Annotated in this window: 50 protein-coding genes, 1 tRNA gene and 2 pseudogenes (1 of these 53 running past the window's edge); 32 read left to right on the top strand and 21 right to left on the bottom strand. The window is 69.0% G+C overall.

The genetic code is table 11. The features are described from left to right. Both N1F89_RS00005 and N1F89_RS00010 read left to right on the top strand, forming a co-directional pair. Positions 1-667 (top strand): annotated as a pseudogene (locus N1F89_RS00005) (MFS transporter); the annotation flags it as partial. Positions 668-748: 81 nt separating this feature from the next. Continuing rightward, complete coding sequence (locus N1F89_RS00010; RefSeq protein ID WP_290080312.1) at positions 749-943, top strand: hypothetical protein; 195 nt, start codon at positions 749-751, stop codon at positions 941-943. A gap of 18 nt (positions 944-961) precedes the next feature. Here N1F89_RS00010 and N1F89_RS00015 read toward each other — a convergent pair whose 3' ends face one another. The 8 genes from N1F89_RS00015 to N1F89_RS00050 form a co-directional block, all read right to left on the bottom strand. Then, entirely contained in the window at positions 962-1,348 is a 387-nt protein-coding gene (locus tag N1F89_RS00015) for a RidA family protein (RefSeq protein ID WP_290080313.1), read from the bottom strand. Beyond that, complete coding sequence (locus N1F89_RS00020) at positions 1,345-2,019, bottom strand: TetR/AcrR family transcriptional regulator (protein WP_290080314.1); 675 nt, start codon at positions 2,017-2,019, stop codon at positions 1,345-1,347. Before N1F89_RS00020 ends, N1F89_RS00015 begins: the two co-directional genes overlap by 4 nt. A gap of 188 nt (positions 2,020-2,207) precedes the next feature. Continuing rightward, on the bottom strand, positions 2,208-3,221 hold the full coding sequence (locus N1F89_RS00025; RefSeq protein WP_290080315.1) for an ABC transporter substrate-binding protein: 1,014 nt from the start codon (positions 3,219-3,221) through the stop codon (positions 2,208-2,210). A 29-nt stretch (positions 3,222-3,250) separates the two neighbouring features. After that, positions 3,251-4,633, bottom strand: coding sequence for an FAD-binding oxidoreductase (locus N1F89_RS00030; protein WP_290080316.1), 1,383 nt, complete (start codon positions 4,631-4,633; stop codon positions 3,251-3,253). Further along, positions 4,630-5,817, bottom strand: coding sequence for an amidohydrolase family protein (locus tag N1F89_RS00035; RefSeq protein WP_290080317.1), 1,188 nt, complete (start codon positions 5,815-5,817; stop codon positions 4,630-4,632). The genes N1F89_RS00030 and N1F89_RS00035 overlap by 4 nt, the downstream gene beginning before the upstream one ends. Positions 5,818-5,822: 5 nt before the next feature. Continuing rightward, complete coding sequence (locus tag N1F89_RS00040; protein WP_290080693.1) at positions 5,823-6,635, bottom strand: ABC transporter permease; 813 nt, start codon at positions 6,633-6,635, stop codon at positions 5,823-5,825. 55 nt (positions 6,636-6,690) lie between these two features. Further along, entirely contained in the window at positions 6,691-7,509 is an 819-nt protein-coding gene (locus tag N1F89_RS00045) for an ABC transporter ATP-binding protein (protein ID WP_290080318.1), read from the bottom strand. 8 nt (positions 7,510-7,517) lie between these two features. Beyond that, complete coding sequence (locus tag N1F89_RS00050; RefSeq protein ID WP_290080319.1) at positions 7,518-8,318, bottom strand: creatininase family protein; 801 nt, start codon at positions 8,316-8,318, stop codon at positions 7,518-7,520. A gap of 418 nt (positions 8,319-8,736) precedes the next feature. On the opposite strand from N1F89_RS00050, the gene N1F89_RS00055 reads away from it, so the two are divergent. Continuing rightward, complete coding sequence (locus N1F89_RS00055) at positions 8,737-9,945, top strand: FAD-dependent oxidoreductase (RefSeq protein WP_290080320.1); 1,209 nt, start codon at positions 8,737-8,739, stop codon at positions 9,943-9,945. Positions 9,946-10,028: 83 nt separating this feature from the next. On the opposite strand, the gene N1F89_RS00060 is transcribed toward N1F89_RS00055, so the two are convergent. Then, positions 10,029-10,355, bottom strand: a complete 327-nt coding sequence (locus N1F89_RS00060) for a hypothetical protein (RefSeq protein WP_290080716.1) — start codon at positions 10,353-10,355, stop codon at positions 10,029-10,031. Here N1F89_RS00060 and N1F89_RS00065 point away from each other — a divergent pair. Next, complete coding sequence (locus N1F89_RS00065) at positions 10,236-11,180, top strand: LysR substrate-binding domain-containing protein (RefSeq protein ID WP_290080321.1); 945 nt, start codon at positions 10,236-10,238, stop codon at positions 11,178-11,180. The genes N1F89_RS00060 and N1F89_RS00065 overlap by 120 nt on opposite strands. An 89-nt stretch (positions 11,181-11,269) precedes the next feature. Beyond that, positions 11,270-12,133 carry an SDR family oxidoreductase gene (locus N1F89_RS00070; protein ID WP_290080322.1) on the top strand — a complete coding sequence of 288 codons (864 nt, stop codon included), beginning with the start codon at positions 11,270-11,272 and terminating at the stop codon, positions 12,131-12,133. A 24-nt stretch (positions 12,134-12,157) separates the two neighbouring features. Here N1F89_RS00070 and N1F89_RS00075 read toward each other — a convergent pair whose 3' ends face one another. From N1F89_RS00075 to N1F89_RS00085, 3 genes are all read right to left on the bottom strand, one after another. Further along, on the bottom strand, positions 12,158-13,711 hold the full coding sequence (locus N1F89_RS00075) for a trimethylamine methyltransferase family protein (RefSeq protein WP_290080323.1): 1,554 nt from the start codon (positions 13,709-13,711) through the stop codon (positions 12,158-12,160). Positions 13,712-13,778: 67 nt separating this feature from the next. Next, complete coding sequence (locus tag N1F89_RS00080) at positions 13,779-16,223, bottom strand: FAD-dependent oxidoreductase (RefSeq protein WP_290080325.1); 2,445 nt, start codon at positions 16,221-16,223, stop codon at positions 13,779-13,781. A 57-nt stretch (positions 16,224-16,280) separates the two neighbouring features. Continuing rightward, the gene (locus N1F89_RS00085) at positions 16,281-18,725 is read right to left on the bottom strand and encodes an FAD-dependent oxidoreductase (RefSeq protein ID WP_290080326.1); all 2,445 of its coding nucleotides are present in this window, start codon (positions 18,723-18,725) and stop codon (positions 16,281-16,283) included. Between the two features lie 196 nt (positions 18,726-18,921). On the opposite strand from N1F89_RS00085, the gene N1F89_RS00090 reads away from it, so the two are divergent. Further along, positions 18,922-19,803, top strand: a complete 882-nt coding sequence (locus tag N1F89_RS00090) for a LysR family transcriptional regulator (protein ID WP_290080327.1) — start codon at positions 18,922-18,924, stop codon at positions 19,801-19,803. Positions 19,804-19,840: 37 nt separating this feature from the next. Here the strand turns inward: N1F89_RS00090 and phnF are convergent, their stop codons facing one another. Further along, positions 19,841-20,545: a phosphonate metabolism transcriptional regulator PhnF gene (gene phnF, locus N1F89_RS00095; protein WP_290080329.1), complete on the bottom strand. Its 705-nt coding sequence runs from the start codon at positions 20,543-20,545 to the stop codon at positions 19,841-19,843. Positions 20,546-20,776: 231 nt separating this feature from the next. Here phnF and N1F89_RS00100 point away from each other — a divergent pair, with 231 nt between their 5' ends. The 16 genes from N1F89_RS00100 to N1F89_RS00175 all read left to right on the top strand — a co-directional run bounded on the left by N1F89_RS00100 (position 20,777) and on the right by N1F89_RS00175 (position 38,056). Further along, on the top strand, positions 20,777-21,913 hold the full coding sequence (locus N1F89_RS00100; RefSeq protein WP_290080331.1) for an extracellular solute-binding protein: 1,137 nt from the start codon (positions 20,777-20,779) through the stop codon (positions 21,911-21,913). Then, positions 21,900-22,796, top strand: a complete 897-nt coding sequence (locus N1F89_RS00105; RefSeq protein WP_290080334.1) for an ABC transporter permease subunit — start codon at positions 21,900-21,902, stop codon at positions 22,794-22,796. The genes N1F89_RS00100 and N1F89_RS00105 overlap by 14 nt, the downstream gene beginning before the upstream one ends. After that, positions 22,793-23,617 carry an ABC transporter permease subunit gene (locus N1F89_RS00110; protein WP_290080336.1) on the top strand — a complete coding sequence of 275 codons (825 nt, stop codon included), beginning with the start codon at positions 22,793-22,795 and terminating at the stop codon, positions 23,615-23,617. Before N1F89_RS00105 ends, N1F89_RS00110 begins: the two co-directional genes overlap by 4 nt. 20 nt (positions 23,618-23,637) lie before the next feature. Further along, positions 23,638-24,771, top strand: coding sequence for an ABC transporter ATP-binding protein (locus tag N1F89_RS00115; RefSeq protein WP_290080339.1), 1,134 nt, complete (start codon positions 23,638-23,640; stop codon positions 24,769-24,771). A gap of 81 nt (positions 24,772-24,852) precedes the next feature. Next, positions 24,853-25,743, top strand: a complete 891-nt coding sequence (locus N1F89_RS00120) for a CehA/McbA family metallohydrolase (RefSeq protein WP_290080340.1) — start codon at positions 24,853-24,855, stop codon at positions 25,741-25,743. A gap of 454 nt (positions 25,744-26,197) precedes the next feature. Further along, a complete protein-coding gene (locus N1F89_RS00125) occupies positions 26,198-27,277 on the top strand; it encodes a hypothetical protein (RefSeq protein ID WP_290080341.1) in 1,080 nt (359 codons plus the stop codon). A 93-nt stretch (positions 27,278-27,370) separates the two neighbouring features. Further along, the gene (locus N1F89_RS00130) at positions 27,371-28,258 is read left to right on the top strand and encodes an ABC transporter substrate-binding protein (protein WP_290080343.1); all 888 of its coding nucleotides are present in this window, start codon (positions 27,371-27,373) and stop codon (positions 28,256-28,258) included. Beyond that, on the top strand, positions 28,255-29,112 hold the full coding sequence (locus N1F89_RS00135) for a xanthine dehydrogenase family protein subunit M (RefSeq protein WP_290080345.1): 858 nt from the start codon (positions 28,255-28,257) through the stop codon (positions 29,110-29,112). The genes N1F89_RS00130 and N1F89_RS00135 overlap by 4 nt, the downstream gene beginning before the upstream one ends. Then, complete coding sequence (locus tag N1F89_RS00140; protein WP_290080347.1) at positions 29,105-29,578, top strand: (2Fe-2S)-binding protein; 474 nt, start codon at positions 29,105-29,107, stop codon at positions 29,576-29,578. The genes N1F89_RS00135 and N1F89_RS00140 overlap by 8 nt, the downstream gene beginning before the upstream one ends. Next, positions 29,575-31,884, top strand: coding sequence for a xanthine dehydrogenase family protein molybdopterin-binding subunit (locus tag N1F89_RS00145; protein ID WP_290080348.1), 2,310 nt, complete (start codon positions 29,575-29,577; stop codon positions 31,882-31,884). The genes N1F89_RS00140 and N1F89_RS00145 overlap by 4 nt, the downstream gene beginning before the upstream one ends. Next, complete coding sequence (locus tag N1F89_RS00150; protein WP_290080351.1) at positions 31,881-33,191, top strand: ATP-binding cassette domain-containing protein; 1,311 nt, start codon at positions 31,881-31,883, stop codon at positions 33,189-33,191. The genes N1F89_RS00145 and N1F89_RS00150 overlap by 4 nt, the downstream gene beginning before the upstream one ends. Positions 33,192-33,222: 31 nt before the next feature. Next, positions 33,223-34,038, top strand: coding sequence for an ABC transporter permease (locus tag N1F89_RS00155; protein WP_290080353.1), 816 nt, complete (start codon positions 33,223-33,225; stop codon positions 34,036-34,038). Positions 34,039-34,092: 54 nt separating this feature from the next. Continuing rightward, complete coding sequence (locus tag N1F89_RS00160; RefSeq protein WP_290080355.1) at positions 34,093-35,106, top strand: ABC transporter substrate-binding protein; 1,014 nt, start codon at positions 34,093-34,095, stop codon at positions 35,104-35,106. A 9-nt stretch (positions 35,107-35,115) separates the two neighbouring features. Then, entirely contained in the window at positions 35,116-36,567 is a 1,452-nt protein-coding gene (locus N1F89_RS00165; RefSeq protein ID WP_290080356.1) for an amidase, read from the top strand. A 26-nt stretch (positions 36,568-36,593) separates the two neighbouring features. Next, positions 36,594-37,418 (top strand): alpha/beta hydrolase, encoded by an 825-nt coding sequence (locus N1F89_RS00170; RefSeq protein ID WP_290080358.1) that lies wholly within the window; start codon positions 36,594-36,596, stop codon positions 37,416-37,418. Positions 37,419-37,474: 56 nt separating this feature from the next. Further along, positions 37,475-38,056 carry a TetR/AcrR family transcriptional regulator gene (locus N1F89_RS00175; RefSeq protein WP_290080359.1) on the top strand — a complete coding sequence of 194 codons (582 nt, stop codon included), beginning with the start codon at positions 37,475-37,477 and terminating at the stop codon, positions 38,054-38,056. 229 nt (positions 38,057-38,285) lie between these two features. Here the strand turns inward: N1F89_RS00175 and N1F89_RS00180 are convergent, their stop codons facing one another. The 5 genes and pseudogenes from N1F89_RS00180 to N1F89_RS00200 form a co-directional block, all read right to left on the bottom strand. Further along, positions 38,286-38,816, bottom strand: coding sequence for a YetF domain-containing protein (locus N1F89_RS00180; RefSeq protein WP_290080361.1), 531 nt, complete (start codon positions 38,814-38,816; stop codon positions 38,286-38,288). A 377-nt stretch (positions 38,817-39,193) separates the two neighbouring features. Continuing rightward, positions 39,194-39,547: a response regulator gene (locus tag N1F89_RS00185; protein ID WP_290080363.1), complete on the bottom strand. Its 354-nt coding sequence runs from the start codon at positions 39,545-39,547 to the stop codon at positions 39,194-39,196. After that, on the bottom strand, positions 39,544-41,802 hold the full coding sequence (locus N1F89_RS00190; protein WP_290080365.1) for a PAS domain-containing protein: 2,259 nt from the start codon (positions 41,800-41,802) through the stop codon (positions 39,544-39,546). The genes N1F89_RS00185 and N1F89_RS00190 overlap by 4 nt, the downstream gene beginning before the upstream one ends. A gap of 94 nt (positions 41,803-41,896) precedes the next feature. Then, a pseudogene (locus N1F89_RS00195) lies at positions 41,897-42,514 on the bottom strand (chemotaxis protein CheB); the annotation flags it as partial. A 285-nt stretch (positions 42,515-42,799) separates the two neighbouring features. After that, positions 42,800-44,143, bottom strand: coding sequence for a PLP-dependent aminotransferase family protein (locus N1F89_RS00200; RefSeq protein ID WP_290080367.1), 1,344 nt, complete (start codon positions 44,141-44,143; stop codon positions 42,800-42,802). A gap of 90 nt (positions 44,144-44,233) precedes the next feature. Between N1F89_RS00200 and N1F89_RS00205 the strand changes: the two genes are divergently transcribed. The 3 genes from N1F89_RS00205 (at position 44,234) to N1F89_RS00215 (ending at position 46,229) form a co-directional block, all read left to right on the top strand. Further along, positions 44,234-45,394 carry an MFS transporter gene (locus N1F89_RS00205; protein WP_290080369.1) on the top strand — a complete coding sequence of 387 codons (1,161 nt, stop codon included), beginning with the start codon at positions 44,234-44,236 and terminating at the stop codon, positions 45,392-45,394. Between the two features lie 428 nt (positions 45,395-45,822). Further along, positions 45,823-46,023 carry a hypothetical protein gene (locus N1F89_RS00210; protein WP_290080370.1) on the top strand — a complete coding sequence of 67 codons (201 nt, stop codon included), beginning with the start codon at positions 45,823-45,825 and terminating at the stop codon, positions 46,021-46,023. Continuing rightward, on the top strand, positions 46,023-46,229 hold the full coding sequence (locus tag N1F89_RS00215; protein WP_290080371.1) for a hypothetical protein: 207 nt from the start codon (positions 46,023-46,025) through the stop codon (positions 46,227-46,229). The genes N1F89_RS00210 and N1F89_RS00215 overlap by 1 nt, the downstream gene beginning before the upstream one ends. 589 nt (positions 46,230-46,818) lie before the next feature. Here N1F89_RS00215 and N1F89_RS00220 read toward each other — a convergent pair. Continuing rightward, positions 46,819-46,908, bottom strand: a tRNA-Ser gene (locus tag N1F89_RS00220). Positions 46,909-47,530: 622 nt separating this feature from the next. On the opposite strand from N1F89_RS00220, the gene N1F89_RS00225 reads away from it, so the two are divergent. Further along, the gene (locus N1F89_RS00225; RefSeq protein ID WP_290080372.1) at positions 47,531-48,469 is read left to right on the top strand and encodes a cation diffusion facilitator family transporter; all 939 of its coding nucleotides are present in this window, start codon (positions 47,531-47,533) and stop codon (positions 48,467-48,469) included. A 145-nt stretch (positions 48,470-48,614) separates the two neighbouring features. On the opposite strand, the gene N1F89_RS00230 is transcribed toward N1F89_RS00225, so the two are convergent. Both N1F89_RS00230 and N1F89_RS00235 read right to left on the bottom strand, forming a co-directional pair. Beyond that, complete coding sequence (locus N1F89_RS00230) at positions 48,615-48,821, bottom strand: hypothetical protein (RefSeq protein ID WP_290080373.1); 207 nt, start codon at positions 48,819-48,821, stop codon at positions 48,615-48,617. A gap of 167 nt (positions 48,822-48,988) precedes the next feature. Further along, positions 48,989-50,008, bottom strand: a complete 1,020-nt coding sequence (locus N1F89_RS00235) for a LysR family transcriptional regulator (RefSeq protein WP_290080374.1) — start codon at positions 50,006-50,008, stop codon at positions 48,989-48,991. 385 nt (positions 50,009-50,393) lie between these two features. Between N1F89_RS00235 and N1F89_RS00240 the strand changes: the two genes are divergently transcribed. From N1F89_RS00240 to N1F89_RS00265, 6 genes are all read left to right on the top strand, one after another. After that, the gene (locus tag N1F89_RS00240) at positions 50,394-51,443 is read left to right on the top strand and encodes an amidohydrolase family protein (protein WP_290080376.1); all 1,050 of its coding nucleotides are present in this window, start codon (positions 50,394-50,396) and stop codon (positions 51,441-51,443) included. Positions 51,444-51,497: 54 nt separating this feature from the next. Then, entirely contained in the window at positions 51,498-52,409 is a 912-nt protein-coding gene (locus tag N1F89_RS00245) for a branched-chain amino acid transaminase (protein ID WP_290080378.1), read from the top strand. A gap of 16 nt (positions 52,410-52,425) precedes the next feature. Then, on the top strand, positions 52,426-53,583 hold the full coding sequence (locus N1F89_RS00250; protein WP_290080379.1) for a Xaa-Pro peptidase family protein: 1,158 nt from the start codon (positions 52,426-52,428) through the stop codon (positions 53,581-53,583). A gap of 9 nt (positions 53,584-53,592) precedes the next feature. Continuing rightward, positions 53,593-54,573 (top strand): hypothetical protein, encoded by a 981-nt coding sequence (locus tag N1F89_RS00255; protein WP_290080694.1) that lies wholly within the window; start codon positions 53,593-53,595, stop codon positions 54,571-54,573. 57 nt (positions 54,574-54,630) lie between these two features. Further along, entirely contained in the window at positions 54,631-55,617 is a 987-nt protein-coding gene (dctP, locus tag N1F89_RS00260; RefSeq protein ID WP_290080380.1) for a TRAP transporter substrate-binding protein DctP, read from the top strand. A 137-nt stretch (positions 55,618-55,754) separates the two neighbouring features. Continuing rightward, a protein-coding gene (locus tag N1F89_RS00265) for a TRAP transporter small permease (protein ID WP_290080382.1) crosses the window boundary here: on the top strand, positions 55,755-56,228 show its 5' portion. The gene runs 54 nt beyond the window's last position; only the first 474 of its 528 coding nucleotides appear in the window; it begins with the start codon at positions 55,755-55,757; its stop codon lies beyond the right edge, outside the window.

Genomic DNA, 56,228 nt, shown 5'->3' on the forward strand with positions numbered 1-56,228 from the left:
GGCGGCGCTCGGCGCCGCGGCCGGCGCGCGCGAGCCGCCCGCCGCGCCGCGCTGGCGGGCGCTGTTTCGGGGGCCCGCTGTGGCGCTGCACGCCATCGCCCTGTCGTTCGGCGCCACCTCGGCGATCTATATCTCGTTTGCCGCCGACCGCGTCGCGCAGGCCAGCGGCCTGGCCGGGCTTCCGGCAGAGGCGTCGTCGGCGATCGTGTTCGTCGGCTACGGGACGTTCGGCCTGCTCGGCCTCGCCACCGGGCGCGCCAAGGCGGTGGCCGGCCTGCCGGGCCTGCTGCGTGGGCTGCTCGCTGCCTCGGCGCTCTCGCTCGCGCTGGTCGCGGCGGTGCCGGCGTCGTGGCCCGGTGTGGTTCTGTCGGCCGGGCTTCAGGGCGTCTACGTGATGATGACGAGCGCGGTCCTCGCCTTCTGGTCGGAGCGCCTGTTTCCGACGCTGCCCTCGTTCAGCTTCACGGCCGCGCTGCTGGCGGTCGGCGTCGGCAACGTCGCGGGGCCGGTGGCCGCGGGACTTATTTCCGACGCGGTCGGGTCCGGCACGATGTTCTTCGGCGCGGCGGCGATCTCGGCGGCGACCGCCATCGCGGTGCGGCCGCGGCACGTGCAGGAGCGGCCGGCCGGCGCTTGGCCGGGGGCGGGCGCGCACACCAATAATTGACAATAAGGAACTCCCGGCGGCACGAGACGTGCGAGAAGGTGCAACCTCATCTACTGCCGCCACGGCTACGACGCCGAGACGTTGGCGAACGAGCCGCTGCACATCTACGTGGCCGGCGAGGCCGATCCCCAGTACGAGCCGATCCTCGACGCGCGGGCGCGCGACGACACGGCGCTCAACGGCGAGGACGACGAGGTGTGCCGGCTGATGCAGACCTTGACGTTCTCCGCCGATCCGGCGACCGACCTCAGGGACCTGCTGGCGCGCGCCGAGTGAGGCCGTCCGCCAGGCCGCTCACAGGATGGCGGTGGCCTCGACCTCGACCAGGAACTCCGGCCGTGTGAAGCCGCCGACGATCATCAGCGTCGACGCCGGCTTGACCGCGAGGTCGCGCAAGAACGCGTCGCGCACGGCCATGTAGTCCTGCATGTGCGCGCGCTCGGTGACATAGGCGTTCAAGCGCACGATGTCGGCCTTGCCCGCTCCGGCCTCGGCGAGGATCGCCGCGATGGCGTCGAGGCACAGTCCGGCCTGGCCGGCGACCGTGTCGGGCACGGTGCCGTCCTGGCGCACGCCGAGCTGGCCGGAGGTCACGATGAGCGTGCCGGCCGGCCGCGCGATGCCGTGCGAATAGCGCCCGAAGGGCGGGTGGATGGTCGACGGGGCCAGCGGCGTGTTCATGCCGTGCCCCGGTCGGCTTGCGGCCGGGCGAGGCCGCAGCGCGCCAGCACGAGCTCGGTCGCCTCGCGGATGATCCGGTCGGCGTCGAGCGCCTCGCCCTCCGGCGTCTCGAGCAGGGTGCGCACCTGCGCCTCGTATTCGGCGTAGTGCTGGGTGACCGCCCACATGTTCATCTGGAACAGGACCGGGTCCACGGGGCGGATCAGGCCGGCGTCGATCCAGGAGCGGATGACCGCCGAGGCCTCGTCGACGGCCGCCTTCAGCTCGCCCCAGTGCTGCGACAGGACCGAGGCGCCGCGCGCCACCTCGCTGGCGAACAGGCGGGAGACCTCGGGGTGCTCCAGGGCGTGGCGCATCTTGCGGTCGATGTAGGAGCAGATCACCTCGGCCGGATCGGAGGAGCTGGTCGAGAAGAAGAAGATGTCCTTCCACTCGCCGACGATGAACTGCAGCGCCTCTTCGTAGAGCTCCTCCTTGGAGGTGATGTAGTAGTGGAGCTGCGCCTTGGTCAGCCCGGCGGCCGCCGCGATCGCCTGGGTCGACGTGCCGGCCAGGCCGTTGCGGGCGAACTCGCCGATCGCCGCATCGAGGATGGCGCGGCGGATCTCCAGGCGGCGCCTGCGGGTTGCCGACATCGTCGCGCCTTCGGGAACGGTGGAGAGCTGGGTCATGCGAACCGCGTCGTTTCGCTCTCGACACAGGGCAGGGGCGTCGCCGTGCGGGCCGTGTCGCGGGGTCTTGTCGTGGCGCTGCGGCCGCGCGAAGCGGCAGCGGCGATGGAACAGCATCCGGCAGCCGCGCGCAAGCATCGCGCCCCGGCCCGGGCGGCCCGCCGAAGCCGGCCGCCCGCTGCCGGCCGTCACTCGGCCGTGAGGCGCTGCTTGATGTCGATGCCGTGCCCGGCATTGACGAACTCGGTCGTGGCGACCTTGGAGACGTCGACGGCGCCGGGCTCGATGATGCCCGAATCCACGGCGAGCTGGTGGAACGCCGCGATCCGCGACTGCGACATGGCGCCGATGCCCTTTTCCAGCGCCTCGCCGACATCGATGTTGCCGAGCGCTTCGAACTGGGCCATCTCCTTGTCCAGCTTCTCGACGGTCATCTCCGGGTTGGCGGCGATGATCGCCTCGTAGGCGGCGGTGCGGTCGCCGTAGAGGTAGTTGTACCAGCCCTCGATGGAGGCGTTGACGAAGCGCTGAACCAGATCCGGGTTCTCGTCGATCAACTGCTGGCGCGTCTCGATCGTGCTGCCGTAGGTGCTCCAGCCCTGGTCGGCCAGCAGATAGGTGTCCACCTCGGCACCCTGCGCCCTGGCATAGATCGGCTCGGCGGTGCCGTAGGCCTGCTGCACGACGTCCTCGTCGCTCAGGAACTGGGCGAGGTTGTAGCCGTAGGGGCGGAGCTGCTCGTTGCGGAAGCCGTGCACGTCGACCAGCCACTTCCAGAAGCTGAACTGCGCGTCCTTCGACATCAGGACGGTGGGCGCGGACGAAAGGTCCGCGAAGCCGTCGTAGCGTCCGGCATGGGTCATCAGCGCCTGCGGGTCGCGCTGGAAGAACGCCGCCACCACCGTGGTGGGAATGCCGTTGCGCACGTTGTCGAAGGACAGGAGCAGATTGCCCGTCATCAGGAAGTCGAGCCGGCCGGCGGCCAGCATCGGCCGGTTGTTCATCTGCGGGCCGCCCATCATGATCTCGACGTCCAGCCCGTACTTCTCGTAGGTGCCGTCCACCTGCGCCTGGTAGAAACCGCCATGGCCGCCCTGCGCGAGCCAGTTGGTGCCCATCACCACCTTGTCGGCGGCGAAGGCGAAGCCGGCGCTTGCGGCGGCCGCGAAGGCGGCGAGCGCCGCCGTGATTGCATGTCTCATGATCCTTACCTCTCCCCTGCCGGAGTTTCTCACTCTGCTCTCGCCATGTCGGCGGTCCAGCCCCGGGTCTTGCCGGGGTTCATCAGGCCGTAAGGGTCGGCCTGTTTCTTGAACTCGATCTGCGCGGCATCGATCTCCTTCATGCCGCCGTCCTCGATGGTGACGACGTGCGGGTCGAAGATCGTGCAGCCGTCCGTCTCTTCCAGCTCGGCAATCAGCGCATACATCGCCTCGCGGCCCTGCCAGCGCACCAGCGGCAGCGCGAAGATCTGGATGTCGCCGCCCATCCGCGCCATCTCGTGGTGCCAGTAGATGCTGTCGCCGTACCGGTGCATCTGGCGCATCACCAGATCGGGATCGAAGGGGCGCGGATATGCGACCTGCAGATAGGTCCAGCTGCGGTCCGCCTTGAGCGCCTGAAGCGTGGTGTGGTTCCAGCCGCACTCATAGGCCGGCTGCAGCCCCGCCGCCCTGATCTCGGGCTTGGTCATGGCGAACGAGATGCGGCCGCCCGCCGCCTCGGCCCTCGCGGTGAAGCGCGCCATCTCGTCGGGCGCGACCATCGCGAAGACGGCGTCGCGGTCGTCGGGGAACAGCGCGCCGAACTTGCGGTAATAGGCGGCGAAGCGGCGCTCGACGGCCGTCAGCAGATAGCAGTCGAGACCCTCCTCCTGGGCGCCCTGGGCGAAGCGCAGCGCCGTGCCGTAGCCGTCGAACAGGGCGGCGCAGTGCACCCACTCGGTCGCCCGGGTGAGCGCCAGCTCGAGCTCGACCACGATGCCATTGGTGCCATAGGCGTGCTGGACCTTCTGGATGTCGGCGTCGAACAGCTCGATGACGCGCGGCTCCGGCTCCACCGTGACGACCTTGGCGTAGGTGATGTTTCCGGGGTCGCGCAGCATGCCGTGGCGCAGCGAGCCGATGCCGCCGGAGCCGCCGGCGAGAAAGCCGCCGATCGTGGCAAGCTGCCGGGTGGAGGGATACATCAGCAGCTCCTGACCCGTCTCGCGCACCGCGTCGTCGAGCCGCGAGATGCGCGCCCCCGCCTCGACCCGCACGGCGCCGTCGCGGATCGCGATCACGCGATCGAGCCGCGTCAGGTCCATCACCACGCCGCCGTCGAGCGGCACGCACTGGCCGTAGTTTCCGGTGCCGCCGCCGCGCAGCGTCAGCGGCACGCGGTGCCGGGCCACCGCGCCGGCGATCCGCTCGACCTCGTCCTGCGTCTGCGGCAGGATGATCAGCTCGCCGATCCGCCCGTCGAGCTGCTCGTTGAGGATCGGCGAGTACCAGAAATAGTCGCGCGACCTCGCGTCGAGATATTTGGGGTCGTCGTGCCAGCGGATGCCCTCCATCTCCGCCTTGAAGGCGTCCCAGTCGACGGCGCGTCGCGGTCTTTCCCACTTGGTCATGTCGGGCCTTTCTGTGCGGTGTCTGTCAGCGGACGTCCCCGGCGCCAGACCCGGCGCGCAGCGCGCGGGTGGCTGATCAGGTCGTCCATGTCGGTCGCGTCGAACCAGATGAAATCGGCGCTTCGGCCGGCGGCCACGGCGAGGGAGACGCCGCACCATGCGGCGGCGGCGCCGGTGATGCCGGCGAGCCACCGCGTCGGGTCGAGGTGGCCCGACAGGACGACGGCGCGGTAGGCCTCGAGCGGGTCGTAGCTGCCGTAGGGGTAGAAGCCGTCCTGCACGTTGTCGGAGGCGATCAGAATGTCGACGCCCGCCGCGCGCGCCTCGTGCAGCGGCGCGAGGCCGCGCAAGCGCGGCGTGCGGCCCGGCGCGGCGTCCTGCAGCCAGGCATTGGTGGTCGGCAGCACCGTCAGGCCGAGGCCGGCCTCGCCGCCGCGCGCCAGAACCGCGTGCACCTCGTCGGCCGGCCGCACCGAGAGCGCGCAGCCGTGGCCGCAGAGCACCCGGCCGGCAAACCCTCTGCCGGCCGTTTCGGCCACGATGGCATCGAAGCCGCGCGCCTCGGGCTCGAGCCCCTCGTCGACGTGGAAATCGAGATGGAGACCGGCGGTCTCCGCCAGGTCGAAGACGCGGGCGATCTTCCGGTCGGCGTCGGCATTGCGGTAGACGAAGGCGCCGAGCACGCCGCCGTCGGCGGCGACGCGCCGGGCGATGGCCGGTCCGGCTTCGGCGAGCAGGTCGAGCGGCGTCAGCGAGGCGAGCTGCAGCTCGACCGAGCCGCGCCACTCCTGCTTCAGCTCGTTGAGGACCGACCAGGCGAGCGGCGCGGCCGGCTCGTTCCAGTCGACATGGCTGCGCATCACGCCGACGCCGTTGGCCCAGGCCGACTGCAGCGCCCGGCCGGCGCGCGCGCGCAGGTCCCGTTCGCTCCAGCCGGCGCGGTCCGCCGCCATCAGGTCGATGGCCTCGAAGAGCGTGGACGGCCGCGCCGACAGCCGGTCGCGGGTGAAGGTCTTGTCCAGATGGACGTGGGCATCCGCCAAGAGCGGCAGCAGCAGCCCGCCGCCGGTGGCCGCGGACGGGGCGAGGGCGGCGATGCGGCCGTCGGCGACGGCAAGGCGCCAGAAGCCGTCGCGGCCGGCAATCCGCAGCCCGTCCAGCACGGCGTCGGGTTGGTTGAGCACGGCGTTCAGTTCTCGCGCTTGATCTCGCTTTCGTGCCAATGCCCGAGAACGGCCTTCGACAGGAAGCTGGTCAGCAGGAAGATCACGACGCCGAGCAGCGACACCAGGAAGAGGGCGGCGAACATGCGCGGGATCTCGTTGCGGAAACTGGATTCCAGGATGCGCGAGGCCAGCCCGGTGTTCTGCCCGGCCGTGCCGGCCACGAACTCGGCCACCACGGCGCCGATCAGGGCGAGGCCGCCGGCGATCTTCAGCGCCGCCATGAAGTAGGGCAGGGCGGACGGCACGAGCAGCAGCCGCAGCCGCTGCCACGGGCTCGCCTGGTAGAGCGTGAAGAGGTCGCGCAGGTTGTGGTCGGCGCTGCGCAGGCCGATCGCCGTGTTCGACAGGATGGGAAAGAAGGCGACGATCCAGGCGCAGATCAGAAGCGCCACGAAGGTGTCGTGCACATAGATCAGGATGAGCGGCGCAATCGCGATGACCGGCGTCACCTGAAGGATCACCGCGAAGGGAAACAGGCTGATCTCGACGAGGCGCGACAGCGCGAAGACCATGCCCAGCGCGACGCCGCCGACGATCGCCAGCAGCAGCGACAGGAGGGTCAGCTTCACGGTGAACCACATCGACGGCAGCAGGCTGCCGAAATCGCTGGCCAGGGTGGCGGCGATGCGGCTCGGCGCCGGGATCAGATAGTGCGGCACCTCGTGGTACCACACCAGGCCTTCCCAGATCGCCAGCGCGATGGCCAGCGCGCCGAGCGGCATCAGCACCCGCAGCCGCCGCTCGCGCGCCGCGCCGCGCGCGATGCGCCGGCGCATGTCCGGCTCGGCCGCGGAGCCGGAAGCGGCGATGCCGGCGGCGGCAGCCGTGAGCTCAGTGGTCGATGTCGACATGGTCCAGGGTCTCCTCGAGCGCGGCGCTGACCACGCGGCAGTTCTCGGCATAGGCGGGGCTGTTGCGATAGCGGTCGGTGCGCGGGTGGTCGCCGGCCAGGTCGATCTCGCTCACCACCCGGCCGGGCCGCGCGGCCATGATGACCACGCGGCTCGACAGGTAGACCGACTCGAAGACCGAGTGGGTGACGAAGATCACCGTCAGGCCATGCCTCTCCCAGAGCTTGAGGACGTCGTTGTTGAGCTTGAAGCGCGTCATCTCGTCGAGCGCGGCGAACGGCTCGTCCATCAGCAGGAGGCGCGGCCGGGTGACGAGCGCCCGGGCGATCGACACGCGCATCTTCATGCCGCCCGACAGCTCGCGCGGATAGGCGCGCGCGAAGCGCGTCAGGCCGACCGAGGCGAGGGCCTCCTCGACGCGGTCGCGCGCCTCCCGGCGCCGCATGCCGCCGAGCCGCAGCGGCAGGAAGACGTTGTCGAACACCGTCGCCCAGGGCATCAGCGTCGCCTCCTGGAAGACGAAACCGGTGTCCTGTCCGCCGGTCTGCTCGCCGGGCCGGTGTCCGTTCACGGTGATCTCGCCGGCCGAGACCGAGAGCAGCCCGGCGATCATCTTGAGCGCCGTGCTCTTGCCGCAGCCGGACGGGCCGAGGAAGCTGATGAACTCGCCCTGCCGGATCGTCAGGTTCATGTCGCGCACGGCGACGGTGCCGTTGGCGAACTGCTTGTGGACGCCGGCCATGCGGATCATTTCGGGACCGCGCACGCGGTCGGCCGAGACGGCGGCTTCAGCGGTCATGGGGCTCCTCACCAGGCCGGGGTGTTGTCGAGCCACGACACCGGGGCGCGGTCGATCTCGGAGAACAGCTCGACGAGCCGCGCGGTGGCGAAGGCGAGGGTGGCCTCGCCCTTCTCCGCGGTCGCCGCGGCGGCATTGCCGCAGGCGCCCTGCGGATGCATGTCCTGCGCCTGCCAGGCCGGCTTGGCGCCGCCGGCCAGGGCGATGTGGCGGTAGTGCCGGCTCCACTCGTGGCTGAGCGGGCGGAAGTCGCGCGCCTCGGCCATGGCGACGTTGCCGGGGTCGAGCGCGAGCATGACCGAGGTCTCCATGTCGCCGGCGTGGATGCCGTGCGTCATCTCCGCCTCGTCGTAGGTTCCCGGCGGCATGCCCTGGCCGAACCAGTTCACGCAGAAGGCCAGCATGGCGTGGCGCACGCGCAGCTCGCGGGCGACGATGTCCATCGTGCTGATGTTGCCGCCATGCGCGTTCAGAAGCACCAGCTTGCGCACGCCCGAGCGCGCCACGCAGGCGCCGATCTCGCACCACATGGCGATCAGCGTCTCGGCGGAATGGGTCAGCGTTCCGGGATAGCGCAGGTGCTCGTTGCTCTTGCCGATCGCCTGGGTGGGCAGGAAAAGCACCGGGCTTTCGGCCGGAAGCGCGTCGGCCAGGCGCGCGACGATGCCGTCGGCCACGCAGGCGTCGACCTTCATCGGCAGATGCGGCCCGTGCTGCTCGGTCGCCCCGACGGGGAGCACGGCGATCAGCCTCTCATGGTCGAGCCGGGCGAACTCGGCGCTGGTGTAGTCGGACCAGTACCGCTTCATCGTCCCACCCCGTCTGCGCCGCAGCCGACGGGGGCGGGCGTCGCCCGCCGACGCTCGGCCGGCCGGCCGCGGGGCCGAAGCGACGGGCGCGGCGGATAGTCGACGCGGCGCCGGAGCGGCTTTCGGGCGGGCGCCTTCGACGCCGCCGGGGGATCCTCGTTCATCGCTCACCGCCTCCCTCGGTCGGGGAATAGAAACAAAACCATAGCAATCGGTCAAACTTTTTGGTAGGTTTTTGCAACACCTTGAATTTCCATCTGTTTTTTCGAGCGGTTGAGGCAAGGTTTCAGAGACGGGGAGGGCCCGCCGGTGGTCTGCCGGACGGGATGGCCGGCCTTGCGCGCCGGGCGCGGAAGCAGCGCCGCCGGCGCGCAAGGCGAGCGGCGCCCCCCGCAGACCGACAGGAAAGGACAGGCCGATGACGACCATCGCGATCGCCGGTGCCGGCCAGGCCGGAGCCGCCCTTGCGGCAAAGCTGCGCGGCCTCGGCTTCGACGGACGCATCCGCCTGTTCGGCGCCGAGCCGGTCGCCCCCTACCAGCGTCCGCCGCTGTCGAAGAAGTATCTGATGGGCGAAATGGGGGTCGACCGGCTGCTCCTGCGGCCCGAACGCTTCTACAGCGAAAACCGGATCGAACTGGCGCTCGGCCGGCCCGTCACCGCGATCGACCGCGACGCGAAGACGGTGCGCGCGGGCGACGAGGTCGTCGCCTACGATCACCTGGTTCTGGCCACCGGAGCGTCGCCGCGGCGGCTGCCCGCGGCGATCGGCGGCGACCTGCCGGAGGTCCACACCGTGCGGAACCTGGCCGATATCGACCGCATGGCACCCGCCTTCCGGCCCGGACGCCGGCTTCTCGTCGTCGGCGGCGGCTATATCGGCCTCGAAGCCGCGGCGGTCGCCGCCGGGCTCGGCCTCACCGTCAGCCTCCTGGAAGCGGCGCCGCGCATCCTGCAGCGGGTCGCCGCGCCGGAGACCTCAGACTTCTTCCGCGCGCTGCACCGCGACAACGGCATCGCCATTCTCGAGCACACGGGTCTCGAGCGGCTGGAGCCCGCGCATCCGGGCCTTACGGCCCGGCTGTCGGACCGGCGGGTGATCGAGGCGGATTTCGCCATTATCGGCATCGGCGTGGCGGCGAACGACGCGCTGGCCGTGGCGGCCGGCCTCGAGACCGGCGGCGGCATCCGGGTCGACGCGATGGGCCGGACGTCCGATCCGGCGATCTGGGCGGCCGGCGACTGCGCCTGCCTGCCGTTTCGCGGCGCGATGATCCGGCTGGAAAGCGTGCAGAACGCCGTCGACCAGGCCGAAGCCGTGGCCGCCAACATCATGGGCGCGGACGTGCCCTACGACCCGAAACCGTGGTTCTGGTCCGACCAGTTCGACGTCAAGCTTCAGATCGCCGGGCTGAACGCGGGCTACGACAGCGTCGCGGTGCGCCACGGCGAAAGAGCGAACGCGCGCTCGCACTGGTACTACAGGGGCGAGCAGCTTCTCGCCGTCGACGCGATGAACGACGCGCGCAGCTACATGCTCGGCAAGCGGCTGATCGAGCGCGGCATCTCGCCGCCGCGCGGGTCCGTCGCCGCGCCGGATGCGGACCTCAAGGCCTATCTCGGCTAAAGCCGACCTACTTTTCACGGACTCGCAGATCGGCGCTCACTTGTTGTGTTGACGGCCCGCACGGCACACGGCTCCGCCGGCGTTCACCGGAAGTAGATGCTGTGATCGCGGCGGATCGCGGCGTCGAGCTGCGGATCGATCTGCGGGCCCGCCGCGGCGAGGATCGCGTTCTTGCGCGCGGTCGGCCGTCCGACCGCGACGGCACGGCGCGGGCTGCGGCTTTCGGGCGCCATCGCGGGCGCTATAATCGATGATGCCGCATGGGGCCGTCCGAGGCCGGCCGACCGGCCATGCGCGGACGAGACCGCCGCCGTCGCCGATGCGGCACGGCTTTCGGAAAGGCAGGGACGGGACGGGTGATCGACCTCCGGCAACTCCGGCAGTTCATCGCGGTTGCGGAGGAGCTGCATTTTCACCGTGCGGCGGCGCGGCTGAACATGTCTCAGCCGCCGCTGACGGCGACGGTGCGGCGCCTGGAGGCGGAGATCGGCGCCGCGCTGCTGGAGCGCGGCAACCGCGTCGTGCGGCTGACGCCGGCCGGCGCGGCGCTGCTCGCGCATGCGCGGCTGACCGTCGAACAGGCCGAGCTTGCGGTCGCCGCGGCGCGCGACGCCGCGGCCGGGCACACCGGCACGCTTCGGCTGACCTATGTCGGCAGCGCGATGTACGGCCGGCTGGCCGGGACGGTGCGCGCCTTCCGCCGCAGCTTTCCCGCCGTGCGGCTGGAACTCAGGGAGGCGACGACCGCCGCGCAGGTGGCGGCGCTGCGTGACGGCACGAGCGATCTCGCCGTGCTCCTCGCTCCGCTGCCGGACGACACCGGGCTGTCCGTCAGCGCGTTCGACCGGGACCGTTTCGCCATCGCGCTGCCGGCGGGCCATCGCCTGGCGGCCAGCGCCGGGCTTGCGCTCGCCGACCTCGCCGACGAGCCCTTCGTGTTGTGGCCGGCGGCGGAAGGCCGCGGCTTCCACCACCAGGTGGTCCGGCTGTGCGCCTCGGCGGGCTTCGTGCCGCGCGTGGCGCAGGAGGCACACCAGATGCACGGCGTTCTCGCCCTGGTCGCCGTCGAGGTCGGCGTCTCGGTGGTGCCCGCCAGCATGGCGGGCTTCCGCGCCGACGAGATCGTCTACCGGCCGCTGGAGGTCGCGGGAGCGGCCTTCACCCTGTCTCTGTGCCGAAGCGACGGGCCGCTTGGCGCCCCGGCGCAGAACTTTCTCGATCTGGCGTTGCGATAGGTTATGACTATCGTGGGTGCCTCAAGACGGTATTGGACGGATCGCATGGCGGTTTCCTAGCCTTCCCCACACCTGTCGGGGAGATGCGCATGATCCGTTTCGATGACCGCACCGCGATCGTGACCGGTGCCGGACGCGGCATCGGCTATGCCTATGCCGAGATACTCGCCGCGCGCGGGGCGCGCGTGGTCGTCCACGACATCGGCGCCGGGCCGGACGGCACCTCCCGGGACGCCTCGGTCGCCGCGGCCGCCGCCCGGCGGCTGCGCGCGCGGGGCCACGCGGTCCGCGCGGCGAGCGGACCGATCGACAGCCGCGCCGGCTGCCGCGCGCTGGTCGAGGAGACCGTCTCGGCGTTCGGCGGCCTCGACATCGTGATCCACAACGCCGGCTGGGTCGGCTACCAGAGGATCGAGGAGCTCGCGCCGGACTTCCTCGCCCGCATGACGCGGCTCGGCGTGGAGACGCCGCTGTGGCTGGCCCAGGCGGGCTGGCCGGTGATGAAGGGGCAGGGCTACGGCCGCATTCTGCTGACGACGTCGGACCGGGCGCTTTTTCCAGAGCATGCACAGGCCGGGCTCGCCGCCTATGCGGCGGCGAAGTCGGCCACCCTCGGCATCATGAACGTACTGGCGCACGAGGGCGCGCCGCACGGCATCCGCGTCAACGCCATCTCGCCGGTCGCCAAGACGCGGATGTGGGGCGTGCAAGGCGACGTCGACGAGCTGCGGCCGGACGCCGTGGCGCCGGGCGCGGCGTTCCTGGTGTCGCAGGCGTGCCGGGCGAGCGCCTGGATGCTGCGCGCGAGCAACGGCCAGTTCCGTGCCTTCAAGCCATGCGAAGCGTCGGGGGTCGACTATCCGCGCGACCTCGGTGCGGTGACGGCGGAGAGCCCCGAGGCCGTGGCCGCCGCGTGGGATGCCATCGCGGGCGACGCGCCGCAGGCGGAGTGATGACATCGCCGCGTCCGCCGGCGTTCACCGGAAGTAGATGCTGTGGTCGCGGCGGATCGCGGCGTCGAGCTGCGGATCGATCTGCGGGCCCGCCGCGGCGAGGATCGCGTTCTTGCGCGCGGTCGCCCGGTCGAGGAGCCGCGGGCGGTCGGCCTCGACCCATTCCTTCGGGCTCATGCGGTTGCCGAGCGCGGGGTAGACATACTCCGTCTGCATCAGCCGCAGCGTCTGCTCGGAGCCGAGATAATGGCCCGGCCCGTCGAGGCAGACGGCCTTCATCGCCTCGATGGAGGTCGTCTCCTCGGTCACCTCGATGCCGCGCACGCAGCGCAGCACCTGGCCGACGATGTCGTCGCCGAGCACCAGGCTCTCCATGCAGAAGCCCAGCAGCGAGGCGTGCATGCCGACCGATTCATAGACCATGTTGAGGCCCGACAGGCCGGCCAGCGTGTTGGTGATCGCCTGCTCCCAGCCGGCCTGCATGTCGGGCAGCTTGGAATCGGAGATGCCGGCGGCCGCGCCGCCGGGCAGGCCGTAGAAGCGGTGCATCTGGGCGCAACCGGCCGTCAGCAGCGCCTGCTCGGCCGAGCCGCCCGACATGGCGCCGGTGCGCAGGTCGCTGACGAAGGGCCAGGTGCCGAAGATCGCCGGATGGCCGGGCCGGATCGCGTTGACGTAGACGACGCCGGCGAGGCATTCGGCCATCGTCTGCACGATGGCGGCGGCGATCGGCGCGGGCGCGGTTGCGCCGGCCTGGCCGGCCGACAGAAGCAGCACCGGCATGCCGGCGCGGATCAGCTTCTCCATCGTCACGCAGCTTTCCTCGGCGAACTTCATCGGCGGCACGACGAAGCAGTTCGAGTTGGACACGAACGGACGGTCGCGCCAAGCCTTTTCGCCGCCGGCGATGCGGTGCAGCAGCGCCATGCAGCCGTCGACGTGGTCGGGCTCGCTGAACGAGGTGCCGATGTGCTTGGTGGTGCCGGCGCAGCAGGCATAGAGCGTGTTGATGTCCATCTCGAAATTGTCGAGCACGTCGCGGCAGACCAGCGCGCGCTGGAAGAAGTGGACATTGTCGAGATGGTGGACGAGGCGCGCCGCGTCGTAGAGGTCCTGCGCGGTGGAATCGCGGTAGGCGCCGGTGTGGGCGTCGACGACGTGGACCGCGGCGCCGGCCGTGCCGAAATGCACGTTGCTGCCGGTCAGGTGCAGGTCGTGGCGCGGATCGCGCGCGCAAAGGGTGATGTCGCGCGCGGCCACGGCGAGCATGTCCTCCACCAGCGCGCGCGGAAAGCGGATGCGGCCGTCGTCGCCGAGCCGGGCGCCGGCGCCGGTCAGCACCGCGACGCCCGACTGCGGCGCGTTGGCCAGGCCGATCACCTCGAGCGCGTCGAGCGCAGCGGCGTGGATGCGCGCCATGTCGGCGTCGGCGAGCGGCCGGTAGCGGCCGCCCGGCAGCCCGGGCCGGACCGGCCGCAGATGCTCGGCCAGCGGCGCCGCGCGCTGCGCCCGCCGCGCCTCGCGACCACCGGCGCGTGCTGCCCGCCGCGGCGGGCATTCCATTGCCTCTTCCGACATCACAGCCTCCCTGAAAGCCTGTCGCTTCCAACACGTTCGGGCGGGCGCGCGGCTGGCCGCGACGCGCTCATATGCGCATGCGTTCGGACTTCGGGTCGTAGAGCGGCCGGCGCGCGGCGTCCGCCTCGACCCGGCGGCCGGCCACCTCGATGGCGTAGTGCGCGTCGACGAGGGCGGCCGGGTCCTCGCCGGCGCACGGCACGTAGCCCATGCCGATGGCGGCGCCGAGATGATGGCCGTAGGCGCCCGAGGTGAGATGGCCGACGATGGTGCCGTCGCGGATCACTGGCTCGTTGTGGTAGAGCATCACGTCCGGGTCGCGCAGCCGGAACTGCAGCAGGCAGCGCTCGAGGCCGGCCTCCTTCTTCCTGAGCACCGCGTCGCGGCCGACGAAGCCGGGCTTGCCGGTGGCGACCGCGAAGCCGAGCCCGGCTTCCAGAACGTGGTCCTCGCTGGTGATGTCGTGGCCGAAATGGCGGAACGCCTTCTCGATGCGGCAGCCGTCCATCATGTGCATGCCGCACAGCTTCAGCCCGAACGCCGCACCGGCCTGCCAGAGCGTCTCGAAGACATGCGCGGCCATGTCGGCCGAGACATAGAGCTCCCAGCCCAGCTCGCCGACATAGGAGATGCGGTGGGCGCGGGCGAGGCCCATGCCGATCTCGATCTCGCGGGCGGTGCCGAACGGGTTGGCGGCGTTCGAGAAGTCGTTCGGGCTGACCGCCTGCAACAGTTTGCGCGCGTTGGGGCCCATCACGGCCAGCACGCCCTCGGCCGCCGTCACGTCGGTCAGCACGACGGCGCGCTCGCCGAGGTGGCGGCGCAGCCAGGCCTGGTCCTTCGGCCGGGTGGCGGCCGGGGTGACCACCAGATAGGCCGTCTCCGACAGCCGCGTCACCGTCACGTCGGCCTCGATGCCGCCGCCGGCATTGAGGAACTGGGTGTAGACGATGCGGCCGACCGGCACCGACAGGTCGGCGCCACAGACATGGTTGAGGAAGCTCTCGGCGTCGCCGCCCTCGACGCGGATCTTGCCGAAGGACGACATGTCGTACATGCCGACATTGGTGCGCACCGCCGCGTGCTCGGCCGCCTGGTTGGCGAACCAGTTCTGCGGTCCCCAGGCGTAGCGGTAGGCGCGCTCCTGGCCCGCCTCGGCGAACCAGTTGGCGCGCTCCCAGCCGGCGACCTCGCCGAACACCGCGCCCTCGGCAGCGAGATGGGCGTGGAAGGGCGAGCGCCGCACGCCGCGTGCCGTGGCCTTCTGGCGGAACGGGAAATGGTCGGCGTAGAGCAGGCCGAGCGTCTCCTTGGCGCGCTCGAACAGGTAGTGCCGGTTGCCCTGGAAGGGGTGGTTGCGGGCGATGTCGACATCGCCGAGGTCGAACGGCTTGTCGCCGGTGTCCATCCACGCGGCCAGCGCCATGCCGGCGCCGCCGGCCGACTGGATGCCGATCGAGTTGAAGCCGGCGGCGACCCAGTAGTTGTCGAGCTCGGGCGACAGGCCGAGATTGTAGGCGTCGTCGGGCGTAAAGCTTTCCGGCCCGTTGAAGAAGGTGTGGATGCCGGCCTCGGCGAGAAGCGGCAGGCGGTTTACCGCGCGTTCCAGGATCGGCTCGAAATGGCCGAAATCCTCGGGCAGCTGGTCGAAGCAGAACTCCTCGGGGATGCCGTCCATGCCCCAGGGCTTGGCGTTCGGCTCGAAGGCGCCGAGCAGGTATTTGCCGGCGTCCTCCTTGTAGTAGGCGCATTCGTCGGGAACGCGCAGCACCGGCATCTCGGCGAGGCCGGGGACCGGCTCGGTGACGATGTAGAAGTGCTCGCAGGCGTGCAGCGGCACGGTGACGCCGGCCATGCGGCCGACCGCGTGGCCCCACATGCCGGCGCAGTTGACGACGTGCTCGGCCTCGATCTCGCCGCGCGCGCCGTCGGTGGCCCAGGCGACCGCGGTGGCACGGCGCCCGGCGACGCGGATTGCCGTGACCTTGACGCCCTCGAGGATGCGTGCGCCCTGTCGGCGGGCGCCCCTGGCGAGCGCCAGGGCGATGTTGGCGGGGTCGCCCTGGCCGTCGGTCGGCAGCCACACGCCGGCGGTCACGCCGTCGATGCTGACATGCGGGTAGCGCTGCGCCACCTCGGCCGGCGACAACTCTTCGACCGGCACGCCGAAGGCACGCGCCATGGAGGCGTTGCGGAACAGCTCCTCGCGGCGCGCCGCCGTCAGCGCGAGCGAGATCGAGCCGACGGTCTTCACTCCCGTCGCCAGCCCGGTCTCCGCCTCGAGCCCGCGATAGAGGTCGGCGGAGTATTTCGCCAGCCGGGTCATGTTGGCCGAGGCGCGGAGCTGGCCGATCAGGCCGGCGGCGTGCCAGGTGGTGCCGCAGGTGAGCTGCTTGCGCTCCAGAAGCACGATGTCGCGCCAGCCGAGCCTGGCCAGATGATAGGCCACCGAGCAGCCGGCGATGCCGCCGCCGATGATGACGACGCGGGCCCTGGCGGGGATGTCAGCCATGCCGGCACCTCCGCTGCGCAGATGCCGCTGCGGGCGCCGCGGCCGGCGCGTCGGCGGTCATGCCCGCAGCCTTTCGTTGCCGGGGTCCCAGAGCGGCCGGTCCGGCTGCACGACGGCGGGCCGGCGTTCGCCGTAGATCTCGACCTCGACGGCGCGGCCCGGCTCGGCGAGATCGCTGCGCAGCATGCCGAGCGCGATGGAGCGGCCGACGCGGTAGCCCCAGCCGCCGGAGGTGGTCTCGCCGACCACGCGGCCGTCGTTCCACAGCGTCGACATGTAGGGCGCGTCGGCCTCGCCGGCGTCGACGACCAGCGTCACGAAGCGCTTGGTGACGCCGCGCCGCTTCTCCGCGGCGAGCGCGGCCTTGCCGGGAAAATCCTCCGGCTTGTCGAGGCGCACGAAGCGCCCGAGCCCGGCTTCGAGCAGCGAATAGTCGCTCGAGAGGTCGCCCTTCCAGGTGCGGTAGCCCTTTTCCAGCCTGAGCGCGTTCAGCGCCCACATGCCGAAGGGCCGGGCGCCGCCGGCGAGCACCGCCTCGTAGATCGCGGGGACATGCGCGTTGTCGGCGTGGATCTCCCAGCCGAGCTCGCCGGCGAAGCTGACGCGGGCGAGCAGCGCCGGGCAGCCGGCGACGGTCGCCTCCTGGATCGACAGCCAGGGCAGGGCGAGGTCCGCCTCGGCGATGCCGGCCAGCAGCGCGCGCGACCGCGGGCCGGTGACGACGAGCGCGTCGCGCTCGCGCGTGCGGTCCTCGAGCGCGAGGCCGTCGGCGAGGCCTGCCTGCAGCAGCTCGCGGTCGTGCCACTGGGCGGCGGCCGCGGTGATCAGCGTGAAGCTGTCCTCGGCGTGGCGCAGGATCGACATCTCGGTGAGGATGCGGCCGCGCGCATCGGGGAAGTAGCCGAGCGTCATGCGGCCGATTCTCGGCAGCGCGCCGGCGATCCGGCCGCTGAGCCAGGCCGCGGCGCCGCCGCCGGACAGCTCGAAACGCGAGAAGCCGGGCAGGTCGAGCACGCCGACGCCGTCGCGCACGGCCTCGCATTCGGCGCGGATGCGCGGCTCCCAGGGGCCGGCGCGGCCCCAGGTCATGGTGCTTTCGGGCGTCGTGTCGTCGCCCGGTTCGGCGAACCAGTCGGCGCGCTCCCAGCCGTTGTAAGCGCCCATCACGCCGCCGGCCGCGCGCACCCGCTCGTGCACCGGCGACAGCTTGCGGTCGGGCGCGGCCGGCCAGCGGTGCCGGGGGAAATGCATGGCGTATTCGTGGCCGTAGACCTCGCGCGCCTTCTCCACGCAGTAGTCGTGGTCGGTGTAGTCGGTGTAGCGGCGCGGGTCGCACGACCACATGTCCCACTCGGTGCAGCCCTCGGTGACCCATTCGGCGAGCACCTTGCCGGCGCCGCCGCCCTGGGCGATGCCGAAGGTGAAGACGCAGGCCTCGAAGGCGTTCGGCACGCCGGGCATCGGGCCGATCAGCGGGTTGCCGTCGGGGGCGTAGGGGATCGGGCCGTTGATGACCTTGCTGACGCCGGCCTCGCCGAGCACCGGCACGCGGGTGAGCGCGTCCTCGATGTAGGGCGCCAGCCGGTCGAGATCGTCGGGATAGAGCTGGAAGCTGAAATCCTCCGGCAGCGGGTCGTCCGGCGTGACCCAGTGGGCGCGGCAGTCGCGCTCGTAGGGGCCGAGATTGAAGCCGTGCTTCTCCTGGCGCAGATAGTAGGAGGTGTCGACGTCGCGCAGCAGCGGCAGCTTGCGGCCGTGCTCGGCCGACCAGGCACGCACCGCCTCGACCGCCTCGAACAGCAGATACTGGTGGCTCATCGCCGCCATCGGCACCGTGCGTCCGCCAAAGGGGCGGAACCACTCGCCGACGCGCTGGGCGTAGTAGCCGGCGGCGTTGACGACATACTCGCAGCGGATGTCGCCCTTTTCGGTGTGGACGATCCACTCGCCGTTCTTGCGGCTGACGCCGGTCGCCGGGGTGAAGCGCAGCACCGTCGCGCCCATGTCGCGGGCGCCCTTGGCCAGCGCCTGGGTGAGCTGAGCGGGGTCGATGTCGCCGTCGGCCGGGTCGTAGAGCGCGCCGGCGAGGTTGTGCGTCTCGATGAAGGGATACCGGTCGCGGATCGCCTCGGGCTCGAGCAGCTCGAGCGCCATGCCCTGATGCAGGCCCATGCCGCGGGCACGCTCGAACTCCTGCATGCGCTCGCGCGAGTGGGCGAGCCGAAGCGAGCCGGTGACATGGTAGTTCATCGGATAGTCGACCTCCGTGCCGAGCCGGGCGTAGAGCTCGGTGGAGTAGCGCTGCATGTTCATGATCGACCACGAGGTCGAGAAGGTCGGCACGTTGCCGGCGGCATGCCAGGTCGAGCCGGCCGTCAGCTCGTTGCGCTCGACGAGCACGCAGTCGCGCCAGCCGGCCTTGGCCAGGTGATAGAGCGCGGAGACGCCGGCGACGCCGCCGCCGACGATGACCACGCGCGCTGTCGAAGGAAACCCGGCCATGTCGCTCTCCCGCATCCCGCGCGACCAGTATTGCCGCGCTTGCGGGCCGCTTTCCATTCGCCGGCTCATGCTTTATTGATCGGCATATCCGATTAGGGAGGGGACGCATGCCCGGCTTGCTCCTCGACGATGCGCCGCGCTGCGCCGAGGCCGGATCCGCATGCGGGCGGGCAGGGGCCGCCGCGCCGGTATCGCGATGCAGATCGCGCTGATCGAGACCTTTCTCGACCTGTGCGAGACGCGCAGCTTCAACCGCACGGCGGACCGGCTGGGCGTCACCCAGTCGACCGTGTCGGGGCGGATGAAGGCGCTGGAGAAGGCGCTCGGCCAGCGGCTGTTCGTGCGCTCGCGGGCCGGCACGGAGCTGACCACGGAGGGGCTGCGCTTCGTGCCGCACGCCCGCACGCTGCGCCACAACTGGACCGAGGCGCGCCATGCGATCCGCGACCTGGCGAGCGGCGCGGTGACCGTGCGGGTCGGCATCCAGGCCGATCTGGTGGGCATCCACTTCAGCGACCTGATCAACGATTTCCGCGCCGTCCTGCCGGAGGCGTCGTTCCTGTTCGAGGCCGACTATTCGGCGCAGATGTCGGCCGACCTGGCGACCGGCAACGAGGACATCGCGATCCTGTTCACGCCGCGGTTCCACCCCGACCTTTATTTCGAGACGCTGGGCGAGGTCGCCTATCTGATGGTCTCGACGGAGACCGACCGCCTGGAGGCGGTGCGGGCGGACACCTACATCACGCCGCATTTCTCCGACGCGCTGCCGCAGATCCACGCCAAGCTGCTGCCGCGGCTGGCCAGGGGGAGCCTGTCCATCGGCCAGAACGCGGCGATGGTGTCGCTGCTGGAGACGATGGGCGGCACGTCCTACGTGATGAGCGATTCGGCGCTGGCGCTGCAGCGCGCGGGAACCTGCCGGCTGGTCGCCGACGCGCCGCCGATCGCGCTGCCGGTCTATGCCGGGGTGCACATCCGCAACCGCCAGCGGCCGCTGCATCGCCGGCTGCTGCAGATCCTGCGGGCGCGCTTTCGCGCCGGCGAGCGGCAGACGGCGCAGCGGCGGCTGCGCTGAGGCCGCGCCGGCCCGACGTCTTCCCGCGCGGCGCGCCTCAGCGGTTGGCGAAGGACAGCTTGATGAGCCGGCTGTTCATCACCGCGTGCTGCCACTCCACCACGCGGCCGCCGGCCAGCGCGCCGGTCGCGGTGACGTCGAGCAGCGGCGCGTTGCGCGGGCATTCCAGCAGCGCCGCCTCGCGCGCGTCCGGCAGGCGCGCGCCGACCGTCGTCGCGGTGCGGTGCAAGGCGCCGAGCCCGGCCTCGGCGAGCAGCGCGGTGAAGGAGCCGGTGCGCAGGAGCCGGGCGTGGAAATCCGCCATCAGGTCGGCGGGGAAGTGGCGCGTCGTCAACAGGAACGGCACGCCGTCGCCGAGGATGACGGCGGTGTGCGACAACACCGCATGGCCCGGCTCGACGCCGAGGCGCGCCGCCAGCGCGGCGTCGGCCGGCGCCACCGCGCTGTCGACGAAGCGCGAGGCGCTTTCGACGCCGTGCTCGGCGAGCGCCGTTCTCAGCCGCGACAGGGCATCGATCTCGTAGGTCACGCCGGTCGGCATGACGAAGCTGCCGCTGCCGTTGACGCTGCGGATCGAGCCGTCCTGCGACAGGGCGAGGAAGGCGCGCCGCACCGTGTTGCGGCTGACGCCGTGGCGCTGCGAGAGCTCGTTTTCCGACGGCAGCCGCGCGCCAGCGGCGAGCCGGCCGGCGTCGATGTCCGATCTCAGGCTGCGGTAGAGCGCTTGCCACTGCGACGCCATCGGCCCTGTCGTCCTCCCGCCGACCGGCGGTGCCGGCCTGTCGAATGCCCCTCGATCTGTACCTACAGCTGTCATTCACGTTACACAATACGCCGCTACCCAAACGCCCGGGACGTCGATCCCCTGCCATCGCCGAATGGCTGCGAAGCAAGTGAGACATCGCCACAGCGAGCGGCATCCGGCGCGGTGCGCCGGAGGACGGCTTTCGCTGTGCGAAAACCGGAGAGTGAAATGAACCGCAGACAGCTTCTGAGTTGCACCTTCGCGGCCGCCGCGCTGATGGCCGCGCCGGGTGCCGCGCTTGCCGATGCCGACCGCATCGACGTCTACATCACCGGCGATTCCAACATCATCAACTTCTGGAACAACGTCATCAAGCCGGTCTACGAGGCCGCACATCCCGAATACACGCTGAACGTCGTCAGCGCGCGCAACAACATCGCGCCGATCGTCGAGCGCACGATGGCCGCGCTGGGCACCGACACCGACCCGCAGGTCGACATCTTCGACGAGAACGACCCCAACCTGCCGGCCGGCGCGATCGAGAAGGGCCTTTGGGTCGACTTCACCGCGGCGGGGCTGGCCAATTACGACAAGCTCAACCCGGTGACGCTGGAGACCGACTACGGTCTGCCCTATCGCGGCACCCAGGTGGTGCTGGCCTACGACACCGGCAAGCTCGACCCGGCCGACGTGCCGACCACCTGGGACGAGCTGGTCGCCTGGATGAAGGCCAATCCCGGCGAGTTCGTCTACAACCGGCCCGACACGGGCGGCTCGGGCGGCAACTTCGTGCGCCGCGCCATCCACGAGGCCAACGGCCGCGACCCGTCGCTGTTCCGGATCGACAACTATGTCGAGGGCGAGAGCGACGCGATGCTGGCCAAGGGCTTCGAGCTGCTCAAGGAGATCGCGCCCTACACCTACGGCCCGGGCTCCTACACGGCCGACAACATGCAGTCGATCCAGATGCTGGCGCAGGGCGTGGTGACGATGGCGCCGGTGTGGTCGGACATGGCGCTCGACGCCGTCAACAAGGGCGTGCTGCCCGAGACGATCGCCTTCGCGCAGCTCCAGGACCTCGCCTTCGCCGGCGGTTTCGCCGACATGACGGTGCCGACCAACGCCGGCAATCTCGAGGCGACGCTGAAGCTGGCCGACATCGTGCTGTCGGCGCCGATCCAGGAGAAGGTGGTCACCGAGATCGGCGCCTTCCCGGCGGTCGCCTGGGAGCATCTGCCGGCCGAGCTGGCCGAGAAATACGCCGCGCTGCAGCCCGCCTCCATCCCGACCTTCCCGGGCGGCCCTTGGGTCTCGGCCATCAGCGACGGCTGGTTCCGCAGCGTGGCGCCGCATGTCGCGCGTTGACGCGACACCGATCGGCGCCGACGCGGCATCGCGCGGCGCCGGCGGGAGGAGGCCGGTCGGCCTCCTCCTCGTCGCCGCGCCCGTGGCGCTGGTGCTGGGGCTCATCATCTGGCCGGTGGCGCTGTCCGTCTTCGATACGCTGACCGTGCGCGGGCCGCAGGGGCTGCAGTGCAGCCTGGAGGCCTACCGCTTCTTCTTCACCGACGATTTCAGCCTGCGCAATCTGTGGCTGACGATCCGGGTCGCCGCGATCTGCACGGTGCTGCTGCTCGTCATCAGCCTGCCGATCGCGCTCTATCTGCGCTTCGCGGAGACGCGGCTGGCCGGCTACATCCAGGCGCTGGCGCTGTTTCCGCTGTTCGTGCCGTCCATCCTGCTGGCCTATGCGCTGATCCGCACGCTCGGCCCCAACGGCACGGTCGACACGCTTCTGGTCGCCGTCGGCCTGCCGAAGATTCCGACCCCCTATCTGACGCCGTGGGGACCGATCATCGGCCTGGTGTGGGACAACCTGCCGCTGACGCTGCTGATCGTGCTGGCGGGGCTGGCCAACGTCTCGCGGGCCTCGATCGAGGCGGCGCGCGATGTCGGCGCCGGGCCGCTGACCATCCTGTGGCACATCATCCTGCCGCGCATCCGCGGCACGCTGCTGATCGCCGCCTCCTTCGTCATTCTCGGCCTGTTCTCCGCCTTCACGCTGCCCTACCTGCTCGGCCCGGCGGCGCCGGAGATGATGGGCCCGTTCATGCGGCGCACGATCATCGAGGTCGACGATCCCGTGCAGGCGCGCACCCAGGCGGTGGTGACCTTCGCGCTGTGCGCCGTGTTCGCCCTGTTCTACGTGCGCTCGGTGGCGCGCACCCGGCGCGAGCAGGCGTCATGATCGCGCGTCTGGGCCTCCCCCGCCGGCCGGACTGGAAAGGGCCGCTGATCGCGGCGGTGCTGTCGGTGGCGATCCTGCTGCCGCTCGTCAATGTGGCGGTCTGGGCGTTCACCGAGGTGTGGCGCTATCCCGCCGTCATCCCGCAGAGGTTCGGCCTGCGTTTCTGGGGCGACATGCTGGCGCGCGGCGACGTGCGCGAGGCGATGTCGACGTCGCTGTCGCTGGCCGCCATCGTCACGGCGCTGTCGGTGGTGATCTGCCTGCCGGCGTCCTACGCCTTCGCGCGGATGAGCTTTCCGGGGCGCAACCTGTTCTTCATGTCGTTCCTGACCGTCTATGCGTTCCCCAAGTTCGGCCTCTACATCACGATCGCCGCGATCTTCATCGGCCTCGGCCTGATCGGCAACTTCTGGGGCGTGGTGCTCATCCAGCTCGTCTCGACGCTGATGTTCATGGTGTGGATCCCGGTGACGGCGTTCCAGAACGTCGACCGGCGCCAGGAGGAGGCGGCGCGCGACCTCGGCGCCTCGCCGGTGCGCGTGTTCTGGTCGGTGACGCTGCCGCAGGCGCTGCCGGCGATCTCGGCGGCGGTGCTCCTGACCTTCGTCAACACCTTCTACGAGACCGAGGTCGCCTGGCTGATCGGCGCGCCGGAGGTGCGCACGGTGCCGCTGCTGATGATCCGCTTCATCAATTCCGAGCTCGTCGTCCAGTACGGCGCGATCCTCTCCCTCGCCATGTGGGTTCCCTCGTTCCTGCTGCTCATCGCCGCCCGCCGCTTCCTCGGCGCCCAGGCGCTGGGCCGGGCGCTGGGCGCCTGACAGACCGGAGTCGAAAAACGATGGCAACGCTTGAAACCCGCAATCTGGGCCGCCGCTTCGGCCCCACACGCGCCGTCGACGACGTGTCGCTGACGGTCGGCGACGGCGAGCTGCTGTGCCTGCTCGGGCCGTCCGGCTCGGGCAAGTCGACGGTGCTGCGCATGCTCGGCGGCTTCGAGCAGCCGAGCGCCGGCGCGGTGCTCATCGACGGCGACGACGTGACCCGCCTGGCGCCGGAGCGGCGGCCGACCGGCATGGTGTTCCAGAGCCACGCGCTGTGGACGCACATGAACGTCTTCGCCAACGTGGCCTTCGGGCTGAAGCTGCGGCGGCTGCCGCGCGCGGAGGTGCGCCGGCGCACCGAGGCGGCGCTCGACATGGTCGGGCTGGCCGGCCTCGGCGCGCGGCGCCCGACGCAGCTTTCCGGCGGCCAGCAGCAGCGCGTCGCGCTGGCCCGCTCGCTGGTGCTGGAGCCGAAGATCCTGCTGCTCGACGAGCCCTTCGCCAGCCTCGACCAGCATCTGCGCGAGCGGCTGCGCGAGGAGGTGCGCGAGATCCAGCGGCGCGCCGGCATCACCATGGTGTTCGTCACGCACGGCCAGGACGAGGCGCTGGCGCTGGCCGACCGCATCGCGGTGCTGCGCGAGGGGCGGCTGGAGCAGGTCGACCGCCCGGAGGTCGTCTACCGGCAGCCGCGCACCGAGTTCGTCGCCGGCTTCATCGGCCGGATGAACCTGATCGACGCGCGGGTAGAGGGCGGGCGGCTGCTCGCCGCCGGCATGGCGCTGCCGGCCGCGCTCGCCGAGGGACCGGCGCGGCTGGCGCTGCGGCCGGAGGACCTCGGCCTCGTCGCCGCCACAGACGAGAGCGGCGCGCGCGTGCTGCGGGTGACCGATTTCGGCGCCCATCTGGCGATCGAGCTCGAGACGGTCGACGGCCGGCGCCTCAAGGCGACCGCCGAGCCCGGCGCCGGCTGGACGGCCGGGATGCGGGCCGCGCTGCGGCCGCGCCGCTTCGCCGTCTACCGCGACGGGCATCTGTGCCCGATGCCGGCGCAGCGCGCCGGCGACCTGCCGGTCTCGCTGCAGACGCTGGTCGCCGGCCAGCCGGCGGCCGGCACCGGCCGGCTCGCCCCGCATCATCACCAGCACTAGCGCCGGTCTGCCTGCCACCGCAGCGCGAGACCGGCTTCGCTCCGCCGCTTCGCCCCCAACCCTCTGGAAAGACAGCCCGCCATGCTCAACGCCTTCACCTCGCCCGGCAGCTTCCTGCGCGGCAACCTGCACTGTCACTCCTCGCGCTCGGACGGCGATCCGACGCCCGAGCGCGTGTGCGCCTTCTACCGCCGCGCCGGCTACGACTTCATCAGCCTGACCGACCATTTCATGGAGCGCTTCGGCTTTCCGCTGGTCGACACGGCCGCCTATCGCGGCGACGGCTTCACGACGCTGATCGGCGCCGAGCTGCACGCGCCGCGACTGGCCAACGGCGAGACGTGGCACCTGCTGGCCAACGGCCTGCCGCTCGACTTCGCGCCGCCCGGCGACGGCGAGACGGCGGCGCGGCTCGCCCGGCGCGCGCTCGACGCCGGCGCCTTCGTGACGCTCGCCCATCCCGGCTGGTACGGCCTGACCGTGGAGGACGCGACGGCGCTGCCGCCGGTGCACGCGGTCGAGGTGTTCAACGCGATGTGCGACTGGGAGACCGGGCGCGGGGCGGGCGACTATCTGCTCGACCAGCTCGCCGACCGCGGGCGGCCGCTCGGCGCGCTGGCGACCGACGACGCGCACCGCTACCAGGGCGAGGCGTGCCGCGGCTGGGTGATGGTCAAGGCGGCCGAGAACACGCCGGAGGCGATCCTGGCGGCGCTCAAGGCCGGCGCCTACTACGCCTCGCAGGGGCCGCAGATCCATCACGCCGACATCGAGGGCGACCGGCTGAGCGTCGAGACGAGCCCGGTCGACAGCGTCTGGCTGGTCGGGCAGGGCGCCCGCTCGGCGGTCGTCATGGGCGACGGCGTCACCCATGCGCGGCTGCCGCTCGACAGGTTCGCCGGCGGCTGGGCGCGGCTGGTGATCGGCGAGCGCAGCGGCCGCCGCGCCTGGAGCAACCCGTTCAAGGTCTAGGGACCGGGCCTTTCGCGCCATCGCCGCGCGGCTGCGGATCGAAGGGCCGACGCGTTTGCGGCCGACGGACCGGTACACGCTTCGCCCGGACGCCGCGGCGTGTCGTGCGGGCAAAGGCCTTCGCGCGCCGATGGCACGGCGCAGTCCCCGAGGGGGCTTCCGCTAGCGAGGCGCTGCGCGTGTGCGAAGCCTGCGCGGCGGGCCAAGGGCGCGAAGCGTCGAAGCCGGCGCGCGTGAACCCCGTTGCGAGGGGTGCAGTCCCACGCTCTGAACGGCGTTAACCGCTTCTTTTTACGAGAAATCTTTGTCTGAGAGCGATCGGTTCAAAACGGATGTAAATTCGTTATTGACGCCGCGGCAGGTCGTGTGCTGAATATAAACGAACAGCATTCGTCTTTGGGGCTTTGCCGCACCATCCGCCGACGTGCCCATACAATGAGAGAGGTTTTGACCGATGGAAGCCGCAATCCGCACCCAGGAGCTCAATCCCCAGAAGCTGGCTCGCCTGTTCCAGCGACAGTTCGACCTCTGCAAAGTCACCAAAGGCCAGACCGTGGCCATCGTCTCGGACATCGGGACGAGGCGCGAGTATATCCACGCCGCCTTCGCCGCAGCCGACGAAATCGGCTTCGATATTTACGAGATGTGCGTCAATACGGTGCCCGGCTGGACCAAGGTGGGCGTTCCGACCGTGGGTCAGTGCAAGGGCACGCTGGAGGCGCTCAAGGCCTGCGACATGATACTGATTTTCCATGTGCCGCTTTTCGCCAGCTGGCTGCGCGAGGTGCAGCAGGCCGGCGTGCGGGTGCAGATGATCATCGACGCGCCGGACGATCTCGAGCAGTTGCAATCGCCCAGGGGGCTCAAGGAGGCGGTGCTGCACGCCCACGAAATGTATGAGCGGACGCAGAACGTCCGTGTCACCAGCGACTCCGGCACCGACCTGCACTACTCCTGCGGCGAGTATCCCGTGATGAGCCAATACGGGATGGCGGACGAACCGGGGCGTTTCGATCACTGGGGGGTCGGGCTGATCCACACTTTCCCGAACGAAGGCAGCGCCCGCGGCAAGGTCGTCATCATGCCCGGCGATATCGTGATCCTGCCTTATTGCCGCTATGTGGTGGATCCGATCCATCTGGAAATCGCGGACGGTCACATCACCGCTATCGAAGGGGGGCTGGATGCCGAGCTCATGCGGGAATGGCTGAAGGCCGGCGAAGAGTTCGAAGGCGATCGCGACCCGTATGCGCTGTCGCATCTGGGGTGGGGGTTGAACCCGCAGTGCCGGTGGGACTCGATCGCGCTCTACGGTGACGCCCCCGAGCGCAGCCGTGCCGCCTCGCGCTGCTTCCCGGGCAACTTCTTGTTCTCGACCGGTCCCAACACGCAGGGCGGTGGCAAGCGAACCACACGCGGCCACTATGACGTGCCGATGCGAAACTGCACGATCGAACTCGACGGCAAGGTCGTGGTCGAAAGGGGCCGCATCGTCGTGCCCGAGCAGATCGTGCCCAAGGAAGAACGCGGCTGAGCCAACCTGCTTGGGCCCCCGCCTGCGATTGCCCCGGCGCAAGCGGGGCGGGGTGTCCCGGCACGAGGATCTCAGGAAGGAAAGGGAGGGGAAGTGAAGACGATAAGCCAGATCCTTTTCGTGCCGCCGGCCCCCGTCGTCTGGGCCGAGCGGCAATCCACCTTCGCCCGGCAGGGCGTGACGGTGGAAACGCATCAGACGCTTTCCTCGAATGAGATCGGGCAGAGCCTGAGCACGGGCGAACGGGACCTGGGCATCGCCGTCATGGACAACGTTCTGTTCTGGAACCAGAAGTTCGGAGCGGACCTGCGCATCATCGCCCAGCTCGAGCAGCATACCGAACTGCGGTTTGTCGCCCCGGATGCCGACGCCGGCATGGCGGAGGTCGCACGGCATCCCATTGCCATCGACGCGGACGACAACGGGTTCGTTCTCGTGCTCTACCGCGCGCTCATGCAGGCCGGGATCGACTGGCGCAGCTGCAGCTTCGACCTGGTTGGCGGCGTCAAGCACCGCTTCGAGGCGATGATGAAGGGTCGCTCGCGCTCGTCCGTCCTGATCCCGCCATTCGATGAGCTGTTGCAGGCAAGGGGATTCCACACGCTCTGGACCCGCGCGCAGATGGCGCCGGACTATCCCGGAGTGGTCGTGGTTGCGAGGCAATCCTGGCTGGACGCGAACGGTGATCTGGCCACAGCCTATCTGCGCGCGCTGTTGAACGCGACGCAATGGGCCGCGGCGCCGGGAAATCGCCACGAGGCGGTGCAGGCGCTGCTCGATGCGCGCTACACGCCCGCTGTCGCGGAGGCGCTGGTCGATGCGCCCGTCGCGGGGCTGGAGCCGTCGCTCGCCGGCTGGAGCGAGACCCTGGCGCTGCGCCGGGAATGCGCGCTCGAGCTGGAACACGAACCACTGGCAGCAGAAATCATCGCCACTGCCGCCCTGCGGCAGGCCCGCGAGGCGGCTGGAGCGGCATCATGAGGTTGGAGACGCCACGAAGCCTCGACGAGGCCTTGTCGTTGCTGACCTCGCCGGGCGCCCACTGCCTTGCAGGGGGGCAGTCGCTGGTGGCGATGATGAATGCCCGGCTGATCGAGCCGGAATTGCTGGTCTCGCTGCGGTTGCTGCCCGATCTGCGTCGCGTGGAGGCGCTCGAGGGGGGCGGGCTGCGGGTCGGAGCGATGGTCACCTACCGCGAGATTGCGGATCTGCCGCGCGAAAACGCTGCCGCCAGTCTCTTTGCGCAAGCCGTACCGGTGGTGGCGCATCCGGCGATACGCACCCAGGGCACGATTGGCGGCTCGCTGTGCCAGGCCGATCCGGCAGCCGATTTCCCGGTGCTGGCCGTTTGCGCCGAGGCGACGATCCGGATCGCAGGCTCCGATGGCGTGCGCGTGGTCGCCGGCGCGGATTTCTTCGAAGGCGTCTTCGAGACGGCAGTCGAGCAAGGCGAGATCGTCGTCGCTGTGGATCTGCCAGCGTTGCCTGATGGGGTGGGGGCGCACTACGAGAAGTTCATGCTGACCGACGGCGATTATGCCGTGGCATCGGTGGCCGCGCTGATCGGTGTGAAGGATGATGTTTGCAGTTTCGCCCGCGTCGCCGTGGGCGGTTGCAACACCGAGCCAGTGCGTTCGACGCAGGTGGAGCAGATGCTGGTCGGCACCGACTTGTCGCCGGACCTCCTGGCGCGAACCGGTGCCGAGCTCGCCAATGCCTGTGATCCCTTCGACGATTTCCGCGCCAGCCGCGACTACCGCTTGAAGATCATTCCCAGGCTAGTCGCCCGGGCCATAGAGGCCGCACGTCGGAAGGCCGAGACGCAGAATGACTGAGAAGATCGACTTCACGATCGCCGTGAACGGCGCCCGACATGCGGTTTCGGTCCCGAGCGATGCCACGCTCTTGCGGCTTCTGCGTGAGGACCTGCTGCTGACCGGCGCCAAACGCGGCTGCAACCAGGGTGTCTGCGGTGCCTGCACGGTCTGGATCGACGGTGCGCCGGCGCGTGCGTGCCTGACGCTGGCGGCCAATGTCGGCGAGCGCGAGGTGACCACGATCGAAGGGATCGGCGAACAGGGTCGGCTGACGGCCTTGCAGGAGGCGTTCGTCAATCACGGCGCCATGCAATGCGGTTTCTGCACACCAGGGATGGTGATGAGCCTGGAAGCGTTCTTGCGAGACAACCCGGCGCCCGACCGCAGCGCGCTGCGCGCATCCCTTTCAGGGCAGCTTTGCCGGTGCACCGGCTATTCCAAGATCCTCGATGCCGCCATGGCCGTTGTGAAGGACCGCAAATGATTCAGGACGACGCGGGCGTTGGAGCGCGTGTGCCCCGGTTCGACGGGCCACGGAAGGCAAGCGGGCGGGCGCGCTATGTCGATGATATGTCGCGCCCCGGCATGCTGCATGCCGCCATCGCGCAGAGCCCCTACGCTTCTGCCCGGATCAAGGGCTACGACCTCAGTCGCGCCCTCGAACTCGAGGGGGTGAGAGCGATCGTCACCGGTGCCGACTACGCGTTTCGCCGGGTCGGCGGCACGTTGCGTGACGAGACGATGATCGCGGTGGGCAAGGTGCGCTACATGGGCGAACCGGTCGCCGCGGTCGCGGCGGTGGACCAGGAAACAGCGGAGCGTGCGGCCCAGTTGATCGAGGTCGACTACGAACCGCTCGAACCGGTCATCACGCCCGATGCGGCTTTGAGGCCGGACGCGCCGATAATCCACGAGGACCTGAGCAGCTACGTGAAAACGCTGCCGGGCACGCCGCACGGCAACGTCGTGTGGGAAACGGAGATGGCGGATGGCGATCCGGACGAGGCGTTCGCCAATTGCGCCCATGTGGCCGAGGCGGTCTTCGAGACCCAGGCCCAGCACCACGGGTACATGGAGCCGAACGGCGTTCTGGCCGAAATCGACGAGAACGACCGGATCGTTGTAACGGCTTCGGTGCAGTCGGTTCACATGCTTCAGGCCCGTGTGGCTGAGGAACTCGACGTCCCGATGTCGCAGGTGCGCGCGGTCGCTGCCGAGGTTGGCGGCGGCTTCGGCGGCAAACACCACACCAACATCCATTCCATCGCGGCGTGGCTGGCGCGGGTGACCCGCCGGCCGGTGAAGCTGGTCCTGTCGCGCATCACCGACATGGAGATCCAGAAATCCCGTCATCCGGCACGCATCTGGATCAAGACGGGATGCGACGCGGAAGGCCGTTTGCTGGCGCGCGATGTCCGGATCACGCTCGACGGCGGCGCCTACGCCGACGAGAGCCCCAACGTCCTGTCGTTGGCCGTGTTGCTTTCACGCGGGCCCTACCGCATCCCCGTCATGCGGGCGCGGGGGCGGGTGGTCTATACCAACAAGCTGCGCGCCGGTTCCTATCGCGGCTTCGGCAACCCGCAGATCACCTTCGCCTCGGAGTCCCAGCTCGATGAGCTGGCGCTGATGTCGGGGATCGATCCCGTGGACCTGCGGCTGAAGAACGCGCTGCAGCCGGGCGACACCTGGTTCGGCGGTCAGCCTATCCAGACCGGCGCGATGACCGAATGCCTCAGACAGCTGCGTGCCGCGCGCGAATCCGCACCGGCGCTGCCGCCCGCCGCACCGCATATCCGCCGCGGTGTCGGCTATGCAGGATTGGCCCATACCTGCGGTCTGCTCGGCACGTCGGCAAGCGTGCAACTGCGTGGTGACGGCAGCGTCGTTCTCGGGGTCGGCGCGATCGACATCGGGCAGGGGTCGGGCACGGTGCTCACCCAGATGTGCGCCGACATACTCAAGCTGCCGGCCGAAATGATCGCACGCACCGGCGTGAACAGCGACGCTGCGCCTTTCAACTGGAAGACGGCAGCCAGCCGGACCACCTACATGACCGGGCGGGCCGTCGTCCAGGCGACCGAAAACCTGCGCACATGCATGGTCGAGCATGCGGCCGAGATGCTCGAGGCGGACCCCGACACCATGGAGATCCGGCCCGGCGGGGTGATCGCCGCGACCGGCACCAACAAGAGCGTCACCTTCGCCGATGTGGCCATGCGGTCGATGTTCCGGACCGGCGGGCCGCTGATCGGCACCGGCTCGCTCGTCTATGACGGTCCGCCGATCGACCGCGCGAACGTGCGGGTCGAGGGCATGGCCTTCGGCAATATCGGCGGCTACGCATTCGGTGCGCAATGCGCCGAGGTGGAGGTCGACGAGATACTCGGCACGGTGCGGGTCGTGCGGGCATGGTCGGCGCATGACGTCGGCCAGGCGATCAATCCGACGCTCGCCGAGGGCCAGATCGAGGGCGGCCTCGTGCACGGCCTGGGACTGGCGCTCTGCGAGCAGATGGTCTGGGACGACGATGGCCGTCTCGCCAACCCCTCATTCGCCGACTATCGCCTTCCCGGCGCGCATGAGGCTCCCGAGATTTTTCCCATTCTCGTCGAGGAGCCCGATCCGACAGGGCCTTTCGGCGCCAAGGGGCTGGGCGAGATGCCGACGGTCGGAATTCCAGCGGCGATCGCCAACGCGGTCGCGCAGGCCACGGGCAAGCGCATCCGCCGACTGCCCCTGACGCCCGAGCGTGTGCTGACGGCTATCGACGGCGAGGAAAGCGAATGAAAATAGAAGGTTCGGTGAGCGTGGACGCGCCGGCAGATGAGGTCTGGACTGCCCTTTTCGATCCGGCGGTGATGAATTCCTGCATACCTGGCGCCACCGATATCGAGCGGGTCTCGCCGACGACGTATCGCGGCAAGGTTGGCATAAAGATCGGCCCGATAGCCCCCAGTTTCGATGTTGTGGTCGAGATCGACGAGACGACGGAGAATGAATCGGTATCCGCCACGATACGGGGCGAGGAAGGGTCGCGCGCGAGCATGGTCAACGCCAATGCGTTGATGACGCTCGAGCCGCTGACCGCCGAGCAGACGGAGCTGCGGTACAGCACCACGGTCTCGGTGACGGGGCGGCTGGGCAAATTCGGTCTCGGCATCATGAAGAAGACAGCCGAGAAACAGGCTCGTCAGTTCGCCGAAGCGCTTTCGCGGCGGCTTTCCGAGGCGCAACCGGACGACCGGGGCGAGCAGGAGCAGACGCCCGAGCCGCATCGGGTGCGGACGCGCAGCGCGTCGCAGCCCCCGGCACCGTCCGACCTGGCCTGTTCGCTCGAGAACATCAGCTTCGAGTACGCGCTGCCGGGCGGGAAGACGCTCCCGGTGATCGAGGACGTGTCGTTCGACTTGCGCCGCGGGGAGGTCGTCACGATCCTCGGGCCTTCGGGCTGCGGCAAGAGCACCTTGCTGCATATCGCCGCCGGCCTTCTGCCCTGCAAGAGCGGTCGCATAACGATCGACGGGGAGAACATCATCGGCAGGCCGGGCAAGACCGGGCTGATGATGCAGAGCGACGAGCTTCTGCCTTGGCGCACGGTGCTGGAAAACGTGCTCTTGGGCCCGGAGGTGCTGAAGGGCGGCACGACGAAGGCCGACAGCATGCGGGCGCTGGAGCTGCTCGAAATCGCAGGCTTGCTCAACTTCGAGCATCACTACCCGAACGCTCTATCGGGCGGGATGCGCCAGCGTGTGGCCTTCGTGCGCACGCTGATGCTGGACCGGCCGCTGGTGCTGCTCGACGAGCCCTTTGGCGCGCTCGACGCGATCACCCGGGGCGAGATGCAGCAATGGTTGCTCGAGATGCGCGCGCAGCTCGATCAGACCTTGCTGCTCATAACCCACGACGTCGACGAGGCGATATTCCTCTCGGACCGGATCATGGTCATGTCCTCGCGTCCCGGACGCATCGCCCTCGAACGGGCTTCCGAGTTCGATCGCCCGCGCAACTTTGAAGAAATCGTCGTGGACCCCCGCTTTGGAGCGCTCAAACGCGATCTGCTCAAGGCGATCCACCCCAGGAACTCCAGCCGATGATGCCCCCGGACCACGCAGTCAGGAAACGATCATGTTGAAGCCTATCCCCTATCCGGCATTCTTCAATGCGGGTGCGGTTTTCCGGGAAGTTCTACCGGCCATTCTGGTTCTGGCGGCGTTCGTCGCGCTTTGGCATCTGGCGGTCGAGGCCTTCGACGTCCGGCCCTTCGTTCTGCCGACGCCAGGCGCGGTTCTCGCCACCTTCTTCTCCAATTTCGCCGAGATCGCGAAGGCTGGCCTGATAACGGCAACATCGTTCGTGGGCGGATTTCTCATAGCCTCCGTCGTCGGTATCGGCCTGGCCACGCTGATCGTCCTGCTTCCCACCCTGGGGCGGGGGATCTATCCGCTCGTGATCGCGTCGCAGACGATCCCCGTGATCGCGGTGGCGCCGCTGTTGATCATCTGGCTGGGCTTCGGTGCGGCTGTGAAGGTCGCGATCGCGGCAATCGTGTCGTTCTTCCCGATCGTCGTCAGCTCGGTGCTCGGTTTCAGATCGGTTCGCGGCTCGACGATCGAACTGATGCGTGCGCTGCCGGCTTCCCGGCTCACGATCTTCCGGAAGCTGATGTTCCCATCGGCCTTGCCGACCATCTTTGCCGGCCTGCGGACGGGCAGCGTGCTGGCCGTCATAGGATCGGTCGTGGGCGAGTTCGTCGCTGGAGGCGACGGCATCGCCGGACACATCATCATTGCTCGCAGCCAGTTCCAGACGGACCGGGTGATGGCCGACATTCTTGGCCTCGCGCTGCTGGGCGCCGTGTTCTACGGCGTCGTCGCCCTGATCGAGTACTGGGCTCTGCCTTGGAAGCGTCTGTCCTTCAAGCAGACGCGGCAAACCGGGTGACCGGCAAGACAACGACCAAACAACAAAACGAAACCGACACAGGAGGGAATTTCAATGTTGCGCGATACTCGCAGGTTCTCACCCGGCGCCCGCAAGCTGGCCGGCGTGGCAACGTTCGCTCTGATGGCGCTGGGCGGGCTGGCCCTGCCCACACAGGCCCAGGACAAGACGACGATCCAGTATCAGCAGGCGTTCGCACCCTCGGCTGCGGATCTTCCGCTCTACACCGCACAGGCCAAGGGCTTCTTCGAGGAGGAGGGGATCGAGGTCACGATCCGCAGCTCGCAGGACGCGGCCAATGCGGTGACGCTCGTGGGGATCGGCGATGCCGACATCGGCATCAGCTATCCACCCGACATCCTGCTGGCTCATGCGAAAGGGATTCCCGTCATGGGCATCTGGGCGAAGTACCAGATCAACCCGATGGGGATCGTGTCGCTCGAGGACGAGGCCAACATCGCCACTCCGGCCGACCTGAAGGGCAAGCGGATCGGCCTGACGCCGTTGCCGATCGATCAGACTCTCTTCGACGCCGTTCTGGATAACGCCGGGTTGACGCGCGATGACGTCGAGATTTTCAACCCGGGTTTCAACGGCGGCCAGATGGTTGGCGAGAAGAAGCTCGACGGTGCTTCCGCCGTGCCCTGGTACGAAGTGGATCAGCTGAAGGCCAACGGCATGAAGCCGGTCCTGATGGAGTACCGCGAGCACGGGGGGATCGATTTCCCGTTCATGACGCTGATCACCAACCGCGACTTCGCTGAGACGAACCCGGAGGTGTTGAAAGCGTTCCTGCGCGCCCTTCGCAAGGGATTTGAATACAGCAAGGAGCATCCGCAGGAGGCGCTCGATTTCCTCATCGAGGCAGAGCCTGCGCTGAACCGCGCTTCGCAGGAGCTGACCATGAAGACGGTGGCGCCGATGCGCGAGACCGAGGCAACCGCTGAACATGGTCTGGGGTATCTCGACATCGGCGAACTGCAGCAGCTGGCCGATTTCCTGTACGCGCGCGATCTTCTTGAAGACGAGGTCGACGCGGGCGACGTCTTCACCAACGAGTACAGGTAGGTTGCGGACATGAGCAACACGAAGGCGCTCCCCGGGCAGCATGGCCATGCCGGCGAGATCTGTCGCTCCACCGCCATCGATCTCGCCGCGCGAATGAAGGCCCGAGAGCTTTCGCCGGTGGAGGTGACGGAGGCTTTCATTCATCGCACCGAAGCATTGGAGCCGCAGCTGCATTCCTTCTCGCTGCTGACCTTCGAGACGGCGCGCCAGCGCGCCAGGGAGGCCGAGCGCAGGATCCTGGCGGGCGACGACCTCGGCCCGTTGGCCGGGGTGCCCGTGGGGGTGAAGGACCTGCTGCATATGAAGGGCTTCCCGACCAGCTTCGGCTCGGTTCCGTTCCGGGACAGGGTCGTCGCGGTCGACGACCCGGTGGTCGAGTTGACGCTTGCCGGTGGGGCCATCCCCATCGGCAAGACCAACTCACCGGAGTTCGGCTTCAGTTCGGTGGGACACAATCCGGCCTTTCCCACGACCACCAATCCCTGGGACACGTCGCTCACGCCGGGCGGTTCGAGCTCGGGTTCGGGCTCGGCCGTGGCGTCGGGGCAGGTGCCGATTGCACTTGGAACGGACCGGGCCGGCTCGATCCGCATTCCTTCCGCCCACTGCGGCATCTTCGGGTTCAAGCCGTCCGCCGGACGGGTGCCGGTGGATGCCCGCGCCGATGCGATGTCGCAGGCGGGTCCGATGACGCGCACGGTGGCGGATGCGGCGCTGATGATGAATGCCATCGCCCGCTATGATCCGCGCGACCGCCAGTCACTGCCCGACGCGGGGATCGACTGGCTCGCCGCCATCGAGGGGGACCTCGAAGGCCTGGTCGTCGGCTACAGCTCCGATTTCGGCTATGCGCCGGTCGATCCCGCTGTGACGCGGATCGTCGATCGCTCGGTGACGGTTTTCGAACGCGATCTCGGCTGTACCGTGGAGACCTTCGAAGCTCCATGGCCCGATCCGTGGGACGCCTTTCTCACCCTTTGTGCGTTCGGGCTCGATCTGCGCCAAGTGCGCGAGTTGGTGGAGGAGCATGGCCACGAGATGTCACCGCATCTGGTCGATGTGGTTCGACGCCGGATGGTCGACGAGGATTTCACCAATGCAGAGATGATCCGGCGCAAGGTCTGGGCCGGCATGGTCGACCTGACGCAGAAATTCGATCTCCTGGTCACGCCCACCGTCGCCGTGCCGCCTTTCCCGGTCCATTATCAGGGTCCGGAGCGGATAAACGGTCGGATCGTGCGGCCGATGGAATGGATCCCCTTCACCTTCCCGGTAAACATGTGCGGGATGCCGGCAGCGTCGGTTCCGGCCGGCTGGACCGACAACGGGTTGCCCGTCGGGATGCAGATCATCGGACGGCGGCTCGATGACGCGCGCGTGCTGCGTGCCTGCGCCACATTCGAGAGCGCAGCCCCTTGGCACCACCGCTGGCCGCCCGTCGGCGTCGCCGCACAAGCCTGAGACCGAACTCGGGACGGACCGGAGCCATGAAGATAGAGGACTATCCGTCGCAGGAACCGCTTTCCGAGGTTGCGCGCGGCTATCATGAAGGCTGTCTCGCGCGGCGTCGCGAGGAGGGGATCGACATCGCCTATGGCGCCGACCCCTATCAGCGGCTCAACCTGTTCCCGGCGCCGCGCCCCGACGGCCGTGTTCTGGCCTTTGTGCACGGCGGCGGATGGACCAACGGCTACAAGGAATGGATGGATTTCATGGCACCGGCCTTCACGCGGGCAGGTGTCACCTTCGCCAGCATCGGCTACCGACTGGCGCCCGCGTTCTTGTTTCCGACAGGCCCGGAGGACGTCGCCGAAGGGGTGATGCACCTGCGCGAGATCGTGGCAGATCACGGCGGTGATCCAGAACGACTTTTCCTCGGCGGACATTCAGCCGGCGGGCATTATGCAGCCCTGCTTGCAACGCGCACGTCCTGGCACCGCGCGCGCGGCATCGCCGAGAACCCGCTGCGCGGCTGTCTGCCGGTGTCTGGAGTCTACGATTTCGGGCCGTCGAGCGCTCTGCCGATGCGACCGCGCTTCCTCGGGCCGCCGTCGGACGATGTCGACCGCGTCGCCAGTCCCCTGGAAGGTCTGGAACGCGCACCGCCATTTCTGATCGCCTTCGGCGAGAGAGACTTTCCGCATCTCAAGGCGCAAGCGGCGAAGATGGTGCAGGCTCTTCGGGAAAGGGGCGGGACGGTGCGTCAGATCGAGTTTCCCGGCCTCGACCATTTCGAGGCGAGCTATCTCGCCGGCGACCCCGACGGCATCTGGGTCGCCGAGGCGCTGCGGTTCATGCAGGATCCATCGTGAGATGCAGCGGCTTTTTCGCAGGCGAGGCTCGACATCAATTCGGCGCGAGAGAACAGATGCAAGTCAAAAAAGCTGAAGTCCATGACGCGATCGTCGACAGCGCCACAAAACTGTTTTCCAGAAACGGATATGCGAAGACGACGATAGGAGAGATCGCCAAGGAGGCCGGTCTCCCCACATCCAACATCTATGTCTATTTCTCCTCGAAGCTTGAAATTCTCTGGGCGGTGATGACGCCATGGTTGCATGAGCAATTCGACGCGCTCGAGCTCGAGTTGGCTTCCATCTCCTCCTCGGAGGCGCGGATCAAGCGGCTGCTCCTGGCACTTTGGCGCGACATCCCGATGGCGCAGAACAATCTCGCCAGCAACCTGCTTCAGGGCATCGCGCTGTCGGAACCGGACGAGAAGTACAGCCGCAAGCTGCTTTTCGAACTGGAAAAGCGCGTCTCGGAAATGTTGGCCGCGCATCTGCCCGCGCACCGGCGGGATATCCTGACCCGCGACGACGCGTTCTCGCATCTGCTGTTTATGGCTTTCGACGGCTTCGTCCTGGCAACGCGCCTGCAGGGCAAGTCGCGTCGCGTCGATCAGGTTGTGGCCATCATGCTGGATTTCTTGTTCGGTGACCGGCGCTGAGCCTGCGAACTCCACCGCGCAGCAGGACAACCAACCAAGCGCCGATGCCGCGACCGCCTCACCGTTGCGCAGCGAGAAACAGCGCGGGTGCTGGAGCGGCTGGCGAGGCGGGATGATCCGGCCCCGACCAGCGGGACGATCTGCAGGGCATCTTGCACGACCTAGAATGCCCGCTTGCCCAGACGGAGACGCTGTGGGGCCTGCGATGCGGCCCGACCGACTGTGGCGGCTACGGCTTTGTCGAAGTGGACCGTGGCCCGGACGCCCGGCCGGACCGGGAGGCGATCACGCTGAGGGCGCCGTTGCGCTCGAGATGGGCTTCGGCGACGTCCTCGACCCGGGTCACGCCCTTCAGGCGCAGCTCCTCATTCAGGTCGCGCGGTCCCAGTCCGCTGTGTCGGGCCGCCTCCCAGTCCACCGCACCCTGCCAGATCAGACGGATCGGCCGGCCCTTCACGAGGTAGGAGACCATCTCGTTCCGCGGGGCGAGCGCCGAAACGGCGGCATGCAGCACGACCAGCACCGCCGTCGCCACCAAGGTGGGCAGCAGCGGCGCGTTGCCCGTCAGCGCGCGGCTGAGGCACGAGCCGAGGATGACGGTGAGAACCAGATCCTGGGCCGACAGGTTGGCGAACGACCGCCGCGGCGCCAGGCGATAGAGCACGAGCGCGTAGAGGAAAATGATCCCCGCGCGGATCGTCATCTGCCACCACGCCATATGCGGCGTGTCCTGGCCGACAAGGTGGTGAAACGTGTCCATGATCGTTCGCCTCCGCTCGCCTGCTGCGCGAACAGGCTCCTTCTGCCGCGGTCATCGTCGCAGGAACGCGCCGCCATAGCGTTGCCAGGCGAAGTGGAAACCGGTTCGCCGTTCGCAAACGCGTCAAAACGATAAGCTGGAGCCGAACTGCGGTTCCGTGAAGAGCAGATCGGCTCTCAAGGTCACGAGGCGTGGGGGCCTTGCGGCACCTGCGGGCCGTGTCGGCGGTGCCGCTGTCGGGGCAGGGCACTCCTTCGCGGTGATGTCTGTGTGCGTCGACCAACGGGGGCGGGTGATGCAGCAGGCGCGGACGACGCGGGCGTTCGGCCGGCTGAACGAGCCGTGCCGGCCCGTTTCGCGCGCGGCCGCCGTCCAGCTCAGGACCGGGTTGCGGCGAAGCGGGCGAGGATGTCCCGCAGTTCGCGGGTCGTGACCGGCTTGATCCGGCGCGGCGCCTCGGCCAGCGGCCCGGGCAGCGCCCGGTCCCTGTAGCCGGTGACGAAGGCGATGGGGATGCCTCGTGCCTGCAGCACTCCGGCGGTCTCGAAGGTATCGCCGTTGTTCAGGTTGATGTCGAGGAGCGCACCGTCGATCGGCTCCGTCCCGGCCAGCGACAGCGCGTGATCGCGTCGCCCGGCCGGACCGACGACTTGGCAACCGAGGTCCGCGCGCTCCTGCTCCAGGTCCATCGCCAGGACGAACTCGTCTTCGACCACAAGGATACGCATCATCCGCGCGCCGCGCCGACGCCGACCTCCGCCGCAGTGCTCTCGTCGGGCCGCTCGAGCGGCACGTCGATGTCGCAACGCAGGCCGTCCTCCGTGGCTTCGAGCTCGGCCTTGCCGCCCAGCAGATAGGGCACGATCTCGCGGATCAGCTTGCTGCCGAAGCCGCCCTCGAGTTCCTTCGTGCCGCCCGGAACGCCCCTCTCGCGCCAGCCGAAGACAAGGCGGTCCGCGTCCGCCGAGCGCTTCCACGACACATCCAAATCGCCGCCATGCGCCAGCGCGCCGTATTTCACTGCGTTGGTCGCAAGCTCGTGCGCCGCCATCGCGAGCGCCTGCGCCGTCCGCCGCGACAACAGGACCGGATCGCCCTCGACCGTGACCTGCCCGTCCGGCGGCGCGCCGTGCGCCTCCAACTCGGCCGCAATGAGGGTCTTGAGATCGACGCCCCGCCCGCCCTCGCGGCTGAGGATGTCCTGGGTGCGCTCGAGCGATCCGAGCCGGTCCGTGAAGCGCCCGAGGAAGCCTTCGACGCTCTCGGCGCCCTTGCTGGTCAGCCTCAGCATCGACCTGATGTTGGCAAACAGGTTCTTGACGCGGTGCTGCAGCTCGTCGAGCAGCGCCTGCTGCGCCCGCTCGGCGCGGCGGCGTTCGGTCACGTCCTCGATCGCGAGCAGGATGAGCTGCACGTGGTCGAGTTGCCTGCCGTTCAGCAGCATGTCGCGATGGCCGAGACCGGTGAAGTCCGCCGCCATCGCCAGATCGTCGAAAGCCTTGTCGTGCGGCAGCACCTCGTCGAGCAGGCGCCGGAGCTCGGGCAGGTCCCACCGGCCGCCGCCGACATCGAAGACCTTGCGGCCGACGGCCTCGTGGCCGGAAACGTTGTAGGTCTGGCAGAACGCGTCGTTCGCCGAGACCACGTTGAGCGAAGGGTCGAGCACCAGCAGCGGATGGCGCACCGTCTCGACGATGCTCTCGGAAAACTCCTTGGCGGCCGCGATCTCCTGCTCGTTCCGCCGCCGCTCGGTCACGTCGCTGAAGGTGACGACGACGCCGTCGATCCGGTCCTCGGCGCGGTAGGGCACGATCCGACGCTCGAACCAGCGGCCGGCGCCCGTCCCGACCTCGCGCTCGCGCGGCTGCAGGGTGCGCAGCACCGCGCGCGCGTCCTCGACGAAGTCGGGGTCATCGAACTTCTGCGCGAGGTGCGACACGGGCCGGCCGATGTCGCTCTCCAGCACGTCGAGCAGGTCGCGCACCGCCGGCGTGGCGAAGCGGATGCGCATCTCGCGGTCCAGGAACAGCGTCGCGACGGCGCTGCTGCTCAAGAGGTTGTCGAGGTCGTGCGTCCGCTGCTCGAGCTCCGCCACCTTGCTCTGAAGCTGCACGTTGACGGTGTTCAGCTCCTCGTTCAGCGACTGCATCTCCTCCTTCGAGGTCTCGAGTTCCTCGTTCGTCGACTGGAGCTCCTCGTTCATCGAGGTGATCTCCTCGTTCGAGGCCTTGAGCTCCTCGTTCGAGCTCTCGAGCTGTTCGACCGTCTCGCGCAGCTCGGCGCGCGAGGCGCGCAGCGCGTCCTCGAGCTCGTTCTCCGTGCGCGGCGGCCGCTCGCCGGCCTCGCTCGTCGCGGCGGATGGCGCGTCGGCGTCGCCCGCCTGAAACGACACCAGCAGGCGGCGCGGCTCCTCGCCGAGCGGAGCCACGGTGATGCGCACGGGCACGAGCTTCGCGCCGTCGAGCTGCGCCTCCGCCGTCACCGGCTCGCTCTCGCGCATCGCGCGGTGCACGGCCGCGCGCAGCCGCGCCGCCAGCCCGCGCTTGGCCAGGCTCAGCAGGTCGCGCGTCGGCTCGCCCCGCGGCTGGTCGAGAAAGCGCTCGGTCTCGCCGTGGAAGAAGTGGACGTGGAAGTGCTCGTCGATCAGCACCGAGGGCGGCGCGAAATGCTCGAGCAGCGCCTCACGCGCGCGCTGGGCCGGCGCCTTCACGCCGGGTGCGGCCGTGAGCGGCATCGCCGGCGACCGGTGGTGGTGCCCCGCAACGGGGAAGTCGACGATCTCGTGGCGGGTCGGGCCGACGCGGCGATAGATGCGCCATTTCTTGGACACCGTGTGGAACATGTCCTCGCGCTCGCCGACGCCCTCGGCCGTGCCGAGGAACAGATAACCGCCCTCCCGCAGCGCGAAGTGCAGGAGCGCCGTCACGGGCTTCTGCGCCTCCGCGTCGAGGTAGATGAGCAGGTTTCGGCAGGAGACGAGATCCATGCGCGAGCTGCTGTTCTTCGCCGTCCTGCAGGCTGGCGGCCTCGGCGGGCGCCCGAACGTAGGCGTGCGCGGCCAGCGCCAGCAGCTCCTGCGCCATCGCGTCCGGCGGCAGCACGCGGTCGGCCATCCCGGCGCCGATCGTCGCCTGCGGCATGCCCTGGTGTTCGGCCGTCTCGGGGTCCTGGACGAGGACGATCCCGCCTTCCTCCTTGACCCGGATGGCGCCCGCCGTGCCGTTGGTGCCGGTGCCGGACAGGACCACCGCGATGGCCTTCTCGCGCTGCTCCGTCGCCATGGAGCCGAACAGCGTGTCGACCGGATGACGCGGGCTCTCGCCCGCCGGATTCACGCGAATGCGGCCCTCCTCGAGCGTCAGCGCGTGCTTCGGCGTGATGACGTAGACGTGGTCGCGCTCGATCGCCGTGTCGCCGTCGACCTCATGCAGGGGGAGCTTCACGACCTTGCGCAGCAGGTCGGCCAGGTGGCTCTCGTGCTCGGGATGCAGGTGCAGCACCACGATGAAGGCCATGCCGGGCTTCTCGGGCACCGCCGCGAAGAACGTCCTCAGGGCCGCGATGCCGCCCGCCGAGGCGCCGATGCCGACCACGGGAAAGTCGAGCGCCGGCGCAGCACGATCGGCGGCCGTGCCGCCGTTGTCCGTCTCGTCGCTCATCGCCGTTTCCTGCACCGGATTGCCAGAAATCAAGAGCATAGGGCGGCTCGGAAAAGATGGCCAGTGCGGGTGTCCGGTCCCGCGGTTCGGATGCCGTCTGCAGGGACGGAACCCGAACTCTTCTCAGGCGAGCATCGCCCGTCCGAAGGCGGAGGCCACGGGTTCGGACCCGGTCGGATGCGCCGTTTCTTCTGCACGATCAAAGCAATAGACCGGCGTCTTGCCGAGGGACCTCGGCCTGCGCGGCGATGTCGCGCAAACACAGCGATCGCAACGGCGCGCCGAGGCGGTGTCGCACGCGGGTCGAGCGGCCGACGAAGCGGCTCAGCGCAGGTTGCGGACCGCAGGCGACGACAGTTCGGTGCGGATCGTCTCCAGGGCTTGCTCCAGGTCCGCCTTCACAACGCCGCCGAACGCAAGGCGGATCGCTTGCGGCGCGGCTTCGGTGACGTCGTAGGCGCCGCTGGGAGAAACGGCGATGCCCTTTGCCTTCAGCCGCGCGACGAGAGGCTCAACGCGTGCGCGGCCGGCGAGCGGCAGCCACGCGAACCCAGCATTCCGGTGCGAGAGAGCCGGAACGTCGCCGAGGATGCTGCGGAAGAGCCGTTGCCGCTCGGCTCCGTCTCTTCGCCGGGCGTCCTCGCAGCGTGCCAGCGTCCCGTCCTCGATCCAGCCGACTACCAGTGCGGTGACGAGCGCCGGCGCGTTCCAGGTCGTGGCCCGAACGACGCGGGTCAGGCGCTCGGCATACCGTTCGGGCGCGACGACATAGCCCACGCGCAGGCCGGTCGCGATGCTCTTCGAGAACCCTGCGACGTGCACCGTCCTCTCCGGAGCGATCTCGACGAGGCTCGCCGGCGGATCGGTCTCCAGGAAGGCATAGGCGCTGTCTTCGATTAGCAGGAGATCGTGGCGGCGGGCGACCTCGATCAGGCGGTGCCGCGTCGCCTCGTCCATGACGGCGCCGAGCGGGTTCTGGACCGTCGGCATGAGGTACAGCGCGCGAAGGCCGTCCCGGCGGCATCGGTGCTCGAGCGCATCAATGTCGATGATCCCGTCACGTCCATCAACGGGCACGAGGGAGAGGCCTTGGAGTGACGCGACCGCCTTGAAGCCCGGGTAAGTCAACGGGTCCGTGCCGACGGCATCTCCCCGGCGCAGAAGGCCAAGGGCAGCCATCGCCAGCCCGTGCTGCCCGCCGGAGGTGATCAGCAGCCGATCGGGATCGATTTGGCCCAAGCGCGCGCCGGCGTGGGCGGCGATGATCCTCCTTTCGTGAGATCGGCCGCCATGCGGCTGATACCTCAGCATTGCTTCAAGATCGCCGGCCGAGGCCAGGCGCTTCAAGCCCGCGCGCAGCATCTCCGCATCCGTCGCGTCTCCGGGCATGTTGAAGACGAGGTCGATCAGGCCATCCGCGGCCGCCTGTTCGATCCCGAGCGTCGTCGGCACGCCGGTGTCCCGGACGAAAACGCCGCGCCCCCTCTCGCCGACGATCAAACCGCGCTTCTGCAATTCGCCATAGGCGCGGGTCGCGGTCGCGAGAGCAACGCCTTGGCCTTCTGCGAACGCCCGGTGCGTCGGCAGCCGGGTGCCTGGCGGGAGCGTGCCGTCGTCGATATCCGCGGCGAGCTTCTCGGCGAGGTGCGTGAACTGGGCCTTGGGCATGGGTAACTGTATTTAGGACAGTAATTAGATTGTATCAAATCTGGCGCCATGTCAACGAGGAGCCGATGGCGCAAAGCACAGGACCCGACAATGTCCCGCACGATGGCAGCCACCTGTCTGGCTCTCTCCCTTTTCACGGTGACGTTCGCCGTAAACCTGCAGGCCCCGCTCTACAGCGCCTACGTGGCGGAGAGTGGCCATGCCGCGACGGCCGTTGCGATCGCGTTCTCTGCCTACGTCGCGGGACTGATGCCGACCCTGTGCCTGCTGGGCGGTCTGTCGGACAGGATCGGTCGCCGGACACCGCTGGCTGCTGCCCTCGTCCTCGGTGCGGTCGCCACCGCGCTGCTCGTTTTCGCTCCGACCTGGGGAAGTCTGATCGTCGCGCGGTTGCTTCTGGGCATCGGCACCGGTCTGGCGACGACAGCGGGAACCGCGTACATGACCGAGATCATGGGCGCGGACCAGACCCGCCGCGCCGCGCTGGCCGTGACCTCGGCGACCTCTCTGGGCTTCGGCGGCGGGGCGCTCGCGACAGGTGTCAGCCTGACGCTGCAGGGCGCGACGTTCTTTCCCGTCAGCTTTGCCGCGCTATTCGTGGCGGCGCCGCTCCTGGCTCTGCTCATGCTCGGATCACCCCGACTGGACGATCCGAAGCCCGTTTCCCTGTTGCGGCTTCCGGTTTTTCCGGAGGGGAGCTGGGCCTTCGGGGTCGCATTGGCGCTGGCTTGGTCGTCGACCGGCATGACCATCGCGGTGGTCCCGTTGCAGCTTGCGGCACACGGCCTCGCCGGATGGACCGGCCCCGTGATCTTCCTCGCCATCTTCGTCGGCTTCCTCTGCCAGCCGATCGCGAAGCGGATGACCAACGAAACGGCTCTCGCCGTCGGGCTCGCGCTGATCCCGCTTGGCTTCACCATTCTTCTCGTCGGCGCGTGGATGCAGTCGATCGCGCTCGTCCTGTTGGGCACGGGCTTGTCCAGCGCGTCCAGTTACGGCTTCACCTATCTCGCCGGGCTGTCCGAGTTCGCGCTCCGCGCACCCGACAACCGGGCGCGCGCCACCGCGGGCCTCTTCGTCTATGCCTATGCCGGCTTTTCGCTGCCCGTGATCGGGAGTGGCGTGCTGGCCGACGCGTTTGGACTGATCGAGGCGATGGCGGCCTTCCTCGTTCTCCTCCTGGCAACAAGCGCGATCGTCGCCGCTCGTCGCTATGGCCGCGCGGCGACGCAATATGCACGATCGTCTTGATGCTTAGAGTCCGTGCCGAAACTGTTCATGAGTGGCGGGCGATGCGTCTGACGAGGATTATGACGGCTGCGGCGTAGAGGAATGCGGTGTAGCTGGCGTCCACATTAGGTCTCTCCGAATAGGCTTCGACACCCAATTCGGAAGCACGACCGCGCCAGCTACTCAACCCTTTCGAGACGGGCTCTTAGGGTTGCACCGTCAAGAAAACGAATCCTTGACGTGCGGAGACGAGTCGCCTCTTATATTTGGTTGAATCGAGGTTATTCCTGATTCGCGATGGGAGAAAGCCGGGGTGGCGACCCCGGCCTCCCATCGAAACCGCAACAGCTTCGGAACGGCCTGCGGTTCATTGGTAGTTGCGTCGCGAGGATACTCGCATCCACTGCGCTGTCAAGCCGTTCCGAAGTCCGACATAAGGACTTCTTTATATGGCTATTCCCCAAAAGCCACCCTATCACCTGACCTTTGGCGATGCCGTGGACGTATGGCTTCGCCATTGGAACGGCGAGTATCAGCATCACATCGCGGCATCATACGGCGTCAATCCGGGCCGCGTGAATGATGTTCTGAAGGCCCGGAAACATGCGGGCAGCGAGCAGGTCGCAGCCTCCAAGCGGAGGGCCGCGTGATGACGGACAAGGAACTTCTGAATTGCTTCCGTCGCGATCCAAACGGGATGTGGCGAAGCGTACAGTCGGTGCAAATCAGCGGCCCGAACGGTTCTGTAGGCATCGGGCCGGGGATGAGCTTTAGCCGAGGTGCTGCCTTTATGGGCCTCAACTTGGCTGCTGAGCTTGACCGGCTTGCGGCGGTCTACGGCGAGCCTCCGATCTAACGTCGGAAAGCTCCCCATCAAAGGAGAACTCACCGAAAAGAAGGCACTCGATTGCGATGCGCACTCTGTCCCAATTCGGATAGGGGCCATCTTGACCGTAATCGGGTGAATAATCTTGTCGGCCATGGCATCTCCTAAACGCGGCGGGTTGCCTTTAGGTTGCCCGCCGCTCCCACATCAAATTCCCCCTCACATCTGCCACGCTCCGGAGATGCCCTTCCTCGCGCATGCCTCGCAGCGCATGGTGGCTATCTCTCGGCTCGACAGGGGCCGCCTCATTCCGCAGATCGGCCAGGATCGCCTTCGCAAACGGACGGTGCTTGACGTACCCGGCGAATACGGGCCGCGTGTCGCGGCGGCCTGCACCATCCGGCTAGCCGCATCCGCCACGCCGCGCATGTGCTTCTCTGCACGCATCGCTCGTAGGGGCTTGCTGCCGCGCTTAGTCAAATCCGACATATAGCGCCGGTCTCGCGCGCATCCTCACCGTTTCTTTCCAAGTATCGCGCGAAAGCCGTTAGCCACATGGACCGGCAAACGGTATGGCATGCCAAAAAAAGAAGCTAACTCATTGATTATATTTGTGTTGTGGCGGAGGGAGTGGGATTCGAACCCACGAGACGGTTGCCCGCCTGCCGGTTTTCAAGACCGGAGCCTTCAACCACTCGGCCATCCCTCCGGGCCGGGCCAGTCTATGCGCAATGCGCCGCGGCAATGCAAGGCGTCGCCGGTGGCGCCGGGACGCGGTGGGCCTGCGCGCGGCCGGCGGCGGTGCCCGCCAGGGACGGCGGAGGGCGCGCGGCCGGCGGAGGAGGGGCCGCGCCCGGGGACAGCGGTCGGCGGTTCGGCGGCGGCGGCTTGGCAGCACCGGCGGCTGGACAGCAAGGGGCGGACGGCCGTGCGCTGCGCGCGGGCAGGGCGACGGCGCCGTTGCGGCTCGCGCGCGGATGATCGGCGCGGGCGTGCGCACGCGCGACGCCGCGCTCTACACCCACACCCGTGCCGGCCACGTCCATCGCCGTCGGCGCGGCGGCGGCCTGGGCTTGCTCCGGCGCTTCGGGAGTTCACCGGCCCGCGCTGCCGCGCGAACCGTGCGGCGCTTGCCGGCAGATCCCTGGCGCGGCAGCCCCGCGGCCGGGCGCGGCGCGAACCGTGCGGCGCTTGCCGGCAGATCCGCGGCGCGGCAGCCCCCCGGCGCGGGGGTGGGGCCGGCCGTGCGCGAGGCCGCATTTTTTTCTTGAAGCTCGAGTGGCTGGAGGAATTAGCTGTTGCCGCGCGACAGTCCAGCGAGAGGATCCAGCATGGCCGGCCACCATCATCATCACCACGGCGTCGACGCCGCGTCGGGCGACCGGCGCGTGGTGCTGGCGATCGTCGTCAATCTCGGCCTCACCCTGGCGCAGATCGTTGGCGGCCTGGTCGCCGGCTCGCTGGCGCTGATCGCCGACGCGATCCACAACTTCTCCGACGCCGCCTCGCTGATGATCGCCTTCGGCGCGCGGCGCATCGCGCGCCGGCCGAGCGACCGCAGCATGACCTTCGGCTATGGCCGCGTCGAGGTGGTCGCCGCACTGATCAACTACACCACGCTGATCGTCATCGGCCTCTACCTGCTCTACGAGGCGGCGCTGCGCTTCGTCGATCCGCAGGGCGTCGACGGCTGGCTGGTCATCATCATCGCCGGCATCGCGCTCGTCGTCGACGCGGCGACGGCGCTGCTCACCTATGCGCTGTCGAAGCAGAGCGTGAACATCCGCGCCGCCTTCCTGCACAACGTCGCCGACGCGCTCGGCTCGGTCGCCGTCATCGTCGCCGGCACGCTGATCCTGCTCTACGACTGGCGACTGGTCGATCCGCTGGTCACGGTGATGATCGCCGGCTACATCCTGTGGCAGTCGTTCCGCGAGATCGGCCCGGTGATCCGCATCCTGATGCTCGGCAGCCCGCCCGACATCGCCGCCGACAAGGTGGTGGCCGCCATCCGCGGCGTGGCCGGCGTGCACGCGGTGCACCACGCGCATCTGTGGCAGATGGACGAGCACGAGAACGCGCTCGACGCGCATCTGGTGATCGAGGAGGGCGCCTGGCGCGATGCCGACGACGTCAAGGCGCGCACCAAGGCGCTGCTGGCGCGCGAGTTCGGCATCGGCCATTCGACGCTGGAGATGGAATGCGCCCGGCACGCCTGTCCCGACGCGCAGACCTTCGGCCATCCGAGCGGCGAGGCGGCGGCGCGCTGAGCGCCGGCCGACGCGCGGGCAGGGCACCCCGACCCGGCGGCCGGGACGCGTGCCGGTCTGCGTCGCCCGGACCGGCCGATCGGCGCCCGCACATCGTCGGCACGCCCGCGAACGGCGAACCGATCTCCACGTCGCCTGGAACGCCTCAGGCCTCGCCGTCGAACTCGATGCTGAAGCCGGCCAGCATCGCCTTCTCGACAACGGCTGCCACCAGGTCGCTCTCGCCGAGCGCCAGGTCGGGCAGCAGGGCGCGCACGGCCGCGAGCGTCTGCGACACCGACAGCAGGCGCGGACCGTCGGCGCGGTCGCGCAGCACCGAATCGATGGTTTCAAGCAGCGTGGCGTTGGTCATGGCTGATCTCGCGTCCTGCGGGCGTGCGGGAGCGGCTCGAAACGCGCAGCGCCGACGCGCCCGGATGTCGGCCGGCGATGCGCGGACCATAGGGCCGGTGGCCCGCCGGTGACCATAGACATATGACATAGCCGGCGGAGAATTGCGTCGACCATGCCGGCTCGGTCTCAGCGCGGCCCGGGGCGCGGCAGGCCGATGCCGTGCACGGTGCCCGGTCCGCGCTCCTTGGGCCGGCGCAAAAGGCGCGTGTTCGCTCGCACGAGCGGCGCCTGCAACGGCGCCGAACCGGAGGCGACGAGGTCGCGCACCTCCGACAGGACGAGATTGGCGGCCGGCAGCAACGGCCGCGCGGCGCGCCGCAGCACGCTCAGATCGCGGAAGATCTCCGGCAGCTTCAGCGCCAGCGGCCGCAGCAGCCCTTCCTCCTCCTCGCGGCGGAAGGCCATGGCCGGCAGCATGGTCAGGAAGTCCGATGCTGCGACCGTGCGCTTCAGCGTGTGCACCGAGTTGGCCGACACGCTGGCGCGCGGCGGCTCGAAGCCGGCCCGCATGAACATCTTGCGCAGCTCGAGCAGGATGGCGTTGCCGCTTTCCGGCACGATCCAGGCATAGCGCATGAGGTCTTCGGGCGAGGCGGCGCCGGCGGCGGCGAGCGGATGGTCGCGGCGCGCGACGACGAACATCTGCTCCTTCAAGAGGTCGGTCGCCGCGATCGTCTCGCTGTCCTGGGCGGGCAGGGCGCTGGCGATGGCGAAGTCGACATGGCCGCGCTCGAGGTCGGCAACGAGCTGCGTGCTCGAGGCCTCGACGACATGGATTTCGATCTCCGGCGCCCGCTTCAGCGCCCGCTCGAACACCGGCGGCAGCAGGAAGCTGGCCGCGCTCGGCACGATGCCGACGCGCGCCACGCCGCGCGCCGCGCCCCTCAGCAGGTTGAGATCGGCGATGGTGCGGTTGGCGTCGGCGCGCAGAATGCGGGCATGCGGCACGAACGCCTCGCCGAAAGCGGTCAGGTCCATGCCCAGCGTGTGGCGCACGAAAAGCGCGCCGCCGAGCCGGTTCTCCAGCCGCTTCAGCGCCCGGCTCAGCGCCGGCTGGCTGATCGCCAGCGCGGCCGCCGCGCTGCCCAGGCTGCCGAGCTCGGCGACCTTCAGGAAATAGGAAATCTCGCGAAGATTCAGGTCCATGGCGGATTGTCGGCGCGGTCGCGCGAAAACGCAACAACGCCTAGCGAGCAGAGCCGGCGGCCGCAACCGCGTCGCGGTTGTCGGCGCGCAAGAGGTGCCGGGGTCATGCCGAACGGTTATGGCATCGACGCGAAAAGGCATTATGCAGCACCAGCCCTTTGCGACATGGTGAACGAACGCGCCGCTTTCAGACGGTGCAAAGATCACAGGGTGGGGACTTCTCGCATTGGCTGTCGTCTATACGAACGCGCAAATAATAGACGGAACCGGTAAAAGCTTTTCCGGTCATTTTATTGTCGAGAACGGCGTTATTTCATCGATCGCAGCCGGAGACGCTTCCGTCGCGGGCGATGCGCTCGAGCGGTGCGACCTCGGCGGGCGCACGGTGCTGCCCGGCTTCATCGACTGCCACGTGCATCTGCGCAACGACGGCGTGGCCGATCCGCGCGCCCAGGCGGCCGCCGACAGCGATGCGGTGGCCGTGCTGCGCTCGGCGCGCAACGCGGTGCGCACGCTGGAGGCCGGCGTCACGGCGATCCGCGACTGCGGCTCGCGCAACGGCATCGACTTCGCGCTGCGCCAGGCGGCCGGGCAGGGGCTGTGCACGACGCCGCGGCTGGCGCTCAGCGGCGTGATGATCTGCATGACCGGCGGCCACGGCTGGAGCCTCGGTCTCGAGGCCGACGGGGCGGACGGCGTACGCCGCGCCGCCCGCGGCCAGCTCAAGGCGGGCGCCGACACCGTCAAGCTGGTGGCCAGCGGCGGCATCCTGACGCCCGGCTCGGAGATCGGCGCGCCGCAGTTCACGGTCGAGGAGATGCGCGCCGGCGTCGAGGAGGCGCACCGCGCCGGCAAGACGGCCTGCGCGCATGCGCACGGCACGACGGCGATCAAGAACGCCATCCGCGCCGGCGTCGATTCCATCGAGCACGGCTATCTGATCGACGACGAAGGCATCGCCATGATGATCGAGCGCGGCACCTTTCTGGTGGCCACCTCGTCGGCGGTGCGCAACGTCGTGCGCCACGGCGTGGCCGCCGGCATCCGGCCCGAGGTGGTGGCCAAGGCGGAAGCGGCGATCGAGCACCACATCGACGGTTTCAAGCGCGCCTACAAGGCCGGCGTGCGCATGGCGATGGGCACCGATTCGGGCGTGCCTTTCACCGACCACGGCAACAATCTCGACGAGCTCGTCTACCTGGTCGAGATGGGTGTGCCGGCGATGGAGGCGATCGCGATCGCGACGCTGAACAGCGCACGGCTTTTGCGCATGGACGACCGCATCGGCAGCCTGGAAGCCGGCAAGCGCGCCGATTTCGTCGTCGTCGACGGCGACCCGCTCGCCGACATCACCATTTTGCAGGACCGCGAGCGCATCCGCCGCGTCGTGCTGGACGGCCGCACCGTGGCCGGCCGCGACAGGCAGGCCGGCTGAGCCCGGCCCGCCGCATCCCTACGACACCCGACAAGCCAGACCGGAGACCGCCCGATGGACAAAGCTGAAAAGATCTGGATCGACGGCAAGATCGTCCCGTGGGACGACGCGACGGTCCATCTGGTCAGCAACACGCTGCATTACGGCTTCGGCGTCTTCGAGGGCATACGCTGCTACAAGGCCGAGGGCGGGGCGGCCGTCTTCCGCCTGCGCGAGCACATGGTGCGGCTCGCCCGCTCGGCGGAGGTTCTCGGCTTCAGCCTGCCGCACAGCCTCGACACGCTGGTCGAAGGCACGCGCGCGATCATCAAGGCGAACGGCTTCGAACAGTGCTACATCCGGCCGCTCGCCTATGTCGGCGAGGGCGGGATGGGGCTCGCCTACGAGGAGTGCTCGGTCAGCGTCGCCATCGCGGTGTGGTACTGGGGCGAGTATGTCGGCAAGGGCACCGTGGAGAACGGCAGCCGGGCGCGCGTGTCGACCTATGCGCGCCATCACATCAACACCAACATGTCCAAGGCCAAGGCGTGCGGCAACTACATGCTGTTCCAGATGGCGCGCACCGAGGCGCGCCGCGACGGCTATGACGAGGCGCTGCTGCTCGACAGCAACGGCCATGTGGCGGAAGGCTCGGTGGAGCACATCTTCCTGGTGCGCGACGGTGTGCTGGTGACGCCGCCGCTGACGCATCTGCTCGAGGGCATCACCCGCGACACGGTCATCGTCCTGGCGCGCGAGCTCGGTCTCGAGGTGCGCGAGGAGCTGTTCTCGCGCGATCACGTGCTGACCAGCGACGAGGCGTTCTTCGCCGGCACCGGCGCCGAGGTGACGCCGCTCGTCGAGCTCGACCGGCGGCCGATCGGCAGCGGCAAGCGCGGCCCCGTCACCAAGCGCATCCAGGACGCCTATTTCGACGCGGTCTACGGCCGCAGCACGGGCCACCCCGAGTGGCTGACCTTCGTATGAGACGCAGAGACGCCGCATGACAGCAATGCCAGCCGACGAACACGCCAACAGGGTGGCACGCGCGCGCAGCCTGATGCACGCGCGCGGTCTCGACGGGCTGATCGTCACCGATCCGGTGCACTACGGCTATTTCACCGGCCACAGGGTGCCGGCGTGGATGAAGTCGCGGCCGGCGATCTTCGTGCTGCCGCTGGAGGGCGAGCCGGCGCTGATCACCTGGTCGGGGCCGGACATGTTCTGCCGGCTCTACGACATGCCGTTCCCCTCCTGGGTCGCGGACCGGCGGATCTATCCCGAAGTGCCGTTCGACGATGCGCCGCGCGTCGACTGGGGCATCGCCGAGATCGTGCGCGAGCGCGGGCTGGAAGGCGGTCGGCTGGGCATCGAGCTCGGCCGCGAGACCTGGCTCGGCATTCCCTATGTCGACTACCAGCTGCTGTGCGAGCAGCTGCCCGGGGTACGGTTCGTCGATTCCGGCCCCGTCCTGTGGGGCTGCCGGCTCATCAAGTCGGAATGGGAGATCGACTGCATGCGGCGCGCCTGCGCGATCGGCGGCCGGGCCTGGCAGCGCATGCTCGAGGGGCTGCGGCCCGGCGTCTCCGTGCCCGAGGTGCAGCGCCAGGTGCTGGCCTTCTATGCCGAGGAGGGCGCCGACCTGTCGTCCGAGGCGCCGATGGTGTTCGGCGCCACCGGTGCGGGACGAACCTTTCAGAAAGGAGACGTCCTCTACATCGACGGCGGCTGCAGCTTCGCCGGCTACCGCATGGACATCACCCGCCGCGCCGTCTTCGGCAAGCCGTCGCCGCGCCAGAAGGCCGAGCATGACGGCATGTGGGACCTGCTTTGGGAGATCATCGAACGCATGGTGCCGGGCACCCCGGTCAGCGAGCTGTTCGCCTTCTCGCAGGCGCGTCTGGCGGCCCGGCCGCAGTGGCGCAACTATTCCGACCATCCCGCCAAGCGGATCGGCCACGGCATCGGGCTGGAGAACGAACCGCCGTCGATCTCCGGCACCGACAGGACAGTGCTGGAGGCGGGCATGGTGCTGACGCCGGAGCCGAAGATCGAGAGCGAAGACGGGCTGGTGAATCCGGAGGAGCAGGTGGTGATCCGCGCCGACGGACCCGAGGTCATTTCGCCGGTGCCCGACTGGCGCCTTTTCGAGGTGAACTGAACGGTGACGATGACGAAACAGCCGCTGCGCCTGCTCAGCGAGCAGGACATCCGATTGCTCGGTCTGTCGCTTGCCGACGTGCTCGACCTGACCGAGCTGTCCTACCGGCTCGACGCCGAAGGCAAGGCCGAGGTGCCGACGAAGATCGGCGTCCATCCCGAGCGGCCCGGCAGCTTCCTGCACGCGATGCCGGCCTGGGTCGACGGCAGCCGCGCGCTCGGCATGAAGTGGGTCTCCTACTTTCCCGGCAATTTCGACCGCGGCATGACCGATTCGACCGGCCTGATCGTGCTCAACGACCCGGATCACGGCCATCCCGTGTGCATCATGGAGGGCATGCACGTCACCTTCCTGCGCACCGCCGCCTGCGCGGCGGTCGCCGTGCGCGCGCTGATCGACCGTGCGCCGGAAACGCTCACCCTGGTCGGCTGCGGCGGCCTCGGGCGCTGGTCCCTGCGGGTGATGGGCGCGGCCTTCCCGTCGCTGCGCACCGTCTACGTGTCGTCGAAGACGGCGGCCTCGCGCAGCCGCTTCGCCGAGGAGCTCGCAGGCGAGGGGCCGTGGCGCATCGTCCCGGTCGACACGCCGGCCGAGGCGGCGCGCGCCAGCGACATCGTCGTGTCGTCGGTGCCGCCGGGCGGCGACCGGCCGGTGACGGCGGACTGCCTGGCGCCCGGCAGCTTCTTCGTGCCGCTCGACCTGACCAACGCCTGGCACGACGAGGTGCCGGCGGCGATGGACCGGGTGGTGGCCGACAATCCCGACAGCCTGGCCGCGCTGCTGTCGCGCGCCCGGCCGGCGGCCGGGCTCGATGCCGGGCGCATCGAGCGCACGCAGGATCTCGTCGCCGGCACGGCCCGCAAGGCGGCGCCGGACGCGCGCACCTTCGTCGGCGTGTGCGGCATCGCCAGCTCCGACGTGGTGATCGGCTGGGAAATCTACAGGCGGGCCGTCGAGGCGGGCACCGGCACGCTTTTCCAGATGACCTGAACGCAAGCCGGCGCCCGCGCCGGCACCAAACGTCCGCATAAAGGGAGGAGAACCGACATGCGTGGACTTCGACGGACAGCCAAATCGCTGGCGGCGGCATCGCTGCTGCTGGCCGGCATCGCCGGCGCCAAGGCCGAGGAGGTCGTGCTCAAGGCGCTCACCTACGCGCCACCCTCCAAGGTGGAGGACAGCATGGCGATCTTCAAGGCGTGGATCGACAAGGTCAACACGAAGGGCGAGGGCCGGCTGCGCATCGACATTCTGGGCGGGCCGGAGGTGTTTTCCGTCGGCGATCAGGTCAGCGCCGTCAGCAAGGGCCTGGCCGACATCACGCTGACGTTCACCGCGCACAGCGCGCTGGTGCCGGAGGTCGACACGCTCGGCCTGTCCAGCATCACACCGGCCGAGGAGCGCGAGAACGGCTATCTGGAGATGCTCGACGCTGCGCACAGCAAGATCAACATCAAGGTGATCGGCCGTGCCGCCACGCAGTCGGGCTTCTTCATCTTCTCGAAGGAGCCGGTCGAGACGCTGGCCGACTTCGAGGGCATGAAGATCCGCTCGCATTCGGGCTATGACGGCTTCTTCCGCAAGCTCGGCGCCAATCCGATCGGCATGAACATCTCGGAGATCTACGGCGGGCTGGAGCGTGGCATCGTGACGGCCGCGCCCTACAACATCTTCGCCTACGACCTCGGCCTGCATGAGGTGACGGATTACATGCTGGCCGATGCGTTCTGGCCCTCGCACACCACCATCACGCTGATGAACCGCAAGCGGTTCGACGGCCTGCCGGCCGAGCTGCAGGCGATCCTGACCGACGCACAGGTCGAGATCGAGGCGGAGATGGCCGACATCGTCGCCGAGATGGCCGCGCAGGAACGCGCGCGGCTGAGCGAGGCGGGCATGACCTTCACCAACCTGCCGCCGGACGAGGCCGAACGGTTCCGCCGCATGGCCGCCGAAAGCCGCTTCGAGGTGCTCGAGGAGCTGCTCGGGGCCGAGCGCGTGGCCGAGATCAAGGCGCTGATCGGGCCGCGCTAGGGCATGGCGCGACCGGGTGCGCCCCGGTCGCGCATGGCTGCGGCAGGATCGACGCGACAGGCCGTGGCGACGCCTCGCGCGGCCTGTCGCCGGCGCGGCGCGGGCACCGGCAACCAGCCTCGGAGGAGAACACGACGATGAGCATCGGCCAGCGCCTCGGGCGCTCTTTCGACCGGTTGCTCGATTGCCTCGCACTGGTGGGGTGCGCGCTGATCATGTTCCAGGTGGTCAGCGTCTCCTTCGAGGTGATCGTGCGCTACTTCTTCGGCTTCTCGCTCGGCTGGGTGACCTCGCTGAACGAATGGAGCCTGGTCTTCCTGACCTTCCTCGGCGTCGCCTGGCTGCAGCGCGAGGGCGGCCACACCAGCGACGACACCATCGTCCAGATGTTCCCGGCGCCGGTGCGCGCGATGGCACGCTACGTCGCCTGGGGCCTGGCGCTGCTGACCTGCGCGGTGCTGACCTGGTACGGCGCCAAGGTCACCTGGCAGAACTACGTCAACGAGAACTACGACTTCTTCAAGATCCGCGAGGTGCCGCTCTTCTACATCTACGCGGTGATCCCGCTCGGCAGCCTTTTGTGGCTGATCCAGCTCGTGCGCTCGATCCGC

The organism is Aquibium sp. A9E412 (genome assembly GCF_030398335.1).
Taxonomy (GTDB): domain Bacteria; phylum Pseudomonadota; class Alphaproteobacteria; order Rhizobiales; family Rhizobiaceae; genus A9E412.

Excerpts from the sequence above, each read along its gene's own strand:
- N1F89_RS00015 (WP_290080313.1), bottom strand. The coding sequence starts at position 1,348 with ATGAACACGCCGCTGGCCCCGTCGACCATCCACCCGCCCTTCGGGCGC.
- N1F89_RS00020 (WP_290080314.1), bottom strand. The coding sequence starts at position 2,019 with ATGACCCAGCTCTCCACCGTTCCCGAAGGCGCGACGATGTCGGCAACC.
- N1F89_RS00025 (WP_290080315.1), bottom strand. The coding sequence starts at position 3,221 with ATGAGACATGCAATCACGGCGGCGCTCGCCGCCTTCGCGGCCGCCGCA.
- N1F89_RS00030 (WP_290080316.1), bottom strand. The coding sequence starts at position 4,633 with ATGACCAAGTGGGAAAGACCGCGACGCGCCGTCGACTGGGACGCCTTC.
- N1F89_RS00040 (WP_290080693.1), bottom strand. The coding sequence starts at position 6,635 with ATGCGCCGGCGCATCGCGCGCGGCGCGGCGCGCGAGCGGCGGCTGCGG.
- N1F89_RS00045 (WP_290080318.1), bottom strand. The coding sequence starts at position 7,509 with ATGACCGCTGAAGCCGCCGTCTCGGCCGACCGCGTGCGCGGTCCCGAA.
- N1F89_RS00050 (WP_290080319.1), bottom strand. The coding sequence starts at position 8,318 with ATGAAGCGGTACTGGTCCGACTACACCAGCGCCGAGTTCGCCCGGCTC.
- N1F89_RS00055 (WP_290080320.1), top strand. The coding sequence starts at position 8,737 with ATGACGACCATCGCGATCGCCGGTGCCGGCCAGGCCGGAGCCGCCCTT.
- N1F89_RS00065 (WP_290080321.1), top strand. The coding sequence starts at position 10,236 with ATGCGCGGACGAGACCGCCGCCGTCGCCGATGCGGCACGGCTTTCGGA.
- N1F89_RS00060 (WP_290080716.1), bottom strand. The coding sequence starts at position 10,355 with ATGCAGCTCCTCCGCAACCGCGATGAACTGCCGGAGTTGCCGGAGGTC.
- N1F89_RS00070 (WP_290080322.1), top strand. The coding sequence starts at position 11,270 with ATGATCCGTTTCGATGACCGCACCGCGATCGTGACCGGTGCCGGACGC.
- N1F89_RS00075 (WP_290080323.1), bottom strand. The coding sequence starts at position 13,711 with ATGTCGGAAGAGGCAATGGAATGCCCGCCGCGGCGGGCAGCACGCGCC.
- N1F89_RS00080 (WP_290080325.1), bottom strand. The coding sequence starts at position 16,223 with ATGGCTGACATCCCCGCCAGGGCCCGCGTCGTCATCATCGGCGGCGGC.
- N1F89_RS00085 (WP_290080326.1), bottom strand. The coding sequence starts at position 18,725 with ATGGCCGGGTTTCCTTCGACAGCGCGCGTGGTCATCGTCGGCGGCGGC.
- N1F89_RS00090 (WP_290080327.1), top strand. The coding sequence starts at position 18,922 with ATGCAGATCGCGCTGATCGAGACCTTTCTCGACCTGTGCGAGACGCGC.
- phnF (WP_290080329.1), bottom strand. The coding sequence starts at position 20,545 with ATGGCGTCGCAGTGGCAAGCGCTCTACCGCAGCCTGAGATCGGACATC.
- N1F89_RS00100 (WP_290080331.1), top strand. The coding sequence starts at position 20,777 with ATGAACCGCAGACAGCTTCTGAGTTGCACCTTCGCGGCCGCCGCGCTG.
- N1F89_RS00105 (WP_290080334.1), top strand. The coding sequence starts at position 21,900 with ATGTCGCGCGTTGACGCGACACCGATCGGCGCCGACGCGGCATCGCGC.
- N1F89_RS00110 (WP_290080336.1), top strand. The coding sequence starts at position 22,793 with ATGATCGCGCGTCTGGGCCTCCCCCGCCGGCCGGACTGGAAAGGGCCG.
- N1F89_RS00115 (WP_290080339.1), top strand. The coding sequence starts at position 23,638 with ATGGCAACGCTTGAAACCCGCAATCTGGGCCGCCGCTTCGGCCCCACA.
- N1F89_RS00120 (WP_290080340.1), top strand. The coding sequence starts at position 24,853 with ATGCTCAACGCCTTCACCTCGCCCGGCAGCTTCCTGCGCGGCAACCTG.
- N1F89_RS00125 (WP_290080341.1), top strand. The coding sequence starts at position 26,198 with ATGGAAGCCGCAATCCGCACCCAGGAGCTCAATCCCCAGAAGCTGGCT.
- N1F89_RS00135 (WP_290080345.1), top strand. The coding sequence starts at position 28,255 with ATGAGGTTGGAGACGCCACGAAGCCTCGACGAGGCCTTGTCGTTGCTG.
- N1F89_RS00140 (WP_290080347.1), top strand. The coding sequence starts at position 29,105 with ATGACTGAGAAGATCGACTTCACGATCGCCGTGAACGGCGCCCGACAT.
- N1F89_RS00145 (WP_290080348.1), top strand. The coding sequence starts at position 29,575 with ATGATTCAGGACGACGCGGGCGTTGGAGCGCGTGTGCCCCGGTTCGAC.
- N1F89_RS00150 (WP_290080351.1), top strand. The coding sequence starts at position 31,881 with ATGAAAATAGAAGGTTCGGTGAGCGTGGACGCGCCGGCAGATGAGGTC.
- N1F89_RS00155 (WP_290080353.1), top strand. The coding sequence starts at position 33,223 with ATGTTGAAGCCTATCCCCTATCCGGCATTCTTCAATGCGGGTGCGGTT.
- N1F89_RS00160 (WP_290080355.1), top strand. The coding sequence starts at position 34,093 with ATGTTGCGCGATACTCGCAGGTTCTCACCCGGCGCCCGCAAGCTGGCC.
- N1F89_RS00165 (WP_290080356.1), top strand. The coding sequence starts at position 35,116 with ATGAGCAACACGAAGGCGCTCCCCGGGCAGCATGGCCATGCCGGCGAG.
- N1F89_RS00170 (WP_290080358.1), top strand. The coding sequence starts at position 36,594 with ATGAAGATAGAGGACTATCCGTCGCAGGAACCGCTTTCCGAGGTTGCG.
- N1F89_RS00175 (WP_290080359.1), top strand. The coding sequence starts at position 37,475 with ATGCAAGTCAAAAAAGCTGAAGTCCATGACGCGATCGTCGACAGCGCC.
- N1F89_RS00180 (WP_290080361.1), bottom strand. The coding sequence starts at position 38,816 with ATGGACACGTTTCACCACCTTGTCGGCCAGGACACGCCGCATATGGCG.
- N1F89_RS00185 (WP_290080363.1), bottom strand. The coding sequence starts at position 39,547 with ATGATGCGTATCCTTGTGGTCGAAGACGAGTTCGTCCTGGCGATGGAC.
- N1F89_RS00190 (WP_290080365.1), bottom strand. The coding sequence starts at position 41,802 with ATGGATCTCGTCTCCTGCCGAAACCTGCTCATCTACCTCGACGCGGAG.
- N1F89_RS00200 (WP_290080367.1), bottom strand. The coding sequence starts at position 44,143 with ATGCCCAAGGCCCAGTTCACGCACCTCGCCGAGAAGCTCGCCGCGGAT.
- N1F89_RS00205 (WP_290080369.1), top strand. The coding sequence starts at position 44,234 with ATGTCCCGCACGATGGCAGCCACCTGTCTGGCTCTCTCCCTTTTCACG.
- N1F89_RS00210 (WP_290080370.1), top strand. The coding sequence starts at position 45,823 with ATGGCTATTCCCCAAAAGCCACCCTATCACCTGACCTTTGGCGATGCC.
- N1F89_RS00215 (WP_290080371.1), top strand. The coding sequence starts at position 46,023 with ATGACGGACAAGGAACTTCTGAATTGCTTCCGTCGCGATCCAAACGGG.
- N1F89_RS00225 (WP_290080372.1), top strand. The coding sequence starts at position 47,531 with ATGGCCGGCCACCATCATCATCACCACGGCGTCGACGCCGCGTCGGGC.
- N1F89_RS00230 (WP_290080373.1), bottom strand. The coding sequence starts at position 48,821 with ATGACCAACGCCACGCTGCTTGAAACCATCGATTCGGTGCTGCGCGAC.
- N1F89_RS00235 (WP_290080374.1), bottom strand. The coding sequence starts at position 50,008 with ATGGACCTGAATCTTCGCGAGATTTCCTATTTCCTGAAGGTCGCCGAG.
- N1F89_RS00245 (WP_290080378.1), top strand. The coding sequence starts at position 51,498 with ATGGACAAAGCTGAAAAGATCTGGATCGACGGCAAGATCGTCCCGTGG.
- N1F89_RS00250 (WP_290080379.1), top strand. The coding sequence starts at position 52,426 with ATGACAGCAATGCCAGCCGACGAACACGCCAACAGGGTGGCACGCGCG.
- N1F89_RS00255 (WP_290080694.1), top strand. The coding sequence starts at position 53,593 with ATGACGAAACAGCCGCTGCGCCTGCTCAGCGAGCAGGACATCCGATTG.
- dctP (WP_290080380.1), top strand. The coding sequence starts at position 54,631 with ATGCGTGGACTTCGACGGACAGCCAAATCGCTGGCGGCGGCATCGCTG.